This is a genomic window from Vibrio sp. AND4 (assembly GCF_000171815.1).
Taxonomy (GTDB): Bacteria; Pseudomonadota; Gammaproteobacteria; order Enterobacterales; family Vibrionaceae; genus Vibrio.
This window is the reverse complement of record NZ_ABGR01000004.1, coordinates 1-57,671: the sequence shown is the minus strand read 5'-3', so window position 1 is coordinate 57,671 and position 57,671 is coordinate 1. Positions and strand designations below refer to the sequence as shown.

Below are 57,671 nucleotides of genomic sequence, written 5' to 3'. Positions count from 1 at the left end.
CAATCAGTGGCCAAGCCAGTAAGTTCTCGCTCTTTAAGCCAAGTATTTGCTCGCTTTGATAAATGCTTTCGCAGTCGTAACCGTTGTACTTATACAGCTCGTCGATCAACACCACCTCGCCATTACGAATCGCAAAGTTAAATGGGTCGTTTTCACTGGCCGAATCTAATTGAAGCGGTTCCCAAGGATGGGAAACAATCGTTTTTTCGTTATGGTGAGCGGTACTCGGAATCAACGCCTGACCAGTCTGCTCCAAAACGTAAATGATGCCATGTTTCGCGAAGGTCATTTGTCTCGCGGCGGTTAACACGGCATCCAATGTTTGAGTCAGCTGACTGCGATCAGCCAAAGACTGGCTGATCGCGAGTAGGGCGTTGCTAAGTTCGCTATGATTAGCTGAACGCATAGGTTAGTGTTCCCTGCTCATCGACAGAAACTGCGATTTGCGTGTGTGAGTCATCCTTGTCATGCACTAATAGTTGAGTCGATAGCTGAGGCAGTAACTGACGGTTGATCACCGCGTCAATGTTACGTGCGCCTGTTTCAGCAAGGCGGCAGTTGCTCAGAACGAACTCAACCAAGCTCTCTTCGTAGCTCAGAGACAACTTATGATGGCTCTGTAGGCGCTGAGAAACTTTGTTCAGTTTGTGGTGAATAATTTCTGTCATTGCTTCGTCGGACAGCGGCACAAATGGCAGCACTGACATACGAGCCAACAGCGCCGGCTTGAAGTGCTGATTTAACGTTGGGCGGATGGCTTCAGCGATGATGTTGGCATCGATGTCTTTTGACTGATTCACCAAAGATTCAATCTCATGCGTTGCTAGGTTGCTGGTCATGATGATCAACGTGTTCTTGAAGTCGATGGTGCGGCCTTCACCGTCGTTCAGCGTACCTTTATCGAACACTTGGTAGAACAAGTTCAACACTTCCGGATCGGCTTTTTCAACTTCATCAAGCAGAACAACAGAGTAAGGACGTTGACGAACCGCTTCTGTTAGCATGCCGCCTTCACCGTAGCCTACGTAACCCGGAGGTGAACCGATTAGGCGTGATACCGTGTGCTTCTCTTGGAACTCAGACATGTTAATTGTGGTCATAAAGCGCTCGCCACCAAACATTTGATCCGCAATCGCACGAGCGGTTTCAGTTTTACCCACACCACTTGGACCAACCAGTAGGAATACACCTGTTGGAGCATCTGGGTTACCTAAGCCTGCTTTTGCGGTTTGAATGCCTTCAGACAACGCATCGATTGCGAATTCTTGGCCTTTAATGCACTGCGAGAGGCTTTCTTTTAGTTTTAGTGTGGTTTCCGCTTCATCTTGCAGCATCTTACCCATCGGAATGCCTGTCCAATCTGAGATGACGTGGCTGACTTCATCTGGGCCAACTTCAAAGTGAACCAGTGGGTTACCATCGCGAATCGCCTCTAACTGCTCTTGGCAAGCTGAAATGGCAATGCGAACCGCTTCTTCATCCATCTCTGCGTAAGGAGAAACGTCTTGTTCTTGCTCAGATTCTTCTTCAGTGGCCAGCTCTTCTTCATCTGCTTGACCAAAGACCAGTTCATGCAAACGAGAACGCAGAGCAATCATCTGTTGGATTTGCTCTTTCTCTTTGTGCCACTGTGCTTCTTGCTCTGCGAGTTCTTCTTTTGTTGCTTCCATCGCCAGTTTGAGATCAGGAATGTTAGCAAGGCTGTGCTTGTCGCCAGTTTGTTGCAGGGCATCACGCTCAAGTGCTTCAAGCTCACGTTGCTGAGCCGCAAGTTCTTGCTGAAGGGTTTCTACAGAAGCAGGAATGGCATTAAGACTGATGTTGACTCTTGCACATGCTGTATCTAATACATCGATGGCTTTGTCTGGTAGTTGACGGCCAGAGATGTAACGAGCAGAAAGTGCGGCCGCTGCGGTGATGGCGTCGTCACGTACGTACACACTGTGTGATTTCTCGTACGCCGGACGCAGACCACGGATGATCAACGCGGCTTGCTCTGGCGACGGCTCATCCAGCTTAACCAGTTGGAAACGGCGCGCAAGTGCAGGATCTTTCTCGAAGTACTTTTTGTACTCTGACCAAGTTGTCGCTGCAATTGTCTTTACTTCGCCACGTGCTAGGGCTGGCTTTAACAGGTTAGCGGCATCGCTGCCACCTGCTTGGTTGCCGCCGCCTACAAGCGTGTGCGCTTCATCGATGAAGAGAATAATCGGTGTAGGTGAGTTTTTTACTTCATCTAATACGGCGTTTAGGCGCTTTTCGAATTCACCTTTTACGCTGGCGCCAGCTTGCAGAAGGCCCATATCTAAACCGTAAAGCTCAACGCCTTTCAGATTGTCAGGCACATCGCCTTGCACGATTTTAAGCGCCAAGCCTTCCACGACTGCGGTTTTACCAACGCCAGGCTCACCGACGGCGATAGGGTTATTTTTACGGCGACGAGCCAGAATATCGACGATTTGACGAATTTCTTGATCACGACAGAAAACAGGATCAATTTCGCCTTTACGCGCTTTGCCTGTGAAGTCGGTGGTGAACTTGCTTAGTGCCGAGCCATCTTCGCGCGCTTGCGTCTTCTCTGATGTGGCGACTTGCGACTCGATAGAGTGGTTAGTTAGCTCAGCAAAGTTACGTTTAAGGCTGTCTGGATTGACGGCTTCTAGGATCGAAGCGTAGCCGTGTTGGCCATAACGCAAAGGGTTACTAACAAGCGTTAGCAGCAGGGCTCCAGAGCGAATCTGTGTTGCGGATAGATCTAAAGAAGAAACCAGCCAGCTTTCTTGTAACCATTCAATTAATAAAGCAGAAAAAACAGGTTTGCTGCCATTTCCTTTGGCGTTGGTATCGAGTGTGGATCGAACCGACTGTCTTAATAAGTTCTCAGAACAATCAAAATGACTTAATAAGACGTCAAAATCACTATTTGGCCTTTCTAATAGGCTCAGTAAATAATGCTCAATTTGAACTTCTGTTGCTTTTTCAGAAACTGCAAGTGCAGCTGCATCTTCTAATGCCACTTTTGCAATAGGGTGTAGACGCTGAATTAATGAAGAAAGGTTTATATTTATCATAGCCATTTTATTCTTTAGAGGAAAAGAGGTAGCCGCTATTATACTAAAAGTGTTAACACTCGTTTTCTTTCAAGATATTTTGACTATCATTTGTTGGTGGTTTTTATGGCCAGATTGGTGTGAATGTTTGCTTTATTTAATCTATTTCTGTTGTTTAGAATTAATTGCTTGTTAAAGTAACCAAATAGCTAGTTATATTAACTTTATTCTGCTCTTGGTATATGGTTATTTTCACTTTTTATCAGCGAAACAATTTATTATTATTTATTTCCAATTTTTTGGTTTTTTATCCAATAAATTGTACTTAATAAATTGATTAATAAGGCTGATTTTTGGTAAGTTGTTGTTATTTAATGGTTTTAAAGGTTGGCACGGTGTTTGTATATACTAAGCAGTCGCGGTGATAAGCGATTTGGTGATTAAACAAATACAGATTTAAAAAAGGAAATAAGAATGCCAACTCCAGCATATATGTCTATTAAAGGCGAAACTCAAGGTCACATCACTCAAGATACTTACTCTGCGGATTCTGTAGGTAACACATGGCAAGAAGCTCACGTTGATGAGTTCCTAGTTCAAGAGCTAGACCACGTACTAACAGTACCACGTGACCCACAAAGCGGTCAGCCAACTGGTCAACGTGTACACCGTCCAATCGTGGTAACTAAAGTTCAAGACCGTTGTTCTCCACTACTATTCAACGCACTAGTATCTGGTGAAAAACTTCCTGAGTGTGTAATCCGCTTCTACCGTACTTCAGTTCAAGGTAAGCAAGAGCACTACTACTCAATCAAACTGATTGATGCACTACTAGTAGACATCCAAACTCGCATGAACCACTGTCAAGATGCTGCAACTTCAGATCGCGTGACAGAAGAAGTTCTTAAGCTGACTTACCGTGCAATCGAAGTGACTCACGAAAAATGTGGCACTGCGGGTAACGACGACTGGCGTGCTCCACGCGAAGCATAATTGCTTTTTGCGTAAAGATTCAGGGCCAACATTTGTTGGCCCTAATTCGATTATTTGTATCAGGTAAAAGATATGGTGAATGACGTAGAATTTAAATTTAAAGTGCCAGGGTGTGGGCACGACTTTCGTGTAGAAAGCTTTCAAGTGAATGAAGAGCTTTCTAAGCCTTTTCACATCAGTCTCTCATTACTTTCACTTGATCCAGATATCTCTTTCGATAGCCTAATTCGAAAAGCAGGCACTCTGACTCTTTATGGACAAGGGCTAGGGGCTGCACGTGTGTTTAATGGTGTGGTCAATGAGGTTCGTTACCTTGGCACAGGCCGCCGTTTCTCTCGCTACCAACTGATTCTGGTTCCTCAGGCTTGGTTTTTATCTCAGCGTCAAGACTGTCGTATTTTTCAACAGAAATCTGCGCAGGATATCATTACCGAAGTACTGGACGATGGCGGTGTAACGGACTACCGATTTGAAGTCTCTGGTATTTACCCACCAAAAGAGTACGTCCTACAATATCGTGAATCTGACCTTCAGTTTGTTCAACGAATGATGGCCGAACATGGTATGTGGTATTACTTCGATCATTCTGACGCCAACCACACCATGGTGATTGTTGATAGTAACGATGCCATTGTGCCTTTGGTGAGTTCGCCACTTAATGCTTCCTACCTTGGTCCAATCGTCTTCCATGCGGATGGTGGCGGTGTGGCTGATCGTGAGCATATTTCTGATCTTGAGCTGGTAAACCGAGTGAGAACAGGTCAGGTTACCTACACAGACTACAACTACGAACAGCCTAAGATCCCGCAAGAGATGACCCACACGGGTGCTCTTGATAATGACTTGAAGCAGTTTGATTATCCTGGCCGTTATGTTGATCCTGCAATGGGACAGGTCAGAACCACTGAGTGGATGTCAGAGCATATTGTTGACAATCAACAAGTTGAAGCAAGCAGTGATGTGATGCGTTTAGCGTCTGGCTACAGTTTCAATATTAGCGATCACCCTCGCTCTGAAATTAACCGTGACTACATTATGTTATCGGTCATGCATACAGGACAAGATCCTCAAGTGCATGAAGACGAAACGAGTGGCATGCCAACCACTTATTATAACCAGTTTTCTTGTATCTCTCGTAATGTGATATTTAAAGCGCCTAAGTTGGCGGCACCTGTTGTAGACGGCCCGCAAACCGCAGTCGTGGTTGGCCCTGCAGGCGAAGAAATCTATACCGATAAGCTTGGACGAATCAAAGTCCAGTTCCACTGGGATCGTTACGGAGATAACGATGAGCACGCAAGCTGCTGGATTCGTGTTAGCCAATCCATGGCGGCGCCAACGTGGGGTGCGGTTTATTTGCCACGCATTGGTCATGAAGTCGTGGTTACTTTCCTTGAAGGGGACCCCGATCGCCCTCTAGTGACGGGAGCGGTATATAATGGTCTTCATTTCCCTCCTTACTCTTTGCCAGAGAACAAAACTCGAACCACGTTCCGTACGCAAACGCATAAAGGAACTGGCTACAACGAACTGAGTTTTGAAGACGAGGCGAATCAAGAAGAAGTCTATATTCATGCTCAAAAAGACATGTCGACCAAAGTACTCAACAACCGATACCGCGATATTGGTCAAGATGAGTTCTTGAAGGTTGCGCGTCATCAGACTAATGAAGTACATGGTGATCACAAAGAAACCATTGACGGTCACAAAACAACACAAGTAAACAGCACCTTTACCGAGACAGTAGAGCAAGACGTTACCGTTACTTACAACGCTAATGAAACTCAGTACGTGAAGAACAACTCTGATTTGGAAATTGGTGATAATCGCACGACCAAGATCGGCAAGAACGACGACTTGGATGTGGGTGAAAACAGTAATCTGACGGTTGGTGCTTCAAAGAGCTCAGACATTGGTGCAGACGACAATCAAACGGTGGGTGGTAACTTAACGGTATCGGTGAAAGGCAATACATCTTACAAAGCCGATGGCGCGACACAAATCATCAGTGGTGACAAGATTGTACTGAAAACTGGCGGTTCTTCTTTAGTGATGAACAGTGACGGTTCTATTCAGCTTTCAGGGGCCTCAATCACCATTGAAGGTAGCGATAAGGTCGTCGTGAAAGGTGGTAACGTAGCGATTAACTAATGATGGAAAAACAAACTCTTATCACAGAAACCATCACGAAACAGCAAGCCGAAACAACGGCTTGCTTTTCGCGTTTTGGAACCATAGTCGCCATCAACGAATCTACGGGCAGTGTCCGGGTTGATTTTGAAGGCAATCCATTTAAAAAGCCGCTAACAGCAAGATTAGGGCGGGGCTTTCGCCGCTCTGAATTGCAAATGGCCATAGATAACAAGATGAATTGTCGAATTGAGTTTTTGAACGACGATTTAAGCTTGCCTCTCGTGACGGATATTTTCTTTTCCATCTTAAACGACGCCGATGAATTCGTATTGAGAGCCAAAAAGATGGTGATTGAAACGGAGCAAGAACTGGTTGTCAAAAGTGGTGATACTGAAACTCGCTACAGCGGACGTGATGGCAGAATTACTACCAAAGCAAAGTACGTCACTTCGCAAGCAGAAAAAGCACAAAAGATTCAGGGCGGAACGGTCGCAATTAACTAGTTACCTCGGGTTAACTGATAAGCATCGTGTTAACCAATTGCAACCACGTTATCGAACGCTAATAACGGATAAGTAGATGCGACAAAGAATTGGTGTCGAGCACTTGCAGGCACCCATAACCAATCAAGAAGTTGAAAGTGCGTTGGCGAAAGCTGAATGTGCTGTTAAGGACCTTTCCCAATTACCTGTGACTTGGCTCGGCTTCTGCAATGAAAAACTTGCTGTTGCTTCAGAGAGCCTTGGTTTCTTGATCAGGCAGCGTGTCCAGATTTATAAACGGGGTTATCCGAGTCGCGAGTTGGATAACCTCAAATTGATCGAGCTCCAAATTCAAGAGCTCAAACAGGCGTACTTGTCGTTCTATCGGTTAGCGCCAGGTTTGATTCATCAGTTGAGAGGTCAAGAGCCAGAAATTTACGCTTGGCTCATGCTTCAAGGCGAACTGGGGTCCGATCTTGATAACCTCATTTGTGGATTAAGCCTGCTTGAATCGCTGAATAATCACACCGCGATGGTCATTGCCGTGCAATCGCCTGTTGAGCACATTGATAGCGTGATGTCTGAGCTGATCGAGGGGAAAGCGAATTCCAGCGTGTTTTATTTTGAATGTTTACGTATTCGTCAAGCATTGAGTGTTGCCTTGATTAAGCGTTGGCACAAAGCGGAAATCATCCGTGCTCATATTGCGTTACCGCTTCTGGCATTACAGGATGTAGAAGAGGGCATTGAATGGCTTAACGATCATGCCAATGCTGAAGAGTATTTGTTTGAACGTTTGATTACAAAACGTGACAGGGGAACTTGGTTCCGCCAGAGTTTTGGTATTGAGCCAAGTGCTTTGCCTTCCAAACGCGTACTGACTTTTGCCAAGTTATTGGAGTTAAGGGAATTTGAAGCGTTTGATATCTCATCGTCATTAGCGCCTGTCGATTTTGCATTGTGTGGCGATTGGAAATTGGTGCCGCAGATCATCGAATACCTAGAAAACCAACAAGAAGTTGATGGTGAAGTTTGGGTTCAGGCGTTATACGTCGTGTACGGGAAATTACTGCCTCTCACGCCACAGGACGTTGGCGTTAAGTATGAGTGGGAGGAGATAATCGACTTGCTCAATGAGTGGGTTGAAGACGAAAAGCACGTTCAAAATCTGCCAAGCCGTTTGGGTTTTGCGTTGAGCTTCGAATCCACACTTGCAGCAATGCAAGATGCTAACGTCAATATGATGTTCCGAGATTGGCTATGGCGACAAATCTGCATTCAATCCAGAGCGTACGTGCATTGGGACATGGCAATGCCGATTCATCAGCAAGACTGGAATTTCAACAATCTCAAGGCGGCCCCTTCCGCAAGCGAACGATTCAACGTAAGGAACAACAATGCAGTTATGGGATATTGAAGCGCACCCAGAGTTATCACTTAAAGGCCGTTTCCAGCGTGACGAAAATGGTGATGAAGTTTGGGTAGTGGTCGCTAAACGTAGATGGCAGTTTGATGGTGTAGTTTGGCATGAGTTAGAGGAGAGCGAAATCTTCGATGACCCACAATATTTGGGTGAAGAAGGCTTTTCTGCAATGAAAGTTGATCATGAGTTCGCTTATACCAAGACCAATACCGATGTACTTGTTTACGGTAAAGCGCGTAGCTATGCGAAAAAGCCTGTCACTTACCAAGAGTGCCGAGTGTTGATTGACGGACATATAGATAAAACGCTCGCGATTCACGGTGAGCGTGTTTGGGTAGAGCATGGTGGGAGCATTACACCAAGTAAGCCTATCCCATTTATTGAAAAAGACATTGACTACACATGTGCGATTGGCGGCGACTTGCGTAACCGTATAGGTGGTGGTGTTGCGGATTCCAACAAAATATTGCTTGAGCAGCAAGTACCTTCGGTTTTCTATCCGAGAGAGGAATGGAGCGCTACGTCGAAAAATCTTCGAGTAGCGGGCTTCGGGCCTTTGCCTCCGTTTTTCGGGGCTCGGCAAAAATTGGCAGGCACCTTTGATGAAGATTGGATTGAGAATCGCAAACCTATGCTCCCACTTGATTTCGATAAACGCTTTTTTCAAAGCGCCCCTGCTGATCAGCAATGCAAGGGTTTCCTTAGCGGTGGTGAGCGTTTGATGATGAGTGGTTTTTGCCACGATGACACGCTTTCATTCCGCATCCCGAAAGAAAAATACCGTGCGATCGCCACCTTCAAAAATGACAGTTATCAAGTGGATATGGCGATGTATACCTTGTTTGTTGATACCGAAGAGAAAACCCTATCAATCAGTTACACCGCTGCATTCCCTTGCCAAGGCAAAGAACACTTGTTGGTGTCGACATCGATTACCAAGCTAGAAGAGGTAAGTGAGCATGCATAACTCAACAGGGCGATACGTGTTAGGTATGGAAGTCATGACGCCGACAGGAATGAACTTGGACATTGCAAGCAGCGTTGCAAATGCTGATTTAGCTATATTTGACCAAGTGGTTGGTGAAGACGGAATTGAGCGTTTTACGTTTGCTAAAATCGAATACACAAAAGAGTGCGGCTTATTTGAAAAAACCAGTGAGTTAATTGCGAATTTATTGGACTCACTCTTGGCCCAATTACCGCGTACTTTGAAGCCGATTCCGTTGCTCATTGCTGTGCCGAGATCCATTTCATTAGTGAAGATCCAAGAATGGCTTGGAGAAAGTGATTATTCTGATTATCTTTCTGTTGTAGAAGCTGTACATGCAAGTGGTCCTAGTTTGGTATTTCAGGCGATGAAGTCATTGGATAAATACGATGCCATGATGTGTATTAGCGTCGACTCTATGGTTGATTCGATGCAAAACCTCATCGATGATGCCATGGTAATGAGCACCAATAATCCGTGGGGAGTGATTCCCAGTGAGGGGGGGGCTGGTGTCATTCTTTGTCGCAGAAATACGGTAGAAACACTCAAACTCAAGCCACTAGCACAACTTGGCTATATTGATACAGAGTTGGATACTTCAGACAGAAGAGGCATGTATCGTCTTGTACAGCGCGCGAGTAAAAAGCTGGATTCTTTCGGTGAAGTGTATTCCGATATGACGAACCTGCGTGCGCACAGTGAAGACTATGGCTTCGCACTAGGTGCCAAAGCTGAACGATTTACGAACCCTGAACAACCTCGGCTTATCAATGAGTTATGGGGAACAATGGGGAGCTCTTCTTCGCTTGCGTTACTCGCATTTACAGTTAAAAACCATCATTTTAATCAAGCTTCGTCATTGTTGATGTTTGATTTTAATGGCGATAAAGGACTACTCCAATTACTGGCGTGCTAGCGTCTGGAATCACGATAATCTTATTGAAATCGCTGTCATCATTTCAGCTTGATATTTAATACCAAAAAACAGAATGACCGATGTAGTGAAAGCGTAAGTCAAAGAGTCTAATAACTTAGTAATAATAACTAAAGTAATAGACTTACTGTTCGTTTTAAATACCAGCCTTGAAACAAGGATGTTCCAGCAAATATCATTTCGCACTAATAATACTTGTTCGATAAAAGAGTGCAAAGTGTCTGATAAGCAGGGAGCGGCCAAGGGATATATTGATCAATTGGTTGTCAAAGCCATTGAAAAAAAGAAATATAATGAGCTAAAGGCTGTACAGAGAAACAAGCCCAAGCTTGAGTACGTGCTTTTTTCGCAATTTGACGTACTAGACACCTTGCCGTCGAAAAATGGTAGAACCACCATTTACCATCTCGCCAAAAAAGGCCAGCCGGAAAAACAGATCTGTTGTAAAGTTGTCAACGAAGACGCGCCAGACGTTGCCGCTAAAATGTTGATCAATGAAGCGAGCAGATTAGAGCTTTCTCAACATCCTAGCGTTGCGGATTTTATTAAAATCGGTAACGAATTCGAACGCCCATACTTGATGTACCAGTGGATCCAAGGTGAGTCATTGGCCGAGAAAATGGCGCGTCATTCCTCTAAAGGTTTCCGCCACGACCACATTGCTTGGTTGGTGTATCAACTCGCTGGTGCGCTAGAATTCATGCATACCCGTGGTATCTGTCACCTAGATATTAAACCATCGAATGTGCTGGTCAGCGAAGGCGATTACGTTAAGCTGATTGACTTTGGTGCCGCGCGTTATACCGGTGAAGCTGAGTCTCATGCTGAAGCGAGCTTGAGTTACGCGTCACCACTGTATCTTGAGACAGGTAAAACTGAGCCACAAGACGATGTATATTCACTTGCACTCTTGACGGGGCATCTGTTTATCGGATCTATTTTTGGCGACTCTTGGCACAAGCAATTGAAGGAACGAAAGCGACCGGCATTAATACCAAATCATATTTGGAAGCTGCTCAAGCAAGTCATTAATAATCCAAGAGGGCATGGCTATACGGCTATTTCTTTTGCCCAACAACTTGCGCGAATTGATACTCAATCGATCGATTCACAATCTAATGCGCCTATTTTTAGTAGCTTGCGTAATGCCGATCTATTACTGACGCGCTGTAAACCACAAGATAAAAGAAGCTATGGTCGTTTTAAACTCCTTGAAGCAAGTCTTGTATTAAGTGTTATGGCAGTAACTGGCCAATATTTTTACGAACAAAATCAACCCGAATGGAAAACTATCGTGAAATCGGAACCAAAGATTTCACCGACGGGCACACCTTTGCAGAGCACTATTAAGCCTGCTCAGACCGCTTCTTTCTTGGGTCAACCGCCTTGGGCAATTGAACAGGCGCTTAATGATATGGAAAAAGACGTGATGTCGACAGCACCATATCGTGAAGCGTATCAAGTACAGCAAAAGAAGTTGTCTAAGTTGTACAAAAAGAATCAAGCTGAGTTGACCGCCTATCAAGCCTTGGCCAACGAATTACCAAAAACCTTGGTTGATCTGCGTAAAGAGCTCGTCACTTTGCGTGAAAAGTTGGTCGATGATGGGGCACTGTTTCCTTATACCGATATAACCCTAACCAAAGTCATGGCAGGTTTGAATACGGCGTCGGTAAACTCGACGAAGATCTCGGCACTCGTGGGAAGCAAAGACGAACAGATTACTAATTTGATCCTTGATGGTGAAGTGAAGCTCGCAGAAAAAGAAATGAAAGCTGCTTGGTTATTAAACCAGTCTGAGGCGTATTTCTACAGCCAAGTGTTGCCAAATAAAGTCATGAAAAATATCAATGACTCTATTGAGAAACACGCAAATGATCATTATTACACTCAAGCTATTGAAGAAGCGAAAGCAGCGAAGGCGTACTTCGGCAATACGCCAGAATTAACAAAAAAAGTAAAAGACCTGATCGTCGCTCGTAGCGAATATATTCTATTTAGCACGGTGACTGAGCAAGCCTTGTTTGACAAACAAAAATTGCACGATTCCCTCAATGATCTTGAGCGAAATGCGCCGAGAAAATTTGGCGAGATCACGGATTTACTTGAGAGCATGGCAACGGACTCAATTGATAAGAGCCATCAACTCTCTCGTCCCGCACGTGGTGCTATCGCCGTTGAGCGTGCAATCAGGGATTACCAAACAGAAGGGAGAAGCTAATGTCAGTTATCGACATCGAACGTTTGCTTGCTCCTATCTCAGACGCTTCACCTGTTGGTGAAGATGCTCGTTACGAGTTTTGCTACGAAATGATGGAATCTGAAGTAAAGAAGTTCGGATCTTTGTTCGGTGAAACCGTCGATTGGGCTGTCGTAAAAACACATGCGTCCGAGGTGCTTGGTCATCACAGTAAAGATTTAAAGGCCCTTTGTTACCTAATACGTGCGCTAACTGAAGAATCTGGTCTAGAAGGCTTTGAGCAAGGCCTTAAGCTGCTCAATCAGTCTCTTACTCAGTTTGGCAGCGGGCTATACCCTTCACGCAAACGTGGCAGGGATGGTGCAGTTGAATGGTTGAACCACCAGTTCAAATTGGTGAGCAGTCAGTTAGCAGAAAGCCCTCAGTCTTGGGAGTTGGTTTCGAGTTGTATTTCTACTGTTGAAGAAGCGCAGCGTCAGTACGACGATATCTATCAAGACTCAGAAGCTGACTTTTTTGAGATCCGTACGCAGCTCAATATGTTATCGCAACAATCTATGGTCGATGTTCAGAGCGATGATGTAACGGCAACGGATTCTCAACCTGTACAGGCTACTTCAACGACTGCGAGTCCTGCACAATCTGAAGCGGTTAAATCGGTAGTGAGCCCGACCAAGCAGGAAGAGCCTCAAAGTGTTTCAACTGAGTCGTTGCCAGCAGAACCGAAACCGGCGCCGATTAAGAAGGCCGTCATTAAAGAAGTCGATATTGATACCGACTTTTCTTCACCTTCGGCTTCTAAGCGCACATTGAAGAAAGTGGCTGAAACTATGATTCACGCCAATCCAAGTGAACCGCTTGCTTACCGAATCTATCGTCATTTAACTTGGGATGACATTGATGGCCTTCCTGATCATCAAAACAATCAAACGCCTTTGAGCTTGGCCGTATCCTCAGATCAACAAGCAGATTATCGCGACAAGGCCAATCAAGAAAGCGACATCGAAACGATCAAGCGCTTAGAGCGGACATTGACCGATGCGCCATTTTGGCTGACGGGTCATTATTTTGTGTACTCGATGCTAAATAACTTGGGCTTCGATGATGCAGCGTTAGCGGTGAAACAAGAAGTGAGGCGCTTTGTTGATACGTTAGAGGGCATTGAGCACCTCTCCTTTAAAAATTCTATACCATTTGCAGACGAAGCAACTTTGATCTGGTTATCGACTCAAGATGTGACTTCTTCGGCTTCTCAACCTGTTTTTCAAACGGTTGTGATATCTGAAGAAGATTCGTTGCCGATGGAGGATATCACTCTAGAAAACCTAGGGGAATATGCCGCAGAACTTGCCCGTAAACTCGAGCTGGATAGCTCGGGACGCGGGCAGTTTATGCTGTATTTACAATTGATAGCAGCTTACCAGTCTGTTGGATTATACCCGTTGTGTCTGCCTTATCTTGAGAAGGGTTGGGAAGTACAAAAAGCGTTTAATCTTGCGAGCTGGGAACCCCACTTATCGTCACAGTTAGAAGACCTGATTCGGAAAACACTCCATCCGTTATTCAGAAGTAAGGATCTTTTACCTGAGAAGTACGAAGAGTGGAAAGCAATTTATGACTAATTAAAGAGTTAAATAAGGAACTAATTATGTCACGTGACGGCTCGGTGGCTCCTAAAGAGCGAATTAATATCCGTTATGTTCCAGCAACTGGTGATACGCAAGACGACGTTGAACTGCCGCTGAGCATGATGGTGGTTGGTGATTTTACTGCACGCGCAGATGAGACGCCAATCGAAGAACGTACGCCAGTTAATATTGATAAAGACAACTTTAACGAAGTGCTAGAAGGCATGTCTCCAAACGTTAAAGTGAACGTTGAAAACCGTCTTTCTGATGAAGAGGGTGCTCAAATCGGTGTTGATCTGACGTTCCAGAACATGAAGGACTTCTCTCCAGAAGCGATCGCGAAAAGCGTGCCTGAGCTAAATAGCTTACTTGAGCTGCGTGAAGCTTTGGTTGCACTGAAAGGCCCTCTAGGTAATGTTCCTGCGTTCCGTAAGAAGATCGCATCGGTTCTTCAAGACGAAGAAGCGAGAAAGAAACTGTTGGATGAACTAAGCATTGGCAACGACCAAGAAGCGAAAGAAGAGTAAGGGATATCATGTCTGCAGAAGCACAAGCTCCAGAACAAGAAGCAGCCTTAGTAGAATCAGGCTCACTTCTGGATAGCATTCTTAACGAAACTCGTTTAAAGCCAAGTGATGAAGGTTTTGACGTTGCAAAACGTGGCGTAGAAGCATTTATCAGCGAGCTACTAGCTAGCTCGAGCACAGAGAGAATCGACCAATCTTTAGTTGATCTGATGATCTCTGAAATTGATCAAAAACTATCTATGCAAGTTGATGCGATTCTTCACAACGAAGAAGTTCAAGCGATTGAGTCAACGTGGCGCGGTCTTAAGTACCTTGTTGATCACACTGATTTCCGCGAAAACATTCAAATTGAGCTGATCTCGGCGAAGAAAGACGAAGTACTTGATGACTTCGAAGACGCGCCAGAAGTGGTGAAGTCTGGTCTTTACAAGCAGATCTACACTCGTGAATACGGTCAATTTGGTGGTAAACCAGTTGGCGCTGTTATTTGTGATTTTGCGATGTCAGCGTCTTCTCCAGACATCAAGTTGATGGAATACATGGCGAACGTAGGCGCGATGTCTCATGCGCCTTTCATTACGTCAGCATCGTCTAAGTTCTTTGGTCTCGATAGCTACGAAGAGCTTCCGAATCTAAAAGACATCAAGTCTATATTTGAAGGCCCACAATACACCAAGTGGCGTAGTCTACGTGAACATGAAGATGCACGTTATCTAGGTCTATGTACGTCTCGCTTCATGCTACGTACACCTTACTCGGTAGAAGACAACCCAATTAAGGCGTTTGACTACAATGAGCAAGTGACTGATAGCCATGACAACTACCTATGGGGCAACTCTGCGTACGCGATGGCTTCTAAGATCAGTGAGTCATTTGCTAAGTACCGCTGGTGTCCGAATATCATTGGTCCTCAAAGTGGTGGTTCGGTTCATGATCTGCCTGTATATAACTTTGAAGCAATGGGCCAAATTGAAACTAAGATCCCAACTGAGATTCTTGTCTCTGACCGTCGTGAGTACGAATTGGCAGAAGAGGGTTTCATTGCGCTAACCATGCGCAAAGGTTCTGACAACGCGGCATTCTTCTCTGCTAACTCGGTTCAAAGACCAAAAGTGTTTGCGAACACACCTGAAGGCAAACAAGCAGAGATGAACTACAAGCTTGGTACTCAGCTTCCTTACATGTTCATCATCAACCGTCTAGCACACTACATTAAAGTGCTACAGCGTGAGCAAATCGGTTCTTGGAAAGAGCGTTCTGACCTAGAAATCGAGCTGAACAAGTGGATTCGTCAATACGTTTCTGACCAAGAGAACCCGCCTGCGGAAGTTCGTGGTCGTCGTCCACTGCGTGCAGCTAAGGTTGAAGTATCTGACGTAGAAGGCGATCCAGGCTGGTACAAAGTATCTATGTCTGTACGTCCTCACTTCAAGTACATGGGCGCAAGCTTCGACTTGTCTCTAGTGGGTAAACTAGACCAATAATCCATTATTGAAACCATCAAGCAGCCAGTGAAGACTGGCTGCTTTTTTCGTAGGACCGAATATGGAAAAAGGTTATCGTCTTTTAGAGCGGATAGAGCTCGGTGAACCAAAGAATTGCTACGAGAAAGTGGTGTCTCATAAGCATTTGATTGAGTCTATTCACGCTCATCTTGCTGATTTGCTGAATACTCATACTGGCAACGCAATGATCGATGGTGAATACGGTCTGCCGGATTTTAACGACGTGCTTTCCAATAACACGAACCTGGTTCGTCATATTCAAACGAACATCACATCAACCATAGAACGCTTTGAACCGCGACTGCTTAATGTCGAGGTTCACTACCGTGAGGACCACCATAACCCACTGCAACTGGGCTTTGGTATTCGCGGAGAAGTCTCCCACAACGGCGGTAAAGTCCCAATGTCGATCGATGTCTACATGGGAACCGACGGCCAATTTAACGTTTAGTAGGTGCCACTTGAGTAACAGTAAATACTTTCAAGATGAACTCACGTATTTGCGCGAGTCGGGTAGTGAGTTCGCCAAATATCATCCGAAGTTAACGCACTTTCTCTCTGAAGGAACCTTTGACCCAGATGTCGAGCGACTGCTGGAAGGTTTCGCTTTTCTAACTGGACGCATTCGAGAGAAGATCGACGATGAACTGCCAGAACTAACTCAGTCTTTGATGACCTTGCTGTGGCCGCATTACATGCGTTCGATACCGTCTTTGTGTATCAGTGAGCTAAAACCGCATACCGGAAGTGTGACTGAGAAAACAGTGGTAAAACGTGGCGCGGAAATGGCCAGCGAACAGGTAGAGGGTACGCAATGCCTGTTCCGTACTTGTTACGATGTGAACCTATACCCAATCACGATCACCAATATTGAACAAACCAACAGTCGCACCAGTTCAACGATTGATCTCACGCTGTCAACCGAGAATGGTCTTGAGCTATCTCGCATTGGTCTGGACACGCTGCGTTTGCATTTGCATGGTGAGATACATATTACTCGTACCGTCTTCTTGTGGCTGTTCCGCTATTTAGATTACATTGAACTTGATGTCGGTGGCGGCTACAAGCACCGACTAGGGCCGGAGTATATTAAGCCAGTAGGGCACGAAGAAAACGAGGCGCTCCTGCCTTACAGCAAAAATTCGTTCGCAGGTTACCGTTTGTTGCAAGAGTTTTTCTCTTTACCCGATAAGTTTATGTTCTTTGATATTAACGGCTTTGAGTGGTTAAAAGGGATTCCGCAGCGCAGTACCGTCAATATTAAATTTTACTTTAAGCGCGCATTACCATCTGAGGTCGTGCTTAAAGACAAGCACGTTAGATTACATTGTACGCCAGTGGTGAATCTATTTGAAAAAGACGGCGATCCAATTCGTTTGGAGCACCGTCGTAATGAATACAAAGTAAGACCTCAGAGCAACACGCAAGAGCATTTTGAAGTGTATTCGATTGAAAAAGTAGAAAGTTGGAGCAAAGACGAACGTCGACGCAAGCCGCTTATCGAATTCGAATCATTCGAGCACCAAATCAACCAGCGTGATAAGAGAGAGTTTTACAAATCGAAGGTAGCTGAACGGGTCAGCGGCAGGGGGTTGGAGCGTTATATCTCTTTCCACACGCACAACAACGATGTTGCGGATCTTGGGACAGAAACTGTGCTCATGAAACTGCAATGCAGCAATGCCGATTTGGCAGAACGCCTTTCGGTTGGCGACATCACTTATGCAACCCATAAATCACCTACATACGCGACATTTAAAAATATCACCAAGCCGACACAATCGGTAAGCCCACAGGTAAACGGTGAGCTTCAATGGCAGCTGATTGCCAATATGTCGCTCAATTACCTGTCTCTGGCAAACATTGATGTGTTGAAGGTGCTGCTCTCAACGTATGACTTTCATTCTCGCGTCGACAGACAAGCGCACCGCGCATCGATTCACCGACTTGATGGTATTATCTCGTCTGAGATGAAACCAATTGATCGTGTATTCCGTGGTGTGTCTGTTCGTGGTAATCAATTCAAGTTAGTCACCAATTCTAAGTTTTTCGTCAATGAGGGCGACATGTTTCTCATGGCGACAGTACTTAATGAATTCATCCGCTTGTATTCAAGTGTAAACTCCTTCACTGAATTAGAGGTGTTTGATGATGCAACGGGTGAAGTGTACAACTGGGCAAGCCTGATTGGGCAACAGACGATTCTATGATTACAACACTTACTGATAAATCGTATGAGTTTAGCTTCTATCAAGCGGTATTGCTGCTTGAGAAGCACTATCAGCTTGAGCCAAATTCTAATTTTGTCGCGGTGGGTGAGAACAAGTACTTTCACCAAGAGCGCATTGAATTTAGTGTGTCGCCGAGTCTGTCTTTTCCGAAGAGTGACATGGAGTTCATCACTCACATGGAAAGAAACGGGCAGCAGTACACCCGCGTTGAGACCAACTTCTTGGGGCTACATGGCTCAAGCTCGCCACTGCCAGCAGCTTACACCGAGAAACTTGCTGGGCGTGATCCAGATGACAATCCGGTAAAAGATTTCTTCGATTTCTTTCACAATCGTTATACCAGTTTGCTGTACCGTGTATGGAAGAAATACCGCTATCACGTGCAGTATCAAAGTGGCGCAAGTGATGCCTTTTCAGGGCGAATTCTGCATCTAGCCGGCTTGTCCAGTGTAATGCAAGATTGTGACGTTGCTGAGTTGGATCGAGCGAAGATCCTTTCTTACGTCAATCAACTGTCTACACGTACCCGCTCACCTAAACTGATCTCTGGTATTGTTTCGCATTACTTTTCGCTACCGAATGTACGAATCGAAGAATGGGTTTATCGCCGGGTCGAAATCGCCGAGAGCCAGCGTAACGAATTAAACCGTGCCAATTGTGTCCTAGGGCGTAGTTTGCATTTGGGTCAGAGTATCGTGGATTTGAATGGCAAATTTAATTTGTGCATCGATAACATTGATTTTGAAACGTTTAAGCAGTTTTCTTACGATGGTGAGTTACATAAAACGCTGGTGGGGTTAATGCGCTTTATTTTACGCGATCCGATGGCTTGGGACCTGAAGCTGACCGTGAACCTTGATTCTATTCCAGATAACCAACTCGGTTATGGCGAGGGGAACCAGTTAGGTCAGACATTTTGGCTTGGTAGCCCAAGTGGCAAAGATGCGAAGATACGTGTTATCGGCAGCATCTAAAGCGACATTTCATTAAAATATGGCATAAAATATTGAAATACCATACGAAAAAAGCCGCGATGAACTCGCGGCTTTTTAGTCTGACAAGAATATTCGGCAGGAGCCTAGAAAACTTATCGACTGATTGGTTGGTGGAGAACAACCGTTGTGTCTAGTTTCTGAATGCCGCTGAAAGATTCAATTTCATTACATAGGTGATGGATAGACTGTAGGTCAGGTGCTTCGATGAGAGCAATAATATCGAAGCTACCACCTACAACGCTTGTCAACCTAACTTCTGGAATTTCTTTGAGAGCACTTGTTACTTCATTTTTCTTGCCCTTCTCACAAGAGATCAGCAAGTAACTGGCCGCTTTTCTACCCTCATTTTCAACGCGGATCTGAGCGGTATAGCCCTTGATAATCCCTGTTTTTTCCAGCCTATTGATTCTTTCTGCAACTGCGGTGCGAGACAAACCGATGTTTCGAGATAGATTCGCAATCGACTCCCGTCCGTTGGATAACAGACTGGATAGTATTTTGCGGTCTAACTTGTCTAAGCCTTGTAAAGTCATGTTTGAAATCATGTGTTCTGCCTATTATGGTTTTTATATTGTTATTAAATCGACTCTGGGAGTGTAAAGTTGTACAACTCGGCAAGAGTGAAAGGGTTTTTCTGTGTCAAAGGGGTGATGCGAATGCTCAAATCCCTTCCTGACACTTTTATGTCACTGACGAAGCTACCGTTATGAGTGTTTGTCAGGGTCGAATCACCTAGCAATCTGTATATCGCCCATTGACCACTCTTATTAAGAACATGTTGTTTGCCCTCGTCTGTCACATCTTGGATCGTGATATTAATGTTGAAGTCACCATTTTGCGGAGGCCACTCCATCTCACGAATTCGGCTCGGACCATGATAGTAGTTGATGTCCGTATCTGAGATTTTCAGACTGGCTCGGATAGCACTAGAATCAAGGTCTAACACTTTCGCACTGAACGGGATAGAAACTCGGTTTGTGCTCTTATTGATCAACGTATCTCGGATAACGTTGTAATTGCGCAATTGGACCAATAGGGCAGGCGATAGCGGCATTGTCTCGCCATCTACCTGCTTTGGTTTCCACAAGTTTGTATCGTAGAAGGGTGCGAAATTCTTTTTGATAAATGTGTCTAGCAAACCACCTGATGCAAACAGCAATTCGAAATCCTCAATTGAAATCTCTTCTTTGGCGTTTAGATCAAATGGGTATTTACCTAGTCCTAATTCCTTGAACTTGGTGTAAATTTCACTGTACCACTGGGTTTGAATCCCTTTTGCAGACTCTACAATCATTACTGACCAGCTCTGCTGTACCACATCAAGCAACCAACTGCGGACAGGCTCTGGAGACTTCTGCGCGATTTGCTTAAGTTTGATAAGTGGATCCGCTTCGGTACTGTTCATTCGGTGTTGTGCCGCCGCCAGTGCTGCCATTTGCGGGTCTGGTGCGTCGGCGATGTCTTTCATGTAAGTTCGAACTCGGCTCAACGCTGCAATGGTTTCATCCCATGGTGTAGGGGAGTTCGGGGTTTCACTGATTTGAAGTTGGTTTAACAAGTGAAAAGCTTGTTCAACACGCTTCATCAATAGGTAGTCTGGTTTTACGACTTCTTCAACCGCTTCTGACGCTGTGTCTGCTAATTCCGCTAGTTTAGGGTTTACATTGGCAATTAACTCGGTTTTTTCACCCACTGGAGAGAACTGGGTATTTGTGTACACCTGTTTCAGCACCGTGGTCATTGGTGAAGATGGGCCAGAAATCAGGTCAATAGCATTGGTTAAGTCGCCGACATTACTGTAGTGCTGAACCTTCAATTCACCTAAAGCGTTACGCCAGTAGCTAATGTAGTCATCGGTGTATTTTTTGCGTACCTGAGTTTTAAACGTGTCTTGTTCTTGCTTGGTTGGAATCACGTGGTTAGACAAACCAAGTACCCAGTTATCGCTGATCACTTGCTGTGACATCAAGTCCACACGAGGGCGATAGAAGGTGCTAAAACCCGTTGATGTGTAGACTTTGTCAATCACTAGGCGGTTGTCGTCTAGCGGCTCGTTAAACACGTTGTTGAACTCGAACCCTACTGCGCGTTGAAGATCAAGCGTACCAAGATCGATGGCATCGGCTTGATTCAAAATACCGGCGTAAACAAGATCTACGTTAGAGTTTGCCAGTAATGAGCGTCGAGTAGCACGAACAATATCCATGTTGATATTGACAGGAGCAAACTCGGTGCGGAAGTAAGCATCTAAATAACGCATTGCTTGACTTACGACTTCTGGCTTATCGCTCAGATGGTTGAGTGTTTGCAGCGTTTGGCGACGTAGGAACTGAATGTCACGCTTTGAACGATCTTTCAGCATTAGGTAGCCTTTCAGTAATGGTAGGGCAGCGGCAATGTTATCTTGATTTTGCGTCAATTCCAGACGGTAGCCTCTCTCGACCACAGGCATCAGCTGTTGTGCCACTTCTTTAAGAAGTGCTTCATACGCCAGACGGGTACTTTGGTCCAGGCGACTGATGTTCAGCGGCATCAGTTCGTCATCCAGTGCTCGAGACCCTTCCAGCCATGCACTATACGAAGGTTGAATAGCGCGAGTTGCGTTAACCAGAAGTTGATTGAAGCTGGCATTTTGTTCGATTTGGCTTACGTCATCAATACCAAGTAATTGATTCATAACACGTAAATTACTGTCTAGCGTGTTGACGAAAAAGTAGGTCCCACCACCCAAGAGAATAACAGAAGCAAACATAGCCAAATGACTTTGGCGCTGGATTAGGCGCAAGTATGTCTTGTTTTCGCCCGCAAAATCACTCTCAGGAAGTATCTGAGAATCAATCAGGAAGCGTGAGAAGAAAGGCGTTTCTGTCAGTTGCGTGTGCTCTGATGCAATGATCGGTAAGTTAAAGTAATTGCTACAGCTTTTTGCGAGCAAATTGTATTTTCTACCACCTTGTAAGCTAGAGCAGAAGAATATCTCACGAATGTCAAGCGAGTAAGTACCACTGTTCGCATCGCAAAGGCGTTCAAGCACGTAACTGATTTCGGCTTGGCAAAGCTCGAACTGCTTTGGGAAAGAGAGAATTGCTTGTTTTTCGTCGATGTCTGTCGAGTTCGCAGATGCGTCCAAAGCGTTGCTTTCAAGTACTGTCACTAAATTGCGGTAGCCGTCGCGGTAATACTCAGTGATGACCCCTTTCGCTTCTTTTAGTGGAATAGAAAGGAATTCGACACGAGTTTTTAACGAGCTGAAATGCACGTATTCTTTGAAGCCATCAAGTTTATCGAGCTTGGACATCATGAGATAAACTGGCAGTGCTGAATGCGTTTTTTCACTTATGGAGCTCAAGCGCTGCAAAAGGGTTGTGATGGTGTAATCTTTTTGCTCCGGTTCAGATACGATCATGAACTCAAAGTCTGTGAAAAATAAGCATCCAGAAAATGGTTTTCTTGGACGGTGGCGAATAACTTCATCAACAAACGTATTCCACAATGAAGCGTCGCTACTGGATACCTCTTGGAATACCAAGCGCTGATCAGGTTTGACATAAACGGCGCTGTCAGACTCATACCATTCAAAAAAATCGTTTTTTGCTGTACGAGAGCGATCCATGGGTTTGATAGCACTAGAATTAAACAAAAATTGGCGTCGGCCTGACCCTTTATTTCCAATCATAAGATAAATTGGTTTCTTTCCCGAATTGGAAAGGAGAGGGCGGATAACCATAGAGAGTGCTTCTTCTTCAGTTTCCAACTGTTGTGCTTTCGAGTTGTTCTTTTTCTTAAACCAAAGCGACAGCTGGAACATCAGATAAAATGCAGAAATGATGCCAAGGCCAACCCATAGATACAGTCTATCAGTATCCTCAAGTAAGAATGAATATACCGCTGTCACGATTGCAGCTAATACCAAAGCCACTATGGTAGAAACAACGATTGGGTTTCTTAGTATTTTTTGTTTGAACATAAGCCTATAATTCTTTAATTGTAATGTTATTTATTGTCGCTGGTTTCAGCTTGCAACTGATTGATTTTATATAGGTAGGTGTTCAGTAAAAGGAGGGAGCGTTCAATTTCCTTTTGCTGCGCATTTTTTTCTGCGTATTCGATTCGCCCAAGAAGTGGGAACAACGAATTGCTATATTCATACGCTTTCTTTGACTCCTTGTCAGTATTCTGTTTTGCGACGTTCGCAAAAACTGTCCTAGCATAAGCAAAACGTTTGTATATGGCATCGAATTCATTTTCGAAACGAGAACGTTTATCTAAAAAATTCTCACGAAGTTGTTTCGCGGAGGATGAATCAGGGTAAAGATCTGTTAATTCGGCTGTCAGTTTATCGATTGTATTTACTTGGCTGACTTTTACAGGGTCAGTTGTCCAATCTGTCATTAATTCATCGAGCCGTTCGACGGTGACAGAGCGTAAAGAAAGACGATACTCTTTGTTCTCAAAGTTCAATGAATCGACGATCGTAGAGAGCTGGGTGAATGATGATTGCTCAATATCACTCTTTAGGTTTTGATAGTTGTGTTGCTTGTAAATAAAGTGGGAAGCAAAAGCGGCAACAAGCAATCCAACAACAGAATAAATAACAGCGCGACTAGACTTGGTTACAACTTCAGCCTCTTGAATCTGCCGACTTTTCTGGGTTTCTTTTTTTGGCGGTGGTGCAATATTCACCTTGATGCCAACTTGATCCGGTGGTGTTTCTGATTTTACTTTTTTGTTCTCTAATGCCCTGGCTTCTTTTGCTTTTGTTTCTTTTATTTCTTCAATCCACTGATTCAATATCCGTCTAATACGACCAAAGGAAGGCGCTTTAATCGCGTAGTGAAGGCGGAGTTCTTCTTCTATACGCAGACACAGCTGATGCGCGGCCTCGATAAGAGGCAGCTCCTCAGGCAAGGCGCGATGCTTGTTAATTCGCTTTTCAGTGTATTCGATCATCCACTCGATGGCACTGATACGGGCATTCGCTTTTGTGTGCTCCGGGTAGGCGGTGTACCAGTAAACAACACATAAATCGAGCAGAGAGTTCAAGCCTTCAACTAGGCCTTTGAGACCTTCGTTGTGAGTTGCAGCTACCGTGAAGTAACAGCTACAACGAAAGTCTTTACCCCGGGTACTGAGTATTTTTTTAGACAGTGTCTGAACGGTTTTCCATGATACTCGACCAGTTACTTTATTCAGGTTGTTTATTTGGCGCTTTATTTCGTCAAAATCATCTAAGCCATTAGGGTTTAAGCCGCTTGGATTACTTTCATCGATCGGCCTTCTAGCGAAGTCGCTGAAAAACATATTTTCCAATTCCAACTGATTATGTGAAAAGTAGTAAACCATCATTCATTCATACATACTAAAGATGGTGCTAACATTTTTTTTTTTGGATTTTAAAGGTAAAAGAGATTAATTGAATAATAAATAATATCTAAATCAGTATAATTTAACTTACTGTGATCTTCGTTCACATAATTCAAGCTCATATTGAGTATTTAAATTTCTATATAAGTGACTTGTGTCTCAAAAAAAGTTGAGATAATAGCGGTTTATACTCTTTTTGATTTTTGTATCAACAATCTTTTTACTTAAGTATTTGCGAGATAAATCAGATTGTTAAAACTATGTGATATTTGTATGTGTTTGGTTTGGTGTTTCTGTTGACTTGTATAGATATTACATTCGCATTATGAATGTTTTCATTTCTAATAAAGCTATATCTAATTTAGATTGTATGGCGGTTTTTAATTTTTAAAGAATAGCATCAGCCGTTCAAATGAAGATATCACTAGTGAAAAGGTTTTAATTTGTAGGTGTTTTATCTTATTTGATGGGGCTAATTTTTAGCATATTGAAAAAGAAAAGAGACTTGATATCTTTCGCCACTGAATATTATTAAAAGGTTTTCTAAGAGGGATGAAATGCTAAAACCAAGTCAAGTTGGGTTAATCTCGGCCATGTGTTTGTTTTCTACTTTTGCGGTTGCTAAAGGGGAACGTTATGGCGGCTCAGTCAACATGCTTATGATGGAAAGCCACGACTATGACGAAGGTACCAGCGGTGATCAAGACGCTTTACGTTATGGCTTGGTACACACGCGCCCAATTGATGAAAACAACAACCGATGGCGTTGGTGGTTAGGCCTAAATTATCTGACAGAAGAGGTTGAGGCTCCGGCAAACGGCGTTTATCAAGAAGTTAATAACCTTGAGCTACGCGTCGTGCCACAATACGCACTCACTTCTTGGAGTATCTTCACGCCTTATGTCGGAGCGGGTCTGTCCTTAGGATACTCTCAGTACTCCAACCGTTGGGAAGTCGATCATGCTGGCTACCGTTACAAAGCGCTGGAAGATATCGACCAGTTTGAACTTGGCGCAGTAGTAACGTTTGGAACGGCAATCAAACTTGGCAGCAATCCAGATGCGCACATACAAATCATCCCTCAAGCTTCCTACATTCTTCCGGTAGTTAATGACGGAATTGGTGGGGTAGAGCTGTCAGTTTCCCTATTATTTTAAGGTTTAGCAATGCAAACACATCAGCTAGTCCTATTTATTTCAAAGTGCCCCGAGGAATTCACGGGCGCAAAACATATTGAAATGCCAGAAGGTGGTGGCTCAGTGGGTCGAGCACCAAGCTGTACGCTACCTTTGACCGATCACAACCGTTTTATTTCTGGCACACACTGTCTGCTCAGTGTATATGGTGATACTTACTACATCAGTGACGTATCGACTAACGGCACTATGGTTAACGGTAACAAGATACTAAAGAACCAACCGGTATCGATTGTCGATGGCGATGTGATCTCTTTGGGTCAGTACGAAATTGGTGTTTCGCTGGAGCATGTTTCCGCAGCGCAAGACATCGCGTCTGATATTGCGCCAGATCGTGTATCGAACGACCCGTTAGTTAACCTCGGTGAGGCGGTCTTAGATGAAGACGAAAAGATTGGTGCTTTAGAAGACTTGTTTATGGAAACCAAACAAGATGACGTTGACACGGATGATCCTGTCGCACATCTTAAGTTTTCGATGCAGCGTGAAGATGATCATCTTATCCGTGATGAGCAAAAGCCGCATCCGACGCAGGCTAATCCGATCGAAAATACACGACAAGTTGTTGATGACAGCTTCAGCATCCACTCCGAATTCGATATTCCAAATTTAATTCCAGAAGATTGGCTGGGTGGTGCCGCCAAAAGTGAAGCTCCTGCCGAAGTCGCAAGCGAGCAATCGCAACAGGCTAGTTTTATTCCAGAAGAGCCTATTCGCGCTCCAGAAGAAGCGTTTCGTATACCACAAGATGCGATTCAGACGGAACCCGTTTCACCTTCGCCGCATTTGCCTCAAGCTGACCAGGTCCCGCCGCAATTTGAAGTGCCAATTAGTCAAGCGACATCAAGCGCTGCACAAAGACCAGAATCTTTTGGCCAGAAGTGGGAAGAGGTGACACAAGCATTCGTACCGTCGGCACAATCGAATCCGATAGAAACAAAACCGACAGAAACCCAAGTGGGGTTTGTCAGTAACGAGTCTTTAAATGCAGAGAGTTCAGCCCACTCATCTGATATAGGTCAAGCATTTTATGAGGGACTGGGCATCAGTAACCCAGAACTGATAAGCAATGAAGCCTTGTTGTTTAAACAGATGGGAACGTGTCTTCGTTTGTGTATCGATAATTTGCAAAAAGACCTGCGCGAGGTTGAATCACTCAAAGGCGAGCAGGGCCTAAGTGAGGCAGATTCCAACTTAGCTGAATTGATGTTAACACTCAACAGCCAAAACTTACTCTCTCCAAATGAGTTGGTAGAGCAGATGTTGGATGAGCTAAACGATCATCAAATTTTGTTTAACAAGGCACTCAATGAACTGCTGATTGAGCAATCAGAGACTAATGACCCTGTCACCTTTGCAAGTGATATTGCGGGTAAATCAATTTTCACCACAAAATCAAAGTTGTGGGGTGAGTATCTTGAGTTTTACGCCAACAACCGCCGCCAGATGAACGAAACCTCCTTAAAAGGTTTGATTAAGAAAAATTACACCAAAGCAATTAAGGGAAACCATGCGTAGTATTGCCATATTGATCGGATGTGCCCTGCTATCCGCTTGCTCCATGTGGGACCAATTAAAAGAATCAACGGGCATTACGCCAGAAACATCCTCGATCGAATTAGTGATTGAGGCTTCTTCGGTTCTCAACGTTCGTGAAGGTGGTCAGTCTTCACCTGTGATCTTGCGTATTCATGAATTGACGTCACCCGTGCTGTTTCGAAGTTTAGACTTCTTTGCATTGTTTGAGAACGACAAAGCATCACTGGGAGATGAATACATCAAACGGTACGAATACCAGATGCAGCCCGGAGAAAAAATCCATGAATTTTTGGAGCTCGACCCGAAGACCCGCTCGGTCGGATTTTCAGTCGCGTTTCGTGATATTGACGGCTCCTCTTGGCGCAAAGTTGAAGTGATTCAAGAGAAGAGCGAGTACTACATCAAACTCAAGTTAGAAGGCAGTGAGTTAATCTCTGACAACACTCGCGGCATTGAGCAAGTTTACTTTTAAGGAATAAAAGCATGTCTTTATACAATCCAGTTGTTTGGCAAGATGGAATGTTCATGAAGCCGCAGCACTTTCAGCAACTCGATCGTTCACAAAGTAAACTGTCGAGCATGCTGAGTGCTAATACATCACCTTTGCATTGGGGGATTAAGCGTTTAGAGATTAACTCACAATTGTTGGCACTGGGCAAAATTGGTATTACACGTGCTGAAGGCATCCTTCAAGACCGTACGCCCTTTGAACTGCCGTTGCTGGCTGAACTGCCAGAAGTGAAAGACGTTGATCCCTCTATTGCCGATAAAGTCGTCTACCTTTGTTGTCCGTTGCCTTCTGAGCGCTCTGAATTGTTCGGTACAAAGAAAGACGGCGCTCGTTACACCATGGAATCCCAGGAGGCAGTCGACGCTTGTTATGATTCAGAGGACATGGCCAACATTGTGGTCGGTAAGCTTAACTTCTGTTTGATGTATGACCATGAAGATAAGAGTGCTTACACATCGATTCCAATTCTAAAGATCTCAGAAGTGAAGCCAGATGGCAGCGTGATCTTAGACGAAAGCTTTATCCCTACGTGTATCGATATTCACGCTTCAACTGTACTGAACAAGTTCGCGACTGAATTTGCCTCCATGCTCAAACACCGTGCAGAATCCATTGTTCAGCGCTTGGGTGTGGTTGATCAGCAAGGCGTGTCCTCGGTTTCAGATTTTATGTTGCTACAAGCGCTCAACCGATACGAGCCTTTGTTCTGGCATTTTTCTAACGTGGAGGGGGTTCATCCAGAGTCTTTTTATCGAACTCTTCTTCAAGCAGAGGGTGAGCTTTCAACCTTGTGCTCAGCATCTCGTCGACCAATTGAGTTCACCAAGTACAATCATGGTGACTTAACCAGCTGTCTGTTGAGAACCTTGGATAGTGCGAAGATGACATTGAGTGTGATGTCTGAGCAGCGCGCAATCCCACTGACGTTAAAAGATCAAAACTACGGCATTCGAACAGCAGCGATTCCAGACAGCAAGATCATTGATACCACAACCTTTATTCTTGCGGTTAAAGCTGATGTTACTTTGGATGTTCTGCATACCCAGTTTGTTAGCCAAACCAAGATCGGTTCTATCGATAACATTCGTGACTTGATTAACCTTCAACTGCCGGGTATCGAGATCAAACCAATGCCGGTTGTACCCCGTGCACTGCCTTACCATGCAGGTTACACCTACTTCGAACTGGATAAGACAGGCGAAGAATGGGCGGCACTGAAAAATACAGCGGCAATAGCGGTCCACGTAGCGGGTGACTTTGCGAACTTATCATTGCAACTATGGGCTGTTCGTCTATGAGTTATGCTGAAACCGACGTCACCGTAGTTTTATTCCAACCAGAGCCTGGCAAACCGATGGAGGTGATGCCAGCGCCTGACTTGTCTCGTAATATCGCGGTACAAGACCTAAACATTGAAAACATGGGCATCAACCCCTTGGTTGATCAATTCTCATGGTTGATCGCCAGCTTATCTTGTATGTCCTCAATTCCTTGGCTTGATGACCCAATGCCATTTCGTGAACAAGTGGCTCGCGAGATACGAAAAGGTGAACGTAAGCTCAATGAAATGGAATTGGATCGCGCCTCCATTTTGGTCATCCGCTACTGCTTGTGTGCTGCGATTGATGAATCGGTTTGCCGACAAGAGTGGGGCGCTAATAGCCATTGGAGCCAGAACAGTTTGCTCTCTGAGTTCCATAACGAGACTTCTGGCGGTGACAAATTCTTCGTGATTTTGGAACGCCTAAAAGCAGATCCTCGCAAGTACCGTCACGTTATTGAATTTTTGTATTTATTGCTTCAACTTGGCTTTCAAGGCAAATACGGTCGTGAAGAGCGCGGTAATGAAAAGCTCGCAGAAATCGGCAATACCATTTATCGCTTAGTGCGTGATGATCGCTTAGCAGAGCAAGAGAAAGTCTCTTTAGTAAACCTTAAAGCAAAATACATTAAGAAACCGTTAAAAAGGGTGATCTCTCCCAAGCTGATTTTGGGTATTAGCGCGATTACCTTTGCAATCATGTATGCCGCAACGTATATCGCTATAGATTTAAAGTTTCAGCAATTGCTTGATGTGTATCGATAAAAAGTTGATCTCAAAATGAGATCTCCTGCCAGTTTTTAGCTTTATCGTGAATGTCACTGTCGGTTAAGTGAAATCCACTAGTCATTTAGAGAGATTGCAATATGCGATCTCTTTTATTATTCAATCAATAAAATTCAAATGGATTGGTTATGGGCGTAACAGTTGGTGCGAATGGACTTTCGGTAGTTCATAAAGGCTCAGGTGGTGAAGCGAATGCAACGCTCCCTGATGTTTGTTTAACGAAGGTCGGTAAGCCAGTCGTACCTATCCCTTATGGCAATAATGCGAAATCGGCAGACCTTGCTGGTGGCACTACGACTATCTCTATGGATGGTGGCAACAGTGTTGCGATCAAAGGCAGTACGTTTTCAAAAAGTACAGGTGATGCCGGCGGCGATAAAAAAGGTGTCTCATCCGGCACGATAGAAGCCGAAGCGAAATTCATCTCAGCCTCACCAACAGTTAAGTTTGAAGGCAAGGGCGTATGTCGTCTGTCTGACCAAATGACCATGAACAAAGCCAATACTATGTGTCTTGGCGGCGCACAAAACCCATCGATTTCTGTTACGGAAGATCAGGAAGGGACGTATACGCTGGATATAGAGTGCAAGTACCCAAACGGGATGCCTTATTCTAATGCGCAATTTTCTTTAGTCGAGCCTTCTGGAGCTATCATTGGTAGTGGGGCTTTGGACTCTAGCGGCAAAGCATCGGTCGGTGGGTTAGCTTTAAAAGAATGCAAGTTAGTGCTCAGCGAAACTCAAGATTCTTATAATCCGAACCAATCGTTAGCTGAAAATGTTGTAACGGAAACTTACCCAGATCCGAATGATTTTTGTACATTTGTAGCAGGTCGCCGATCACCGTTTTGGGAAGATCGTGTTGGCGTTGCCAATGATTGGGGGATCTTGATGTCTCCATCTTTCAGTGACGATGACTTTAGAGATATCGTGCTAGAGCAGAGTCGTATACTTTCTCCCTACGCGATTAGCCAAAACCATTTAAAAGATTTTTCTGATGCTTATGTCTCGGCACTTTACCATATTCAAAATGATACGACTTCACTGGAAAAGTACGAATCCCTAGTTGAACTATTGTTAGAACAAGTGCACGAAAATGGCGACATATTGAGGGTTCTATATCAAGCGGACGTGTTTGAGCCTCCTTATGAACTACTTGCGAAACTTCGCCTTTTGGGGACAGGGAATACCGTGAGGTATTTGCAGTTAGTCTTGTGGACGTTGATAAACAATCAAATCTGTTCATATATCGATGAGCTAAATAGTGAAATTATCGGTCGTTTAGATTTTATACAAAGCCAAGCTTCTGCGCGTTCGTTGACTTCCGTTGAAGAGGGGATAGACGGTTACAAAAAAGCACTTAACCACTTTAGACAAGCGCTCCCTGACGTCATTAGTCAAATTTTTGAAAGTAAAAATGACATCTTAATTTCTATATCGGCCATGGCCGTTGGAAGTGTCGTGAATATCACAGGAAAATCAGGCTTTGCAACTAACCTTGGTAGGGTAAATGCCGTGGTTTACACGAAATCAAACAACCTAAATCGGCCATCGTTTGTCATTTTTGATGACAACTTTTCAGACTAGGATAATAAACCATGGATGCAGTTTTCCCGATAGCGCAACGAGAAGGTGATGCGTACCATACGCTCAGTGACTTTACTAAGTTGTTTGATCAAGCTAAGAGTGGACGTTATTTAATAGGGCAAGGTTACGGCTGGCATAGTGGGGTTCACTTAACCTCAAAAATGCTACCTTGGGGTAAAGGGCTCAGACCTATTCAAGCGATGCTTGATGGTAAAATTGTAGCGTTTCGGATTCATGCCGATTACCAAATTACTACTTATCGAGATCAAGAATTAAAATACAGCAATAACTTTGTGCTTATTGAACACAAGGTAGAAAACCCTGAAGATAGTGAAGATGTTTTTAAATTCTATACACTTTATATGCACCTTGCGCCACCTTCAGATATTGGTGCCAATTCATCTATAACTACGCGTTACCGTTTACAAGAAGCGAGAAATGTACGCACTTTCAAACATAGTGATGTGCCTACTAATTCCGGTGCAAAAAAGCAGTCGATGTCTACAGGAACATTACTTGAATACCTGTATGCCGAAGAGAAGGAAACCCACCCATACCAGATCGGCCAAAACACCTACAAAATGATTAAGTGTCGTGTGGTAGAGAATGGCGAATCGTCTAGTGATAGAGAGAAAGCACTGTTAAACAAGATTGTTTGGTTTGCTTCGGGTCTCAATAGTGACTTTGATATTTTGGAAGATTCTTCTGCTGTCCTATCTGAGCCAGTTTCAGAACCGAAATGGATGTCGGACAGCGCGGCAATGATTAGGGACGGTAGTGTGGTTTCTTTTCGCCCGATCTTATTCAGTGGGGGAATAAAAGTTTCAGCTGGGGAAGATATCGGCTACATGGGACTGCACGAGTATAGCAACGATGCAATTGGAACTAAAAAAGACGATAATCGTGTTCATATCGAGATGTTTTCTTTTGAGGAGCCGCCAGAATTTTTCAAAAAACAGATTTCACCCAAAGATGCGGAAGAAAATCCATTGGTTATTCTAGATGGAACCGACAGTAGCGGTGCCATTGATATGAGTAATTCGTTTATTCAGCAATTACTTGAATCTGTGACAGAAGACGAAGTAACAGACTTCTCTTCGTTTACTGCTCGAGATGCTAAAGTATACTTAGACGGTAAACGTAAGCACTTTGAGCGATTTATTGTGAAACATCCTACAGATTGGCATACAGAATCGTCACGAAGTCTTTATGAATCAATCCATCAGATAGCGAAGGAAGTTTTAGATATTAAGTGCTCGGCCGGTTTTGTGACTGAAGAAGACTACCTTAACTCCCCATGGCGCGATCAAGTGATGGAGAGCTTTGATCTTTTCTCGCAATTCGAACTGGAAAGAGCAGATAAGTTCTCATGGATGCAGGATTTACAAGGTGACTTGCAACTAAGCGGTGATAAGAGTCTTTGGCATTATTGGCCGTTCTGCTTATTCAAGCTATCTCCAAAACTCGTCGTGCAACTGGGTAAAACATCTGAAATTTATGAATCAGGTGGAAGAGGTCCGGGGGTTATTTCCTCAGGTAGAGGGGATCATGGTGGTAAATCATATGGTGTTTACCAGTTGTCGTCTAATCTAAAAGTTGTGCATCGTTTTGTAAAAAATTCTAAATATAGAGACCATTTTGGTGAGTTGACCGTGGGTAGTGATGCGTTTGATGATACTTGGAAGCGTATAGCAAATAGTGATGCGGTCGGCTTTAGAAATGCACAGCACGAGTTTATAAAAGAAACACATTTTGATCCACTTTATAATAAGCTTATCTCAGAAGGCATTATTAAAAATACTAACGAAGCTGCAATACTTGACATGATATGGTCAACTAGCGTCCAGTTTGGCGCAAGAACATCTTTAATATCAAGAGCTGTTGGCAAAAGAACTGATCTTTCTAGCAGAGAGATTATTGAGCTTGTTCAAAACTATAAACATGATAAAACACACTTATTTTTTAAGAGCTCTCCTACATGGTGGGATGGTTTAAGACAACGTGCTCTTAGTGAGAAGATTAAACTGTTGGCGCTTTTAGACCAAAATGCAATTATAGAGGAAAATTAATGAAATTACTTGGCTTACTAGTATTACTTTTTTCATTTTCATCGATAGCTAGCGACTATACTGATAGCTACAAGCAGTGTACGAATAACTCCACTGGTTCTATTGATAAGGCTTTTAGTTGTATTGACAAGGAAATTGTATTTAACCAGTCGTTGATCAATAAAGTTTTCGACACTAATAAAAGCAATTCAGAGATTGATAGAATTTTAAAGATTATTTCTAATAATGTAGAAAAAGAGTACAGAGTCGCTTCTGACTCATGTGCAATTTATGCTGAAATTTATCAAGGTGGTCAAGCGGGACAACTATTACAACGCCAGTGTTATCTTGACCGAATTATTTACATTAGAAAGTTTGTACTTGATGCTGAAGAGTTGACTAGTTTTAATTATGATGAGTGAAATTTATTTCAAAGCCATAGTTGAGATTAGATAGTATATGATAGTTTTTCTGCTAACTTTTTGTATAGCTAAATATATATTGATTAATGTAAAGGACTTTTTAATAGCAATGCGAATGTTTGTTTTAATACTAAATCAGCTAACAGTCCGCTTCTTTTTTCGGTTTGAGAACTTAATGTTTGCATGTTTATAAAAGCAGTGGGTGTGTTTAAATCATTCTTATAATAGAATTAAAATTAAGTTTTATACGCATGCAAAAAGTTCAGAATAAAAATTTAAAGGTGACATCCTTGCCTATTAAGCACAATAGATGTTTTGGGTTAGTTTTTTATGCTTCTCGTTTTTTTGTAAATGCAGGTTGCGAACAAAATTATGTCATATTCACATGTGATTTAGAAAATAAAAGTGGCAGTTTGAAAGCTTGTTTTAATTAAGCCGAGAATTCGATGTACTTTGTTGTTGACGAAAATGGGTTGAAAACAGTTTATACCTCACGACAAGGGAATAGTTTAGATAACTATAAATGGATAGATATTTCTCTTGAAGAACCTGAATTCATTCCTTTGAAATTTGAAGTAAATGAAAACAAGAATGCGTACTTTTCATTGACTAGAGGTGGTGGACGGTTGAGTGTCGTTGCGAACTCCGTTGATATGACCGAAGACGAAGATTCTGTTGAGTACTTCTGTGAAATGGGGACTGAAACAGCTCTGGCTCCCAACGTTAGATTAAAAATAAAGCACGTAAAGCCCAATAAGTTTGAGTCTTGGGATTAAGGATACGGATATTTTTTCAGTGAAATAAACGCCGAAAGGCGCTTTTCTTTTAAATACTATTTACGCATAATATAATTTATCAAAATAATAAACAGCACCACAGTGGTTAGAATACAATGAATAAAAAATTTAAATTAACTTTAATGCTGGCAGCGGCGACATCGGTTGTTGGCTGTCAGACCGTGCCGAACCAAACTCTGGTTTCAACGGCAACACAAGAAACCATAGAACATGCGAAAGCCGAACTCGATGGAAAACGTTTCTACAAACTGAATGAATACGATCACACGATTGAGGTTTCCGATGATGGTGTAATTGTGTTCAAGTCATACTTACCTCGTAGCGGAGGCTACGTATGGGTGCCTGTCGTAATTCAGGATAGCAGTTTTAAAATTTCATGTAATGACTTACGCGAATTTATCGATGCGGGAATGATTGTACAGGCGCAGTTTGTTGGAAGAGGTGGGCGCATAGAAAGCTACAATAAACAGCGCTGTGAAGAGTACGGCGATCCTGTTTGGAATTAAAAAGCTCGTCGTTAAGTAAGCCCCAGTAAAAATTGCCAGTGAAGCGCCGAAAGGCGCTTTTTTATTTTTTAGCTCCATTACCTGTCACACTTATTAATCGTGTCGACAAAAATAACTTAGCGTAATTAGCATTGGTTTAAAATGAAGCCATAAAATACAAATGGTATACTGAACATAATATAAATATGTTGTGATTTAACGTTTGAACTTCTCCACTAAGCACCACCTCTAGTGTTCGAACGTTGAGAAATACCCTTATGTTTTTGTCGCTAAACCTCGTGATTGCATCCACGTTCGGAGCTGTTGCTCCGTCTTCTGCTAACTATGATCTTGATTCTCTACTTGAAATGCCATTGTGCTCATTAGCAGACACCAAAGTTGTTTCGGCTACACGCACCTCTCAATCCCTTGCGGACACGCCGGCTTCGGTGTACGTCATAACTGCGAAAGAGATTAAAGGCTCTGGTGCGCGCTCTGTCGCTGATGCGTTATCTTTGGCACCAGGCCTGCATGTCGCAAAATATTCCAACTACGACTGGGGAGTGACGGCGCGTGGCAACAATGAAACATTAAACAACAAGATGTTGGTCATGGTGGATGGTCGTAGTGTATTCAACCCAATGTCATCCGGTGTTAATTGGGACTTAATTCCCGTGAGTATGGATAATATTGCTCAAATCGAAGTTGTACTTGGTCCAGTAGGAACGGTGTGGGGTGGGAATGCCGTCACGGGAGTCATCAACGTGATTACCAAAGAAGCAGAAGGTTCAGCAAGAGGGAAGGTGTCGGCAAGCTTCGGAAATTACGATTACCGTGAATATCAACTTCATCATCAAGGATACGTTGATGAATATACGAACTACAGTATTTACGGCGAATTTGTTGATCATATGCCTTGGACGAGTGATGAGGACCGCGTCGCTCATATCCAACACTTTAACGTATATACAGAGCGCTTTGGCGGCCGATTGGATTTCCAAAAACATGAACATACGTTGAGTGTGCAAGCGGGTGGCACTCGCTCCCGTGAAGATTACAACTGGGGTAATTACCAGCCTCATTTTGCCATGCCTGGTGCCGATCCGTTTGATTTTTATGCGACGGAGATGACCATGCAAGAATACTTCGCTGGCGGACATCATATCTTTGATCGTTCAAACGGTGATAGCTGGGAAAATGAAATTTGGTTTACTTATAACTCCAATGACATTTCTCATGACAATGCGCAATTTTTTCGGACGGATTTAGACTCACGTTATACCTTCGCAGATTTTAGGGGGACGGAGTTCACTGTCGGTGCCAATATTCGTCTAATCGATGAAAAGTTTGGTCTCTTCGATAAGCACGATGAAATAACAATGCCTTACTTACGCATATCGGACAGTCCTCATTTTTTTAACCAATCTTATGGCCTTTACGTTAACTGGGATATCCCGCTAGACGAGAGAATCACATTAACTCTCGGTAGTCGTTGGCAATACGACAATATTACTCATCATGTTGAACCACAGCCTCAGGTTCGTTTGAGTTATGAACTCGCGAACAATCAACGATTATGGGCGGGTTGGGGGAAAGCTATAGTGACACCGTCACGCTTGGAGTCAAGCACACACCTACGTGAAAACCATTATTTGGAAAGCCTTCAATTTAGCGATGGCAATCACTATGACTATTACTACAGCTACATATCAAAAGGCAATAACGACCTAGATGTCGAATCGGTTTCGACCTATGAATTTGGCTATCGCTTTTGGGATGAACAAAGGCTGCAATTTAGTATTAGTGGCTTTTATACTCGTCACGACAATATTCGAGTGTATAAGACAGAATCGGCATTACAAACCATCATTATTGGTGGTTCATCTCCCGGTACATCCGGCACGGTTGTAGAGCATTATACCGCTCAGTTGATTGATCCAATTTGGAGTGAGAGCTTCGGTGGGGAGGTTGCTGCCAAATGGCAACCGATTGATAATGTTCAAATTAACGCTAATTATAGCTATAAACGAATTGTTGGTCATTGTGAAGGTCCTATTTGCTCACGCAACAATGCAGTAAAACGAATGATTGAAAACGAGCCGCACCACTTTGCTAATGCACAAGTGATGTGGGATATCACGCCGCAGTGGTGGTTAAGTGTCAGCGCTCAGTATGTTTCTGAATCAGAACTGCATAATGATTATGAGTCTGCTTTAAATCCTATTTCTGTTGTGAACAAAGACTACATTTGGCCTGAAGTTATGTCTTTTGATGCCTCTCTGAGTTGGCAATACAATCACATGACGGAGATTATTGCCTCCGTAGAGAATCTAGGAGCGAGTCAGAGCAAAGAGTTTCCCAACAATTACAACGCGTTTGCCAATGGAACTCAGTACTGGTTGACGCTAGATTGGAAATACGTTGGATGGTAATGCATTTTGAAAAAGTATCTGTATTAAAGTACGGACTCGCTCTCTGGATATTCTTGAGTACAACATTGGCTTTTGCTCATTATGATGATGCAGATTTAAAAGCGGTCTACTTGTATCGCTTTGCATTGTTAGCGGATTGGGTGAAGACGAGTCAATCTATCTCGCTAATGGAATATTGTGTGACGCAGAGCGACGCTGTTGCTGAACATCTCAAACGTATCGTAGCGCGTAGGCAGCAGTTATCTGGGTTTTTTGATCTTTCGAGGGGGGCAGAACCAAATACTTGTCATATTCTTTATGCCCCGAATGCAGAAACCATTCAAATAGAGGAGCTGAAAAAGTCGTTCCCTCACTCTTTGCTGATCGGTAATGGCGAGAGGTTTGTTCTTATGGGGGGGATGGTTGCTTTCGTGAAAGAGAACAACCGTATTCGTCCTATGGTATCGCGCAGTCATATAGCGCCAACGGGCATTCAACTAAGAGCGCAATTACTCAGTATATCGATACTGGCAGAGGACGAGTTATGATTCATTCTCGTTTTGCTCGCTTGCCACTGCGTCATAAAATGATGTTACCAACGTGGTTTACAATCACCTTGATGGTCATTGGTTTGAGTACTTCGGCCATTCAATATATGGTATTGGCGCAAGAAATCGCACTAGAGCGAAGAATTAATATTCTTGGTCAAGGTGTCGCAAATACACTTCAAGCGGCGCTGATGTTTGATGATGCATACGCTGCGAAAGAACAACTAGCGAATTTGAGCTTTGATCCCGACATTATTTCAGCACTTGTTATCAATCAAAATAACCAGACCTTAGCCTCTATTGATGATTTTCCTGTTGGATGTGAGAGGGAAAAAAGAACCTTGAAGTGTACTCACCTGAGCGTGGTGATGCGCCATTATGAGGTTGTGTTAGGTAATGAAAAGCTCGGCGCACTCGAAATCTGGGTGTCGCTTGAGGACCTAATCACGAAGGAACAAAAAATGTGGCTCGCATTAGCGGTGGTCGTTTTACTGCTCTCCATCTGCGCGTGGGCATTAGCTAAGCTGCTGCATTCCCTGATTTCATTGCCATTAATGTCACTGCATCGTTCAATAGAGCACATGGGGCGGGTTGGGGTGATCAGAAAAGCACTACCAGTTTATCACCAAGATGAAATCGGTAAGTTGACCGCTTGCTTTAATGAAATGACCATGAGCTTGGCAGAGCGTGAGTCTCAAGTAGCGCAGGTTTTAAAGCGAGTAGAGGATAAAAACCGTTATATTAACAGCGCATTAGATGCGATGCAGCGTTGCGTACTTGTTGTTTCTTCTTGTTATAAGGTCACTTATTTCAATCCAATCGCATCGAAAGAAATGAAAGGAGTCGATATCAATTCAGATGTGAATGCATTGCTTACTAGCCGGTTTGAGCCTCTGTCTAAAATTGAACGCATTATGTTGGCGATTGATACGCACACAAGAGTAAAAGGCATTGAGCTTCGTAGCTTAGATAAAACTAAGCGTTATTTGATTTCTTGTAATCCGATGGATACAGAAAAAAGCAGTTTGATCCAACTGCAAGACATCACGGATCAAACGTTGTCAGAACAGCGGCGTAAGCTGCTTGATTTGATGTTTGACCAAAACCAAGATGCCATTTTAGTTTTAAACCGAGCGTTGAATATTCAAACCCAAAACCACGCAGCAACAAGGTGGTTCGGTCAAGTCGGTGCGTTACAAGCTTTAGAACTCCTGACGCCTTTTGAATTAAACAAAGCTGACAAGTTACGATTACTAAAAACGGGTCACTACAAAACTCAAGTTGAGCTTAAAAGCCATCAGGGAAGCGTTATGCCTTGCGAGTTGAAAGTGCGAGTGTTGAAGAGTGAAACAGGCAGAGCGGAAGCGTTTGTGGTTTCGTTCACTGATTTAACAATAGATTTTGAACTTAAGCGTCTAAATTATCAGGCGAATCATGACCCACTAACAGGGCTTGCTAACCGTTCAAAAGCGATGCGTCGTTTACAAGAGAAGCACGAACTAGGGATATCGCAGCATATTCTGTTTATCGATTTGGATGGATTCAAAACAGTGAACGACCAGTATGGCCACGCTATTGGTGACCAACTATTGAAAGTTGTCGCGCAACGTTTGGTGAGTTGCGTGGCAAGGCGAGATTTGGTGTCACGTCTTGCGGGCGATGAGTTTCTGATCGTCGTTCGAGAAACGACAAGATGTGAGCCTATTGCTCAACGTATCATCGAGTGCTTATCCAAACCATTTCTTTTCGGAGAGGTAACGTGTGGCATCTCAGCGAGCATCGGTCTTAGCTATTGGGCTAGTAATGATAGGGCATCTCTCGAAGAAAAGGTCAATGAGGCAGATATGGCAATGTATCTCGCTAAAAAAGAAGGAAAGAATCAGTTCCGTTTGTATAGCGAAACGCCATCCTGAGCCAGTTCAATTTAAAGGCACTTCGACGAGGTGACCCTTTTGCACATTGCACATTGTTCATCGTTTTCATTGCTACAATGTATTTTTTACTTTTTAAATGTTAAATAACCTGTATATTCTCGTGATGAGATGGCAGACACAAATTCATTGTAGTTAAAGGTGGATAATCATGTAGGGTTAATCTTACAAAAGGAAATTAAGTTAATTAAAAACAATAAGATAAGAACACTTTTAAAATTTGTCGATGTTTGACATTTACGCTGTGCAAATTAATCTGACACTCCAAGCCGTGGAAGTCGTTATGTTCAGCATTTTAAGAAAAACAATTCTCCTCTTTGCCGTACTCTCTGGAATTGTGAGCCCAACCTGCTCGCTTGCTCGGGAAATGCCGACAAAAACCATTACAGTTGGTGCCATTATTCAAGAAACTTCAGACCCCGAAGCGGATATTAAGGTTGGGGCGTTCTATGGGATTAATCTTGATTACCTGACCAATATTGCGAAGGTGCTCAACTATAACCTTGTTTTGCGCCCTTACACGGGGATACCTGAACTCTTAAATGATATTGAAGAAGGTAAGATTGATGGAGCGGTGGGTTTCAGTAAAACCCCTGAACGTGAAGATCATTTTATTTTCTCTGCCCCTTTCTTCTCTAGTACGATTGCAGTCTGGTATCGTGAAGACAGCTACTTCAAGCGTGATCCACGCGAACTTAAATGGGTATGTGTTGTTGGAACAGTTTACTGTCAGTACCTCGAAGACATGGGCGCGACCAACATTCATCCAATGGAGAGCCGCGTTAATGCCTTCGAAGAGGTGAGACATGGTCGAGCAAATGCATTTATTTCGACGTATGTGGCGATTAACCAGTATTTAGATCAGAAAGATATCGTTAACGGTTCGGTTGATATACCAAGTTGGTTGAATGAAGAGGAAGTACGCTTCATCGCATCTAAGTCTAACCAAGATCTTGTCGATAAAATCAATCGTATTTTAAGCTGGGAGCGTAATGGTAAGAACATTCGCTCTGTTGCATCAAAGAACCCATACCACGTAAGTGACAAGTTATTGGTTGAATATCGTCGCGACCCTGATAATAAACAGACGATTACCTACAGCAGCAGTGAAGAAGCCTTCCCATTTCTCTACCGCAACGCACACACCAGCCGCTTAGATGGCTTTCTCCCCGATTTTATCGATTTAGTTCAATCAAGAACAGGATTGAGATTTGAATACGTCAAGCCTAGCAACAGCTTAAACAGTGGTTTGACGGAATTTGACGCGGATATCGTGCCCGTTGCCTATGTGGATTATGCGCAATCTTCAGACTGGCTTATTACCAAGCCATTTATGCACAACAATTTTGTCGCGATTGAAGCTGTTGATGTAGAAAACCATCCGTCGCATGCTGTTAAATCTGGTATTCTCATGAGCCTGAAAAGGCAGGGTTTGATAAATCTCGATTCATGGGAAGAAGAGAACTTCACTCGTTATGACGATTTAAAACGGCTATTAACCGATCTTAAAGCAGGTAAAATTGATGTTGCCTATGTGCCTGATGATATCGTTCATAGCATGATAGCGCACGATAATATTGACGGGCTGATCATTAGTAAAAAGGATGTTTTGACGCTCTCCATTGCATTTGCTGTCGCGGATAATAATACCAAGTTAAAGAAAATCCTTGATAGCATCATTGACACTATTGATGCGAGAGAGATCGACAAGCTCAATCGAGCGCACCGCAATTTCAATCTTGTTTATGGTTATGATGAAGAAGATGTTTTTACTATTGTTCTTTTTGCTTCGGCAATGTTTGCGGTGCTATTGGCAATTGTCTACTTCGTATTGGCGCATCTTAAACTGAAAATTAGCCTAGCAGAGCTTAACGCCACCAACGAAGAAAAAGAAAAGCAATGGCTCATGGATATTATTCAAGAGATCAACAGCATCGTCTTTATTCATGGCGAAGATAACCAGATTCAGATGAGCAATTGCTCTCTTTATCGTAATAAACGCTGCAAAGGTTGCACGATTGAGAGTCGGCATAGTGCTAGTCCGCTGGTAGACAATGCTGCAGAGCTTCAACAAGTCATTGCAGGGAAACGTCTCTCAGATACGACGGCAGCAAAAAACTGTAAGCTTGGTATCCAGCATGTCTACCGTGAGAGAAAATCGATACTTTCACCAAGTAGTAAAAAGAAGTTTGTTTTAACGATTATTCAAGACATTACCGAGCAGCAAGAACGAGAACTTGCCTTGATCGTTGCACAAGAAAGAGCACAGACGGCCGTTCGAGCACGTGAAAGTTTTTTAGCGACGATGAGTCATGAATTAAGAACGCCTTTATCAGCGGCCCATGGTTTGCTGGATTTACTGACGCGACAGGCAGATAGCGGAAATAGTAAAGAGTTAATCACTCAAGCCATGCGATCTTTAAACCACCTAAATTTGTTGGTGGATGAAGTGTTGGATTACTCCAAACTTGAAGCAGGGCAATTAAAGGTTACCCCGATACAAACCGATGTACTAACAACCTTGTGTGATGTCGTCCGTAGCTTTGAACCTAAAGCCGTAAGCAAAGGTTTGGATTATCGAGTGCTCTTTAAACCGTTTAATACCCCTTGGTTAAAAGTTGATCCTGTACGGCTCGTACAAATTGCGACTAATTTACTTTCAAACGCCGTTAAGTTTACCAGTGATGGTGAAATCAATGTGAGCGTTGCACTGAGCGAACGTAAGCTGATCTTAAAAGTAGCAGATACGGGCATCGGTATGAGTGATACGCAACTTGAAGGCATTTTACAACCCTTTGTCCAGGCTGATGATACGATTACACGCAAATATGGAGGCACTGGATTAGGTTTAAGCATCGTCGATCGTCTTGTAAAGTGCATGGGCGGAGAATTATACATCGACTCACAGTTAGGGCTTGGGACCACGATGCTGGTGAAGCTTCCTATTGTTCCTTGTGAACCATGTCATCAACCAAATATTGGTTACTCATTTTCGCCAATGCTTCCCTCCAATGTGCGTGACTGGTGTGTGACATGGGGAATGGTCTCTACGGATGTCAGCCCTGACCTTACTGGTAAGTTTTCTTCCCAAGGAAAATATGAAGGGCTTAACTTAATTTGCGCTCACGACAGTCACTGTGGCTTGAGTTCCACTGAGGCCAAATATCCCGACACTTTACTGGCTTTGTTAAGTCAAGATTGCTCTAAAAAACCGGAGAACTCTCCGATCCTTAAAGATGTAAGTTGGAGGCGTGGCACGGTTTTAGTGGTAGAAGATAACCCGATTAACCAGAGTGTTATCACAATGCAACTGCAAGAGTTGGGCATTGAACCTGTGATCGTGAGTAATGGTCAGGAGGCATGGCAATACGTCCATCATGATGAGCATATAACGTTGATTTTAACCGATTTTCATATGCCAGAGATGGACGGGTTCGAGCTGGTGAAAAAGCTCAAATCAAATGCAGATTTGGCGACAATTCCTGTGATTGGTGTGACGGCGGAAGATTCGCGTTTAGCCAATGAACATGCCAAAAATATTGGTATCGATGACATCTTAAATAAGCCTTATGACCTAGAAAAATTGAGGTCGAAACTCTTGCCTTACCTTAGTCAGGATAAAGAGAGACTATGGCCTGAATGGCTCGAGAAATTCAAGAATAAAGGCGCTTATGAGATAGCGAAAGTATTTAAGAGCTCGATGACGAAAGAGATATCTAATTTAAAAGCAGTGACGAGCGAACAAGAAAAGAAAAGGATAATCCATGGCGTTAAAGGCGCGTTAGGGGCGGTTGGTGCTTCCGATTTAGTCGAATTGTGTATCGATACAGAAAAAGCAACAGGTGTGGAATTTGAAACTCACATTTCACGGCTTGCTAGCCGAATAGAACAAGAGATCCATCGAGCAGAAGATTGGATGAAAGGTCATGAGTAAATCACTGAACGTCATGGTGATTGATGATCATCCATTGCAAATCATCGTGCTCAAACAGATTTTGCTTCAACATGAAGTCAATGTTACGACGTTCGAAGATGTTGATACTGCGATTCGACATGTGAGAGAGTCGAATATCGATATTGTATTTTGTGATTTACAAATGCCAGGTAAAGACGGTATCGATATGATGGAGATGCTCAATCAAATTGGATTTGAAGGAAAGGTTGTACTGGCCAGCGCAATGGAATTTGCGATTATGGCAACGGTGGTAGCAATGTGTGAAACGTTCAGTTTTGAAGTATTAGGCAAGCTGCATAAACCCTATAAGGAACACCAAGTTGTCGAGATGATTAAAAGAGCGGATGTTGATCTGTCAAAAAACACCAGCTTCCAGCAAGGTAGTCATAGTCAAGATATCCGAATCCAAGATCAGGAGTTTCTGTTAGCACTGAAAGAAGGGCGTATAAAAAACTATTATCAACCGTTAATGAATTTGATGACAGGTGATGTCATCGGCTACGAGGCTTTAGCGCGCTGGCTTCATCCTATTCACGGGGTGCTTTCACCTGATACTTTTCTTTCAATAGTAGAGCGTGATCATTTATCCGGCGATTTATTTCAAGTTGTGTTTAATAACGCGTTATACGATATGAGAGACCGAGGGCTCAAACATCATGTCTCACTTAACGTTGATCATGGCAATCTCGAAAACCCTGATTTTGCGAATAAATTCATTGAACAATGCCACGACAATGGCGTTGGCCCTGAACGTTTTACGATTGAGATTACCGAGCGTGATACGTTTCAAGTTACTTTTGCATTGTATAAAAATCTACTCAAATTTCGAATGAGCGGCGTGACGGTCAGCATTGATGATTTCGGTACTGGCTCATCGTCTTTAGAAAAGCTGGCTCAACTGCCTTTCAACGAACTGAAAATTGATCGCTCATTTGTTCAGGGGTTGGTTCATGATCCCAAAAAGAAAAACATAGTGTTAGCAATTTGCACCCTTGCTAGAAACCTAAATATTAGTGTTGTTGCGGAAGGCGTGGAAGACGAGATGACACTGAAGGCATTACGCAATTACACAGTCGATGTGTGCCAAGGCTACTTCATCGACAAACCTATGCCTTTAGAAGCAATAACAATACTGAGATAAAAAATGATGAATAAATTTAACTGTTTGATCTTTGACGATCACCCACTTGTCTGTATTGCTATCAAATCTTTAGTTGAGAGCTTGGAGATTGCTGACGAGGTAACCACGGCAACGAGTTCTAAGGATGCACTCAAAATCCTAAAAGAGGGAAACATAGGGCTATTAATTTTGGATGTAAACCTTGCGGATTGCGATGGTTATGATTTTTATAAGCGTATTAAGTCTCATGGTTTTAAAGGTAAGTCGATTTTCTTTTCTGCGGAGACTAGCCATATGTACAGCCAAATGGCATTTCGATCGGGTGCTGACGGTTATGTGTGTAAATCTGAAAACCACGATATCTTAAAAGATGCGATTGAAGCTGTGGCTAAAGGATATTCATTCTTCAAGTTTAAACCGACGGTAGAAGAGAGCAGCAGCACGCCATCGTTGTCTAACCGTGAAAACTCAGTAATGAAGCTGCTTTTGCAAGGAAAGAGTAACCGAGATATTGCGGATATACTCTCTATCAGTGATAAAACAGTGAGCACTTACAAAAGGCGATTGCTGGAAAAGTTTAACGTGAAGAATATCGTCGAACTCTCAAAAATCGCAGATATCTAATACGGTACGAAACTAAAACTTTAGACTGTCTCCCGTTTTGGTTTGGCGTTTCTTATGAGTACCCAATCCCCATTTAGCACCATGGGACAGTGGGAGAGTGGATCAAGATTGAGACAATGTCTTAATCATAAAAATCACTGAATTGTCACTAAATGGCGTTAATAAAGTTTGATAGACTTGACCATACCGTTTCTTTGGTCTTCTATAGTAAAGCAGCTTATCAAAAGGCTGCTTTTTTATTTTTAGTCTAAATAAATTATAAAAACATTACTTAGTCATTGATTCTGTTTGGTATCCACGTTGTGAATAAAGATCTCGATCTAAATCTTCTTAAAATTTTGGTGCTACTAGAACGACATCGTCAACTTAAACCTGTCGCTAAAGCATTGGGAAAAAGTGAAGCTTCTATTAGTAAGTACCTCACCCGCTTGCGAGCGCAGTTAGAGGATGAACTGTTTATCCGACACGCCCATCATTTTGAGCCTACGAATTATTTAAAGAGGAAATTACCCGAAATTACCAGTGCACTCGATCAGTTAGAGACATGTTTGATCAGACGTGAGTTCGATCCCTTGTCTTATGACAGGAGTATCACTATCTGCTTGCCGCAATCCGCTCAACAATCTTTTGGTCATCTACTTTTAGATGATCTGATGAAGTTGTTTCCGAACGCGTACGTTAATGTCGCAACCAATGCTGACAGCACTGTTGATGACCTCCTTGGAGGTAAAGTTGATATACAGCTTCACTACTTTAATGAAGAGTACCCAAAATCCATTCATCAACAGTTTATTGGTCATACTCGAGCCGTAATCGTGGTGCCAGATGAATTAGGTATTACAGAATTAGAACAAGCCTGTCAGCTTAAATTTATTCTGCTTGAGATGGCAGGTTGGAAGGATAGGGAGCAAGTTACCAAGCGCGCACTTGAGGAAAGTGGGGTGAATATTGATCGAGTTGCCACGATCGGGAACATTACCAGTTTGCTCAAGGTAATTAAGATGAGAGGCGCTGCGACGATTTTGTTGGAGTTTCAAGAACCAATCAAAGGCTTCCATTATATCCCGGTCCCCGAAACTTTTTATCTTCACGGACTCCCGAAAGTGGTGGTACAAATGAAACAAACACATCGTAACAATTCAATGCACCAGCTGTTAACTGATGCTATCGCCAAGTATGTGATTACTTAATTATATTGTTAGAGTTGCGTAGATTGGAAGGCTAACGACAAAGGTTCTTAGGTTCTGCTTGGTCAAGAACGTTCAGAAGTTCGACCACAGATGCTGCATGGTATTTCTTTAAAATTCTTGTTTTATAAGTACTGATAGTTTTAGCGCTCAATGAAAGGTGTTCAGAAATTCTCTTATTTGAGTAACCTTGCGTGAGGTAATGAAATACCATCGCTTCACGATTTGATAAGCCAATGTTGCTCGATGATTGGTTTGGCGTTATTTTGAAAACAGTATATCCCCGCATTACGCTAACAATGGCATCCATAATGGTTGATTTTGCTTCATTTTTACTTAGAAAACCATGTGCACCCATTTCATAAGCAGCTTTAGATAAGCTCGAATAATCGCTAGAGGAAATAAATATAATTTTACCTTGGTAGCCTGTCGCTAATATGTTCATTGCCAGGCGCATACCATCTTTGCCACCTAGCACTACATCCAAAATAACCAAATCAACAGCTTGGTTACGAATGATCTCCATAATTTCGGAGCTATCTGTTGATTCCAGAACATTACTGGGCTGGAAAACGGTTTTAACTAAAGAAGCTAGCGCTTCGCTATATAACGGCTGGTTGTCGATAACAAGAGCGTTATTCATATTTGTGCCTCAACTTGCGTTTGAATTTTATTTGCCACTTCCGTTCAGCACTATTTTTTATAGACTTAGATATTTCTTACAGATTTGTATTGTAGGAAAAATCTGTAACCAGTTGTTGAAAATGAGAATTTCAATTTTCGAAATTCACCGTCTCATTATTGCGATATCGATAGATTAAATAGTCTATAAGCAATAAGTTAGTTCATAAAATAACCACTTGGAAAGTTTGCTTTCCTCGATTGGTTATTACGCATTCTGATGCTTATTATAATGACGGTAATGAAGTATGAGTGTTTGAGATAACGATTTTCAGGCCGAGCGCATTAATTTAAGACTAAACTTTTTTTCTTATCGGCCGCTAATACCAAAGACGCCTTTTTATATTGACTGCTTAGCTGTATTTTTGTGCAAAAGTAGAACGAAATTTTAGTATTTAATATAGAAATGTGCAGTCCGCATCCTTTTGGTTATTTACAAACTCTGTCTCAAAGATTACAAAAGGATTCTCAAAAATTTTCGCCTATGAAGTGATTCTTTGTGGCAAGGCATCAATCTTTTTATGATGCGTATTTTGGATAATTGGGTTTATGAGCAACGTAACCAGTACTATTCTAACTGAAAGTGGCACCAATGAACTTGAAATCATTGAGTTCCATTTAGAAAAAAAATTGCCAGATGGCAGCACGAAGACATGTTATTACGGTATCAACGTCGCTAAAGTGCGAGAAGTGATTCGCGTACCGGAGACGACTGATTATCCGAATGCGCAACCTCATATGATCGGTGTTTTTTCGTCGCGCGACGTACTCACTCCCCTTGTTGATCTTGCGGGGTGGTTGGGTGTACCTACTCGTTCTGACCTCGAGAGTAAATTTGTTATCGTTACCGACTTTAACAAGATGACTAATGGCTTCTTGATCGACAGCATTTCGCGTATCCACCGTATTTCTTGGAATGATGTGGAATCCCCAAGCCAATTTTTAGAGGCTGGAGAGCAAGATTGTGTTGTTGCCGTTGTCCGTAAAGATGGCAACCTGATTATGATTTTGGATTTTGAGAAAATCATTGCAGACATTAACCCTGAACTGAGTATGGAGAAGTACGACGTGATGGGAGATAAGTCGGTCGATCTTAATCAACGTATGGTCGGTAAGCGCAATGCGAAGACGATAATGGTTGTTGATGACTCCGCGTTTATTCGTTCTATGATTCAAGAAACACTAACGTCAGCTGGTTACAACGTCATCACATGCAAAGATGGTGGCGAAGCGTACGAGAAGTTGATGGATCTCATCGAAGTCGCCAGAAAAGAAAATATGCCGGTTAGTGAGTTACTTGATGCTGTTGTGACTGATGTGGAGATGCCTCGTATGGACGGCATGCATTTAGTCAAACGACTGCGCGAGTCTAAAGAATACGACGAAATGCCTATCGTGATGTTTTCTTCGTTAATGAGTGAAGATAACCGTGTGAAAGCATTATCTCTTGGCGCCAATGACACCATCACCAAACCAGAGATTGGTCGTATGGTAAATATGATGGATAAGCACGTATTTAATCTCGCTCCAGTGTAAGGAAACGAAAAAGGCTGCCAAATTGGCAGCCTTTTTTCTTTATTGAGAGCAAGATAAGATCATTGAGAGCAAGAAGATGATAAGGCCAAGGTAAAGTTATTAAGGCCAAGGTAAAGTCATTAAGAGCAAGGCAAAATTTCTAACGTATACCCGTCACCTAGATTTGCTGGAGGCGTATATTTGATTGTGCACTGAGTCGAGTCGGATCTTTCGTCGTCTCTTGCATAAATGTAAGTCGTGAGTTCATTTTTATTAGACTCGATATGCCAATCACTTTTTCCGTGTTGAGCGCTTAATTCTGGTACGAGAATGCTCAGGCTTGATTCATCGGCATCAGCATAACCGTAGCGGAAAGCGCAATGCTTACTTCCGTTGATTTCGCAGCCGGGAAATGGAAGGCTCATTGCGGGGATAGTGGGCGTTTCGCTGCTGTCAGAATTCATGTTCGAGACGTAACGATATTCTGCTAAACCATCAGCCACCATCTTCCTGTAGCCCATCCCTAAGCCTGATGCTATCGCACCTTTCATTCCCTCTAAGTGTGCCTCGCGGGCGTCATCTTGAATGTTTAAGAAGCGTGGCGCAGCGGTGACAGCAAGAATGCTGACAAATACGATAACTGCAACAAGATTAATTAATGTAAAACCTGATTTTCTTTTCATAAACCATTTTTAAGTTAGTTTGGTTCGATAGCCTAATGCTCTTGCATTCTGTGGAGCGGTAGATTTCTGAAATCCATCCATCTAGACATCTTTCGTTACTCGATCTTTACTTACTGGACCGTCAGCTACTAGGGTGCCAACAGTGAATCTTTATGGTGGTTCGACCCTAAATAGGGGGATTATAACTCTATATTTTCCTTATCGATACTATTCGTTTTACAGATGGCTCCAAGTAACTTCAGGGTGTGCTGCATTGAAAAGAGGATACACAATCTTCAAATATTCAGATTTTGCTACATTTTGATTGTTTTTCTTGAGGGTTTGTTGAATCCTACGCGGGGTGAGAGTTTCAGCAGTGATTCAGTGCTTTGTCATGCACCGCTGATCTGTGCTCTCAAATTCACCTTACAAACCGACTTAACGCGACAAAATCGCGTCACTTTTTAAGTTGAGCGAGTTATGAACAACAACCTTTACGGCAACTTAATGGCTGCATTGTCCTTTGTGATTTGGGGATTGTTGCCTATTTACTATCGCTTTCTACCCAATGCATCGATGGACGAATTGTTGGCGTTACGTGTGATTGGATCGGTGCCTGTAGGAGCTGTTATCGTTCTGGTCGTAACACGTCATATGCCGAAATGGTCTGCGGTTTGGCAAGATAAGAAATCACTTTGGTATACGTATGTCGCCAGTAGCCTTATGTGTATTTCTTGGGTTGCCTTTACCTGGGCGCTCACGAATAACCGAGTGATTGATGCAAGTTTGGGTTTCTTTATTGGTCCGCTTGTTTCTGTCGCACTGGGTGTGTTTATTTTAGGCGACAAGCTATCTAAAGGGCAGTTTGTTGCGATTCTTTTGGCGGCGGTTGGCGTCTTATATCAGGTTTTCCAGTACGGCCAATTACCGCTGGTGGCGCTGACAATGGGGTTATTTTTCTCTCTATATGGTCTGTTTAAGAAGAAGATTAACTTTGATTGGAGTACAACACTGTTTATTGAAGCATTAGTGTTAACGCCAATTGCCCTTGTTTACCTCATAGTTAAACAATTAACGGCAGGAGAGTTGGCTTCTATGGTCGATATAACAACCCTCATGCTCTATTTAGGCAGCGCTCCGGTGACGATTCTACCGCTGATTTTCTACTCAATCGCAATTCGAATTACAAACTTGTCTACGGTTGGGCTCATGCAATACATTGAGCCAAGCCTACAGTTTGTGTTGGCGGTTATGGTTTTTGGTGAGCTATTTGATAGCGTAAAAGCGGTGACGTTTGCTTTTATCTGGGTTGGTCTTTTGTTTTCGATTTTTGAAGGGGTAGCCAAGATATCAAAACGAAAAAGACTTGCTGACCACACAATGTAGTCAACACAACCTCTAGATTGATAGTGCTAGCTTGTACAGAGCAAGTTAGCCCCCCGATGTTGTTGTTTAGATTTCACGATCAATTCACGTTTCAACGGTTACAGTACCCAGTTGAATAGCGCCGAGTGCTATCATGATTTCACGAATATATAAATTCTAATTGGTTGTATTAATGAATAACGTTGTACGTTTAATTGGTTTCGTCTCTATTTTTAGTGCTCAGTCTGTGAAAGCGATGAGTGACCAAGATTGGGATGTGCTCACCGATATCGGTGCCTATGGTTTAGTGGCAACAGCGGCGGCAGTCCCAGCATACAAAGGGGATTGGGAAGGCTTTTGGCAAGCTGGGTTTAGTATTGGTGCTGCATCAGGAATCGGTTTGATTGGCAAAACAACAATCGATGCCGAGCGCCCTGATAAAAGCGGCAATGACAGCTTTCCTTCAAACCATACGGCTAACGCTTTTGCTTCGGCGACTCACCTTTATTTACGTTATGGATGGGAAGCGGGCTTTCCTGCATACGGTGTGGCGGCGTTGGTTGGTGTCGGTCGTGTAGAGGCAAAGAAACATCATTGGCGAGATGTACTTGCTGGTGCAGCCCTTGGTACTTTGAGTGCGTATGTATTTACAGATGCATACGATGACAATGTTCAGCTTGTGCCTTGGGTGACAAATGAAGATATGGGTGTTTCATTGACGTACCGCTGGTAGTCTAAATCAGCGATGGTCGTAATAAACAGTCGCCCTGATAAACAGTTCCCTTAACAAGTAACGGTTTTAGAAAAAACAGCAGCTTAAAAAACAACTTCGTTAAAAAACAATGGCCTTAAAAAAACGGCTTTATCCAAAAACTGCCTTAACCAACAAAAGCCCCGGCATGAACACCGAGGCTTGATTGTATCTGAATTCAAGATGCGTTGGATTTAAAATTGCGCTTTGATCCAAACCATACGGTGGTCAGAAGACACATCTTTGCCATTGCCGTATTTGCCGATACGACTGTCGTTAAACAGCTTACGACCTATTTCATATGATGCCGCCCAGTAAACCCCAGAATCGACAATATTTAGGTTTGCTGATGGCATTGCGTAGTCAACACCAAGACCAAACGTAGACGTGATGCGATTTGGAATTGGGTGAGTTGAGTTTTTATCCACCGCGTGTTCTGCGGCGCCATAGCTAGTTGGGTAGAGCTCACCATTCATCACATCTTGGTTTACCAATGGGTCATTGTGAAAAGCTTGCATGATGTCACTAAAGCCATCGCCATCCAGTGGGTCAAGGTTTTGGTCGCCCATCATCACAAACTTCGCACCGTCAGCAAGGCCGCCTTTGTTGCCCGCGTCATCGTAAAAATAATCTTTGCCTTGTACATAGTGATGCCAAAACTCAACTTCGGCACCGTTTTGTACTTTGTTTTTGCCCGGATCGAATACTGGTGGCGTAGGGTGAGACATCAATAGGTGAATCACTTCATCACCATTTTCGGTAGGGATGATAATTGGTGCATCGACATGGTTTTTAGAGGAGAGGCGGACGACATCCCACTCTTGAGGCGTATACCAATCGTCACCACATTTCATGCCATCTGGGATCGTTTGTGAACCATCACAAATGGTAATAGTGGGGGTCACCGCACCTTCCATGTCTTTCCATTTAAACGCTTGGAAAGTACGAGTGTTTGCCGTGTCTATTTCGTATCTAGACATTAACGCGAATGCGTATTGACCGTGGTAAAAGCCAAAGCCCCAAGCATCACCAGGAAGCTGACTGGCAATGCCGTTGTTGTCCAGGTCAAGGCCGCTATTCAGACCAGTGTTCGTCGCGTAAGACTCAGTGTAAGGGTACTCGATTGGCTCCAGATCAGCTGTTCCGCCTGCGCCTTCAAGGCTTTGTGCTACGGATAAGTAGTTTTTCTGGAAGCCTTCTAACGCCACTTTATCTTTGCCAGTGCCATCGTTATTGTATTCCGCCATCATAAGAACATCTGGGCGGTTCTTCTGAATAATGGCTGCAACATTTCGGATTTGAATGACTTTCTCTGCCATCGTTTTGTCTGCGTCTGCAATACTGCCATCAAGGTAAGCGGTAACAAGTTCAGTTTGCTTTGCGGGTTCAACTTGCATTTCTGCAACGAGGTCTTCAAAAGTACTGCGATCAAAGGAAAGGTTATACGTGGCAATCTTCACGTCTTTAGGCTGCACATTGACGTATTCAGTGTCGTCGTTGCAACCACTTAATAGTGCGGTGCCAATCAGGAGAGCAAGAGGTGTTTTAATGTATTTCATTAGTACGCAATACCTTATAATGGAGTTCGCGAAAATACTAAAGTTATCATTACGCTTTGTAAGCGATCAGAATCACACAAACGATTGCCTGGTTACAAAAATGATCAATATTTGTGTGATTCATACAATATTGGCATCACTCTCAATGGCAAGAGTTTGCTTCGGTATATCAGCGTAAATGCCTATCGTCTTAATAACCTGAAATGCTGACCAAAGGCATTAATCAAGGCCCCGGAGACAATGATCGTGCCCCCTAGGTATGTCCAGAAAGAGGGCTGTTCACCAAAGAAGATAAACCCTAAAACAACAGAAAAAATAATCTGTACGTATGAGTACGCTGAGGCTTTGCTGGCATTTTGAGTTTGCATCGCCTTCGTTAACCCCAGTTGCCCGATCTGAGTAAACACGCCGATCAAGATCAACATGATAGTTAGGTGTAAATCCGGCATCACGAATTGATCACCCATCAAAAGAATCGATGCAGGTAATGCGACGAGCGGGAAGTAAAAAATAATGACGGAGCTGTCCTCTGTTTGGCTGAGCTTACGTACAATCACATACGCCACAGAGCTACCTAGTGCGCCGATGATAGCGATCATCACACTCAACAGGGGTAAGGCATGTTCGGCGTCTGGTCCTGTTTCTGGCCTCACCAGTATGTACAGGCCGAGTAAACACAGAGCAATACAAATAAATGTAGAGAGCTGGATGCGTTCTTTAAGGAAGAAAACGGCAAGTAAGGCAGTAAATACAGGGTGAATGTACTGGAAAATGGTGGCTTCTGCTAATGGGAGCGTCGTCACCGAGTAGTATACACATACCAGGGCAACGGTGCCCACAGCGCCGCGAGCAAAGAGCAGGGGCTTATTGTTACCCCAGATGGAGATGCCTTTGCGCTTGACATCAAGATAGCTGATCACCAACGAAACGAGCGCTCGGGCAGCAACAATCTCAAATAAAGGAATGCCATACAAGCTCACGTGTTTTACCGTGGCGGTCATCAGTGCGAAACCAAGAGCAGACAACACCATAAAGCGTGCGCCAATGGGGATCATAGAATTGAGTGAATTTTGCATCTTACAGCTCGTTTGTTGCGGAACAACGCATTTTAACATACTAATTTAATTAAAAGTTCAGTAACTTGTCATTGAAATACTAAGGCTTTTTAAACCGAGTTAAACTGTTGCTGTCTGACTAAAAATAACAAATGCACAATACCACTATGAGGAGAAGATTATGATTCCTATCCAAGCCACGCATGTTTCTGGTGTGGTGATTTCTGAATTTGACGGCATAAAAAAAATGCTGTTACTGAAGCGAGTAAAAGGCGGCTATTGGTGTCATGTTGCTGGTGGCATCGAAGAAGGAGAAACGGGCTGGCAAACTATTCTACGAGAGCTAAAGGAAGAAACACAAATCGACGGTGTAGAACTTCACAGCGCGGATTTTCTCGAACAGTTTTACGATGCGCACAACAATCGAATCATGGTTCTTCCTTGTTTTGTGTTGTTCTGCAAACCGAATCAAGCGGTGTCGCTCAATCACGAACACACTGACTATCATTGGTGCTCATTGGAAGAAGCAAAGCAGCTTGCCCCATTTGCGAATCAACATCACCTTTACGATCACGTGTGGAAGTACTATGTTGAAAACAAACCGACGCCATTCACTTTGATTAAGCAAAGCTAAACACGGACTCACTATGTATCAGGGTTATGAACGACACCAAGCGCTGCTCATTTCGCCGAGTATTTCAATTGAGCCCTTGAGCACAAAGCATGCTGTCTCTTTACTCTTGGCGGTTAATGAAAGTCGAGAAAGCTTGTCTCAATATCTACCTTGGACAGATTGGGTTACCAACCGTAGAGAAGCGGTGGCGTATATTTCTCATCGAATCTATTCAAATGCACTCGATGCTTACTGGTTTGCGTTAAATTTGAATCAAGAGTTTGTAGGTGTGCTTGGTGTCAAAGGCCTAGATATACAAAGCAAAACGACGGAAATCGGCTACTGGTTAGCGGAGAAGGGGCGCGGTTATCAAATTATCGATCAGGTCCTGATGATTTTGGTTCCACTGATTCGAGAGAAAGGAAATGTTAATGTCATCCAATTTCATTGTCTCGAAGGCAACATTCCAAGCATCAAAATTGCAGAGCGAGCGGGTGCCACACTAAAGGAATACATAGATCATGACTTTGAGACGCTCGATGCCAGTCAGCGTTTGGGTATTTATGAATTACGTTTGGGAGAACCATAAATCATGAACATCACAATAGACAAGATCACTTGGCAAGATGCGATGCCAATTCGTCATCAAGTATTATGGGCGAATAAACCCATTGAGCATTGTAAAGTCGAAGGGGACGAAAAAGCAGAGCACATAGGCGCCTTTGTCGATAACGTATTGGTTGGTGCTGCGTCGATATACCGAGATGACAATCAAGCTCGACTGCGCAAGTTTGCTATTTTGCCAGAGTTTCAGGGGCGGGGCGTTGGAACATCCATGATTCTGTATGTGTTAGAAAACTTAAAGTTTTCACCTGTTGAATATTTCTGGTGTGATGCGAGAGAGTCCTCGCGGGCTTTCTATGAAAAGTTTGGGATGCATGTTGAAGGCGAGCGCTTTTATAAAGAAGATGTTCCTTACTACAAAATGAGGCTCACGCTTTAACTAAAACAAGTCTGAGTGCGAACTCTAACTTCCTTATTGCGTTAATAGGAAGAGTATTGCCCTTGTGTTAACTTTGCATCGTACATAAGTGCGACATTACTCTTTATCGGGTGCACAAGGAGAAAAGCATGAACGCGATCGTCGATGTAGAGATAGGCCATTTGCTGCAACAAAAATTGGATAAGCTCAAAACGGCATACAACCAAGAACCTTATCCAAGCTTGGCGCTGAGAAAGCAAAAGCTTAACCTTCTCAAGCAGACTATTTTGAATCATCAGCAGGTGCTGGTGGAAGCATTAAGTGCTGACTTTGGCTACCGCTCTGAATTTGATTCGGCGATGACGGACGTGCTGCCGACGGTTGCTCAAATCAACTACACCCTAAAGCGCCTCAATCGTTGGTGTCAACCAAGTCGTCGCCATGCTGGTTTGTTACTTGCCCCCTCTAAAGTCACCGTTGAGTATCAACCTGTTGGTGTGGTGGGGATCATCTCTCCTTGGAATTTCCCCGTTATTCTCAGCTTATCGCCATTAGTGACGGCACTGGCTGCTGGTAACCGAGTTATGATCAAACTCAGTGAATTCACACCGATGACCAACAAGGTCATTTCCGAGATTTGTCGAGTATTGCCTGAAGATATAGAGGTTGTGGAAGGCGAAGCCAAAGTGGCTCAAGCATTCAGTCAATTACCGTTTGATCACCTACTGTTTACTGGTTCAACCAATGTTGGCCGCGCGGTGGCCCGAGCCGCGGCGCAAAATCTCACGCCTATTACGCTGGAGCTCGGCGGTAAGTCACCAGTCATCGTGGCGGGGGATGCAAACTTAAACAAGGCGGTTGATGCCATTCTGTTTGGTAAATGCATTAATGCTGGGCAAATTTGTGTTGCGCCAGATTATGCCTTTGTCCCAGAGGGAAAAGTGAAAGAGTTTGTCGCGCTCTTCCTGCAACGTTTCGAAGAGCTGTACCTAAAAGGTCAGAAGAGCCAAGGCTTTACACATATCATCAACCAGCGTCAGTACGATCGCTTAAAGGCGATGCTAAAAGATGCAAAAGACAAAGGCGCCGAGATCCATACTGTGCCAGAGATAAGCACAGAAGGGCGACGATTGTACCCTCACTTGGTTACTCATGTATCGGAAGAGATGACGATTATGCAGGAAGAGATTTTTGGTCCTTTTATGCCCATCAAGCCTTACCGTGATATCCAAGACGTCATCAGCTATATCAACCAGAATCAACGCCCACTAGCACTCTACATTATGTCAGATGACAGGCGCACTGTAGAACACATTACCCGTCACACTCACAGTGGTGGGGTTGGAGTGAATGATACCGTCTTACATGTCGGTGCAGAAGATGCCCCATTCGGTGGTATTGGTGAGTCTGGTATCGGTCACTATCATGGCGAGGAAGGGTTTAGAACATTCAGTCACGCCAAAACCATTCTTAATACTCCGACATGGCTACCACGTGTGGGCATCTTGATGGAAAGACGTAGTATGGCAATCAAAGCGCTGCAAAAATTCTTTATGCGCTAAGCGGTG

At 43.4% G+C, this 57,671-nt stretch carries 46 protein-coding genes (1 of these 46 running past the window's edge); 37 read left to right on the top strand and 9 right to left on the bottom strand.

What is annotated here, in order from left to right; all coding sequences use genetic code 11:
* Window positions 1-406, bottom strand: the beginning of a protein-coding gene (locus AND4_RS07130; RefSeq protein ID WP_009842269.1) for a sigma-54-dependent Fis family transcriptional regulator. Its footprint begins 1,223 nt before the window's first position; 406 of the gene's 1,629 nt are visible here — the first part of the coding sequence; its start codon is at window positions 404-406; the stop codon falls past the left edge of the window.
* Window positions 393-3,071 (bottom strand): type VI secretion system ATPase TssH, encoded by a 2,679-nt coding sequence (gene tssH / locus AND4_RS07125; protein ID WP_043991547.1) that lies wholly within the window; start codon window positions 3,069-3,071, stop codon window positions 393-395. Before tssH ends, AND4_RS07130 begins: the two co-directional genes overlap by 14 nt.
* Window positions 3,072-3,524: 453 nt before the next feature.
* Between tssH and AND4_RS07120 the strand changes: the two genes are divergently transcribed.
* The 13 genes from AND4_RS07120 (at window position 3,525) to tssG (ending at window position 19,068) form a co-directional block, all read left to right on the top strand.
* Complete coding sequence (locus AND4_RS07120; RefSeq protein ID WP_009842267.1) at window positions 3,525-4,043, top strand: Hcp family type VI secretion system effector; 519 nt, start codon at window positions 3,525-3,527, stop codon at window positions 4,041-4,043.
* Window positions 4,044-4,115: 72 nt separating this feature from the next.
* Window positions 4,116-6,194: a type VI secretion system tip protein VgrG gene (tssI, locus tag AND4_RS07115; RefSeq protein WP_009842266.1), complete on the top strand. Its 2,079-nt coding sequence runs from the start codon at window positions 4,116-4,118 to the stop codon at window positions 6,192-6,194.
* The gene (locus AND4_RS07110) at window positions 6,194-6,679 is read left to right on the top strand and encodes a hypothetical protein (protein WP_009842265.1); all 486 of its coding nucleotides are present in this window, start codon (window positions 6,194-6,196) and stop codon (window positions 6,677-6,679) included. The genes tssI and AND4_RS07110 overlap by 1 nt, the downstream gene beginning before the upstream one ends.
* A gap of 76 nt (window positions 6,680-6,755) precedes the next feature.
* Window positions 6,756-8,075: a hypothetical protein gene (locus AND4_RS07105; RefSeq protein ID WP_009842264.1), complete on the top strand. Its 1,320-nt coding sequence runs from the start codon at window positions 6,756-6,758 to the stop codon at window positions 8,073-8,075.
* Window positions 8,056-9,048 (top strand): DUF2169 domain-containing protein, encoded by a 993-nt coding sequence (locus AND4_RS07100; protein WP_009842263.1) that lies wholly within the window; start codon window positions 8,056-8,058, stop codon window positions 9,046-9,048. Before AND4_RS07105 ends, AND4_RS07100 begins: the two co-directional genes overlap by 20 nt.
* A complete protein-coding gene (locus AND4_RS07095) occupies window positions 9,041-9,985 on the top strand; it encodes a hypothetical protein (RefSeq protein ID WP_009842262.1) in 945 nt (314 codons plus the stop codon). Before AND4_RS07100 ends, AND4_RS07095 begins: the two co-directional genes overlap by 8 nt.
* A 235-nt stretch (window positions 9,986-10,220) precedes the next feature.
* Entirely contained in the window at window positions 10,221-12,224 is a 2,004-nt protein-coding gene (locus tag AND4_RS07090; RefSeq protein WP_009842261.1) for a protein kinase, read from the top strand.
* The gene (tssA, locus tag AND4_RS07085; protein WP_009842260.1) at window positions 12,224-13,825 is read left to right on the top strand and encodes a type VI secretion system protein TssA; all 1,602 of its coding nucleotides are present in this window, start codon (window positions 12,224-12,226) and stop codon (window positions 13,823-13,825) included. Before AND4_RS07090 ends, tssA begins: the two co-directional genes overlap by 1 nt.
* A 26-nt stretch (window positions 13,826-13,851) precedes the next feature.
* Window positions 13,852-14,358 carry a type VI secretion system contractile sheath small subunit gene (gene tssB, locus AND4_RS07080; protein WP_009842259.1) on the top strand — a complete coding sequence of 169 codons (507 nt, stop codon included), beginning with the start codon at window positions 13,852-13,854 and terminating at the stop codon, window positions 14,356-14,358.
* Window positions 14,359-14,366: 8 nt separating this feature from the next.
* Window positions 14,367-15,842 carry a type VI secretion system contractile sheath large subunit gene (gene tssC / locus AND4_RS07075; RefSeq protein WP_009842258.1) on the top strand — a complete coding sequence of 492 codons (1,476 nt, stop codon included), beginning with the start codon at window positions 14,367-14,369 and terminating at the stop codon, window positions 15,840-15,842.
* A 61-nt stretch (window positions 15,843-15,903) separates the two neighbouring features.
* Window positions 15,904-16,314 (top strand): type VI secretion system baseplate subunit TssE, encoded by a 411-nt coding sequence (gene tssE / locus AND4_RS07070; RefSeq protein ID WP_009842257.1) that lies wholly within the window; start codon window positions 15,904-15,906, stop codon window positions 16,312-16,314.
* Between the two features lie 10 nt (window positions 16,315-16,324).
* The gene (gene tssF, locus AND4_RS07065; RefSeq protein ID WP_009842256.1) at window positions 16,325-18,073 is read left to right on the top strand and encodes a type VI secretion system baseplate subunit TssF; all 1,749 of its coding nucleotides are present in this window, start codon (window positions 16,325-16,327) and stop codon (window positions 18,071-18,073) included.
* Window positions 18,070-19,068, top strand: coding sequence for a type VI secretion system baseplate subunit TssG (gene tssG / locus AND4_RS07060; protein ID WP_009842255.1), 999 nt, complete (start codon window positions 18,070-18,072; stop codon window positions 19,066-19,068). Before tssF ends, tssG begins: the two co-directional genes overlap by 4 nt.
* Before the next feature lie 113 nt (window positions 19,069-19,181).
* Here the strand turns inward: tssG and AND4_RS07055 are convergent, their stop codons facing one another.
* The 3 genes from AND4_RS07055 to AND4_RS07045 are packed head-to-tail and all read right to left on the bottom strand — an operon-like array spanning window position 19,182 to window position 24,390.
* Window positions 19,182-19,634, bottom strand: coding sequence for an Lrp/AsnC family transcriptional regulator (locus AND4_RS07055; RefSeq protein ID WP_009705245.1), 453 nt, complete (start codon window positions 19,632-19,634; stop codon window positions 19,182-19,184).
* A gap of 32 nt (window positions 19,635-19,666) precedes the next feature.
* A complete protein-coding gene (gene tssM, locus AND4_RS07050; RefSeq protein WP_009842254.1) occupies window positions 19,667-23,056 on the bottom strand; it encodes a type VI secretion system membrane subunit TssM in 3,390 nt (1,129 codons plus the stop codon).
* A 26-nt stretch (window positions 23,057-23,082) separates the two neighbouring features.
* Window positions 23,083-24,390: a type VI secretion system ImpA family N-terminal domain-containing protein gene (locus tag AND4_RS07045; RefSeq protein ID WP_043991546.1), complete on the bottom strand. Its 1,308-nt coding sequence runs from the start codon at window positions 24,388-24,390 to the stop codon at window positions 23,083-23,085.
* Between the two features lie 620 nt (window positions 24,391-25,010).
* Here AND4_RS07045 and AND4_RS07040 point away from each other — a divergent pair.
* The 17 genes from AND4_RS07040 (at window position 25,011) to AND4_RS06960 (ending at window position 46,923) form a co-directional block, all read left to right on the top strand.
* Window positions 25,011-25,610, top strand: a complete 600-nt coding sequence (locus tag AND4_RS07040; protein WP_009842252.1) for a hypothetical protein — start codon at window positions 25,011-25,013, stop codon at window positions 25,608-25,610.
* 9 nt (window positions 25,611-25,619) lie between these two features.
* Entirely contained in the window at window positions 25,620-27,167 is a 1,548-nt protein-coding gene (locus AND4_RS07035) for an FHA domain-containing protein (RefSeq protein ID WP_009842251.1), read from the top strand.
* Window positions 27,160-27,660: a type VI secretion system lipoprotein TssJ gene (gene tssJ / locus AND4_RS07030; protein WP_009842250.1), complete on the top strand. Its 501-nt coding sequence runs from the start codon at window positions 27,160-27,162 to the stop codon at window positions 27,658-27,660. Before AND4_RS07035 ends, tssJ begins: the two co-directional genes overlap by 8 nt.
* A gap of 11 nt (window positions 27,661-27,671) precedes the next feature.
* Complete coding sequence (gene tssK, locus AND4_RS07025; RefSeq protein ID WP_009842249.1) at window positions 27,672-28,997, top strand: type VI secretion system baseplate subunit TssK; 1,326 nt, start codon at window positions 27,672-27,674, stop codon at window positions 28,995-28,997.
* Entirely contained in the window at window positions 28,994-29,785 is a 792-nt protein-coding gene (gene icmH / locus AND4_RS07020; RefSeq protein ID WP_009842248.1) for a type IVB secretion system protein IcmH/DotU, read from the top strand. The genes tssK and icmH overlap by 4 nt, the downstream gene beginning before the upstream one ends.
* Before the next feature lie 149 nt (window positions 29,786-29,934).
* A complete protein-coding gene (locus AND4_RS07015; RefSeq protein ID WP_009842247.1) occupies window positions 29,935-31,392 on the top strand; it encodes a DUF4150 domain-containing protein in 1,458 nt (485 codons plus the stop codon).
* 11 nt (window positions 31,393-31,403) lie between these two features.
* Window positions 31,404-33,461: a hypothetical protein gene (locus AND4_RS07010; protein ID WP_009842246.1), complete on the top strand. Its 2,058-nt coding sequence runs from the start codon at window positions 31,404-31,406 to the stop codon at window positions 33,459-33,461.
* Complete coding sequence (locus AND4_RS07005) at window positions 33,461-33,862, top strand: hypothetical protein (protein ID WP_009842245.1); 402 nt, start codon at window positions 33,461-33,463, stop codon at window positions 33,860-33,862. The genes AND4_RS07010 and AND4_RS07005 overlap by 1 nt, the downstream gene beginning before the upstream one ends.
* A gap of 446 nt (window positions 33,863-34,308) precedes the next feature.
* A complete protein-coding gene (locus tag AND4_RS07000; protein WP_009842244.1) occupies window positions 34,309-34,638 on the top strand; it encodes a hypothetical protein in 330 nt (109 codons plus the stop codon).
* Between the two features lie 116 nt (window positions 34,639-34,754).
* Window positions 34,755-35,165 (top strand): hypothetical protein, encoded by a 411-nt coding sequence (locus AND4_RS06995; protein WP_009842243.1) that lies wholly within the window; start codon window positions 34,755-34,757, stop codon window positions 35,163-35,165.
* Between the two features lie 257 nt (window positions 35,166-35,422).
* Window positions 35,423-37,576 (top strand): TonB-dependent receptor, encoded by a 2,154-nt coding sequence (locus tag AND4_RS06990; RefSeq protein WP_009842242.1) that lies wholly within the window; start codon window positions 35,423-35,425, stop codon window positions 37,574-37,576.
* Window positions 37,576-38,103 carry a YfiR family protein gene (locus AND4_RS06985; RefSeq protein ID WP_043991545.1) on the top strand — a complete coding sequence of 176 codons (528 nt, stop codon included), beginning with the start codon at window positions 37,576-37,578 and terminating at the stop codon, window positions 38,101-38,103. The genes AND4_RS06990 and AND4_RS06985 overlap by 1 nt, the downstream gene beginning before the upstream one ends.
* Window positions 38,100-40,016, top strand: a complete 1,917-nt coding sequence (locus tag AND4_RS06980) for a diguanylate cyclase (protein ID WP_009842240.1) — start codon at window positions 38,100-38,102, stop codon at window positions 40,014-40,016. The genes AND4_RS06985 and AND4_RS06980 overlap by 4 nt, the downstream gene beginning before the upstream one ends.
* A 301-nt stretch (window positions 40,017-40,317) precedes the next feature.
* Window positions 40,318-43,968, top strand: a complete 3,651-nt coding sequence (locus AND4_RS06975; RefSeq protein WP_043991544.1) for a transporter substrate-binding domain-containing protein — start codon at window positions 40,318-40,320, stop codon at window positions 43,966-43,968.
* Entirely contained in the window at window positions 43,961-45,130 is a 1,170-nt protein-coding gene (locus tag AND4_RS06970; protein WP_009842238.1) for an EAL domain-containing response regulator, read from the top strand. The genes AND4_RS06975 and AND4_RS06970 overlap by 8 nt, the downstream gene beginning before the upstream one ends.
* Before the next feature lie 3 nt (window positions 45,131-45,133).
* Window positions 45,134-45,733 (top strand): response regulator transcription factor, encoded by a 600-nt coding sequence (locus tag AND4_RS06965; protein WP_009842237.1) that lies wholly within the window; start codon window positions 45,134-45,136, stop codon window positions 45,731-45,733.
* A 302-nt stretch (window positions 45,734-46,035) separates the two neighbouring features.
* Window positions 46,036-46,923: a LysR family transcriptional regulator gene (locus AND4_RS06960; RefSeq protein ID WP_009842236.1), complete on the top strand. Its 888-nt coding sequence runs from the start codon at window positions 46,036-46,038 to the stop codon at window positions 46,921-46,923.
* Between the two features lie 31 nt (window positions 46,924-46,954).
* Here the strand turns inward: AND4_RS06960 and AND4_RS06955 are convergent, their stop codons facing one another.
* The gene (locus tag AND4_RS06955) at window positions 46,955-47,563 is read right to left on the bottom strand and encodes a response regulator transcription factor (RefSeq protein WP_009842235.1); all 609 of its coding nucleotides are present in this window, start codon (window positions 47,561-47,563) and stop codon (window positions 46,955-46,957) included.
* A 587-nt stretch (window positions 47,564-48,150) separates the two neighbouring features.
* On the opposite strand from AND4_RS06955, the gene AND4_RS06950 reads away from it, so the two are divergent.
* On the top strand, window positions 48,151-49,137 hold the full coding sequence (locus AND4_RS06950; protein ID WP_009842234.1) for a chemotaxis protein: 987 nt from the start codon (window positions 48,151-48,153) through the stop codon (window positions 49,135-49,137).
* 119 nt (window positions 49,138-49,256) lie between these two features.
* On the opposite strand, the gene AND4_RS06945 is transcribed toward AND4_RS06950, so the two are convergent.
* The gene (locus AND4_RS06945) at window positions 49,257-49,799 is read right to left on the bottom strand and encodes a type II secretion system protein (RefSeq protein ID WP_009842233.1); all 543 of its coding nucleotides are present in this window, start codon (window positions 49,797-49,799) and stop codon (window positions 49,257-49,259) included.
* A gap of 459 nt (window positions 49,800-50,258) precedes the next feature.
* Here AND4_RS06945 and rarD point away from each other — a divergent pair, with 459 nt between their 5' ends.
* Together rarD and AND4_RS06935 are read left to right on the top strand one after the other, a co-directional pair.
* Window positions 50,259-51,164 (top strand): EamA family transporter RarD, encoded by a 906-nt coding sequence (rarD, locus tag AND4_RS06940; RefSeq protein WP_009842232.1) that lies wholly within the window; start codon window positions 50,259-50,261, stop codon window positions 51,162-51,164.
* Window positions 51,165-51,336: 172 nt separating this feature from the next.
* Window positions 51,337-51,876: a phosphatase PAP2 family protein gene (locus AND4_RS06935; RefSeq protein ID WP_009842231.1), complete on the top strand. Its 540-nt coding sequence runs from the start codon at window positions 51,337-51,339 to the stop codon at window positions 51,874-51,876.
* Window positions 51,877-52,088: 212 nt separating this feature from the next.
* Here AND4_RS06935 and AND4_RS06930 read toward each other — a convergent pair whose 3' ends face one another.
* The gene (locus tag AND4_RS06930) at window positions 52,089-53,453 is read right to left on the bottom strand and encodes an endonuclease/exonuclease/phosphatase family protein (RefSeq protein ID WP_009842230.1); all 1,365 of its coding nucleotides are present in this window, start codon (window positions 53,451-53,453) and stop codon (window positions 52,089-52,091) included.
* A 182-nt stretch (window positions 53,454-53,635) separates the two neighbouring features.
* Window positions 53,636-54,529, bottom strand: a complete 894-nt coding sequence (locus AND4_RS06925) for a DMT family transporter (RefSeq protein ID WP_009842229.1) — start codon at window positions 54,527-54,529, stop codon at window positions 53,636-53,638.
* 160 nt (window positions 54,530-54,689) lie between these two features.
* Here AND4_RS06925 and AND4_RS06920 point away from each other — a divergent pair, with 160 nt between their 5' ends.
* From AND4_RS06920 to AND4_RS06905, 4 genes are all read left to right on the top strand, one after another.
* Window positions 54,690-55,142 (top strand): NUDIX domain-containing protein, encoded by a 453-nt coding sequence (locus AND4_RS06920; RefSeq protein ID WP_009842228.1) that lies wholly within the window; start codon window positions 54,690-54,692, stop codon window positions 55,140-55,142.
* A gap of 13 nt (window positions 55,143-55,155) precedes the next feature.
* On the top strand, window positions 55,156-55,710 hold the full coding sequence (locus tag AND4_RS06915) for a GNAT family protein (RefSeq protein ID WP_009842227.1): 555 nt from the start codon (window positions 55,156-55,158) through the stop codon (window positions 55,708-55,710).
* Window positions 55,711-55,713: 3 nt separating this feature from the next.
* The gene (locus tag AND4_RS06910; protein ID WP_009842226.1) at window positions 55,714-56,124 is read left to right on the top strand and encodes a GNAT family N-acetyltransferase; all 411 of its coding nucleotides are present in this window, start codon (window positions 55,714-55,716) and stop codon (window positions 56,122-56,124) included.
* A 128-nt stretch (window positions 56,125-56,252) separates the two neighbouring features.
* Window positions 56,253-57,665 (top strand): coniferyl aldehyde dehydrogenase, encoded by a 1,413-nt coding sequence (locus AND4_RS06905; RefSeq protein WP_009842225.1) that lies wholly within the window; start codon window positions 56,253-56,255, stop codon window positions 57,663-57,665.
* The last annotated feature ends 6 nt before the right edge of the window (window positions 57,666-57,671 follow it).

Bases quoted from the DNA above. Each gene is read 5' to 3' on its own strand.
- AND4_RS07010 (WP_009842246.1), top strand. From the start codon at position 31,404: ATGGATGCAGTTTTCCCGATAGCGCAACGAGAAGGTGATGCGTACCAT.
- AND4_RS06995 (WP_009842243.1), top strand. From the start codon at position 34,755: ATGAATAAAAAATTTAAATTAACTTTAATGCTGGCAGCGGCGACATCG.
- AND4_RS07095 (WP_009842262.1), top strand. From the start codon at position 9,041: ATGCATAACTCAACAGGGCGATACGTGTTAGGTATGGAAGTCATGACG.
- AND4_RS07055 (WP_009705245.1), bottom strand. From the start codon at position 19,634: ATGATTTCAAACATGACTTTACAAGGCTTAGACAAGTTAGACCGCAAA.
- tssK (WP_009842249.1), top strand. From the start codon at position 27,672: ATGTCTTTATACAATCCAGTTGTTTGGCAAGATGGAATGTTCATGAAG.
- AND4_RS07120 (WP_009842267.1), top strand. From the start codon at position 3,525: ATGCCAACTCCAGCATATATGTCTATTAAAGGCGAAACTCAAGGTCAC.
- AND4_RS07105 (WP_009842264.1), top strand. From the start codon at position 6,756: ATGCGACAAAGAATTGGTGTCGAGCACTTGCAGGCACCCATAACCAAT.
- tssJ (WP_009842250.1), top strand. From the start codon at position 27,160: ATGCGTAGTATTGCCATATTGATCGGATGTGCCCTGCTATCCGCTTGC.
- tssC (WP_009842258.1), top strand. From the start codon at position 14,367: ATGTCTGCAGAAGCACAAGCTCCAGAACAAGAAGCAGCCTTAGTAGAA.
- AND4_RS07045 (WP_043991546.1), bottom strand. From the start codon at position 24,390: ATGTTTTTCAGCGACTTCGCTAGAAGGCCGATCGATGAAAGTAATCCA.
- tssB (WP_009842259.1), top strand. From the start codon at position 13,852: ATGTCACGTGACGGCTCGGTGGCTCCTAAAGAGCGAATTAATATCCGT.
- AND4_RS06915 (WP_009842227.1), top strand. From the start codon at position 55,156: ATGTATCAGGGTTATGAACGACACCAAGCGCTGCTCATTTCGCCGAGT.
- AND4_RS07015 (WP_009842247.1), top strand. From the start codon at position 29,935: ATGGGCGTAACAGTTGGTGCGAATGGACTTTCGGTAGTTCATAAAGGC.
- AND4_RS07005 (WP_009842245.1), top strand. From the start codon at position 33,461: ATGAAATTACTTGGCTTACTAGTATTACTTTTTTCATTTTCATCGATA.
- tssA (WP_009842260.1), top strand. From the start codon at position 12,224: ATGTCAGTTATCGACATCGAACGTTTGCTTGCTCCTATCTCAGACGCT.
- AND4_RS07000 (WP_009842244.1), top strand. From the start codon at position 34,309: ATGTACTTTGTTGTTGACGAAAATGGGTTGAAAACAGTTTATACCTCA.
- AND4_RS06970 (WP_009842238.1), top strand. From the start codon at position 43,961: ATGAGTAAATCACTGAACGTCATGGTGATTGATGATCATCCATTGCAA.
- AND4_RS06990 (WP_009842242.1), top strand. From the start codon at position 35,423: ATGTTTTTGTCGCTAAACCTCGTGATTGCATCCACGTTCGGAGCTGTT.
- tssH (WP_043991547.1), bottom strand. From the start codon at position 3,071: ATGATAAATATAAACCTTTCTTCATTAATTCAGCGTCTACACCCTATT.
- tssI (WP_009842266.1), top strand. From the start codon at position 4,116: ATGGTGAATGACGTAGAATTTAAATTTAAAGTGCCAGGGTGTGGGCAC.
- AND4_RS06975 (WP_043991544.1), top strand. From the start codon at position 40,318: ATGTTCAGCATTTTAAGAAAAACAATTCTCCTCTTTGCCGTACTCTCT.
- rarD (WP_009842232.1), top strand. From the start codon at position 50,259: ATGAACAACAACCTTTACGGCAACTTAATGGCTGCATTGTCCTTTGTG.
- AND4_RS06910 (WP_009842226.1), top strand. From the start codon at position 55,714: ATGAACATCACAATAGACAAGATCACTTGGCAAGATGCGATGCCAATT.
- AND4_RS06945 (WP_009842233.1), bottom strand. From the start codon at position 49,799: ATGAAAAGAAAATCAGGTTTTACATTAATTAATCTTGTTGCAGTTATC.
- AND4_RS06980 (WP_009842240.1), top strand. From the start codon at position 38,100: ATGATTCATTCTCGTTTTGCTCGCTTGCCACTGCGTCATAAAATGATG.
- AND4_RS07110 (WP_009842265.1), top strand. From the start codon at position 6,194: ATGATGGAAAAACAAACTCTTATCACAGAAACCATCACGAAACAGCAA.
- AND4_RS06920 (WP_009842228.1), top strand. From the start codon at position 54,690: ATGATTCCTATCCAAGCCACGCATGTTTCTGGTGTGGTGATTTCTGAA.
- AND4_RS06935 (WP_009842231.1), top strand. From the start codon at position 51,337: ATGAATAACGTTGTACGTTTAATTGGTTTCGTCTCTATTTTTAGTGCT.
- tssM (WP_009842254.1), bottom strand. From the start codon at position 23,056: ATGTTCAAACAAAAAATACTAAGAAACCCAATCGTTGTTTCTACCATA.
- AND4_RS06985 (WP_043991545.1), top strand. From the start codon at position 37,576: ATGCATTTTGAAAAAGTATCTGTATTAAAGTACGGACTCGCTCTCTGG.
- AND4_RS06925 (WP_009842229.1), bottom strand. From the start codon at position 54,529: ATGCAAAATTCACTCAATTCTATGATCCCCATTGGCGCACGCTTTATG.
- tssG (WP_009842255.1), top strand. From the start codon at position 18,070: ATGATTACAACACTTACTGATAAATCGTATGAGTTTAGCTTCTATCAA.
- AND4_RS07035 (WP_009842251.1), top strand. From the start codon at position 25,620: ATGCAAACACATCAGCTAGTCCTATTTATTTCAAAGTGCCCCGAGGAA.
- AND4_RS07040 (WP_009842252.1), top strand. From the start codon at position 25,011: ATGCTAAAACCAAGTCAAGTTGGGTTAATCTCGGCCATGTGTTTGTTT.
- AND4_RS06955 (WP_009842235.1), bottom strand. From the start codon at position 47,563: ATGAATAACGCTCTTGTTATCGACAACCAGCCGTTATATAGCGAAGCG.
- AND4_RS06905 (WP_009842225.1), top strand. From the start codon at position 56,253: ATGAACGCGATCGTCGATGTAGAGATAGGCCATTTGCTGCAACAAAAA.
- AND4_RS06950 (WP_009842234.1), top strand. From the start codon at position 48,151: ATGAGCAACGTAACCAGTACTATTCTAACTGAAAGTGGCACCAATGAA.
- tssE (WP_009842257.1), top strand. From the start codon at position 15,904: ATGGAAAAAGGTTATCGTCTTTTAGAGCGGATAGAGCTCGGTGAACCA.
- icmH (WP_009842248.1), top strand. From the start codon at position 28,994: ATGAGTTATGCTGAAACCGACGTCACCGTAGTTTTATTCCAACCAGAG.
- AND4_RS06930 (WP_009842230.1), bottom strand. From the start codon at position 53,453: ATGAAATACATTAAAACACCTCTTGCTCTCCTGATTGGCACCGCACTA.
- AND4_RS07100 (WP_009842263.1), top strand. From the start codon at position 8,056: ATGCAGTTATGGGATATTGAAGCGCACCCAGAGTTATCACTTAAAGGC.
- AND4_RS06965 (WP_009842237.1), top strand. From the start codon at position 45,134: ATGATGAATAAATTTAACTGTTTGATCTTTGACGATCACCCACTTGTC.